This is a genomic window from Pseudazoarcus sp. NS36 (assembly GCF_059703705.1).
Map to the genome: position 1 here is coordinate 172832 of NZ_BAAKJA010000001.1, position 55568 is coordinate 228399.

General features: G+C 64.1%; 59 protein-coding genes and 1 tRNA gene (2 of these 60 running past the window's edge). 29 read left to right on the forward strand and 31 right to left on the reverse strand.

Annotated features, from left to right (window positions below):
* The 7 genes from AC6H0R_RS00790 to AC6H0R_RS00820 all read right to left on the reverse strand — a co-directional run.
* Positions 1-502, reverse strand: partial view of a nucleotidyltransferase family protein gene (locus AC6H0R_RS00790; RefSeq protein WP_497579431.1) — the 5' portion only. Its footprint begins 1037 nt before the window's first position; the window shows 502 of its 1539 coding nt (coding positions 1-502); its start codon is at positions 500-502; its stop codon lies off the left edge, out of view.
* On the reverse strand, positions 393-1091 hold the full coding sequence (locus AC6H0R_RS00795) for a glycosyltransferase family 2 protein (protein ID WP_497579432.1): 699 nt from the start codon (positions 1089-1091) through the stop codon (positions 393-395). Before AC6H0R_RS00795 ends, AC6H0R_RS00790 begins: the two co-directional genes overlap by 110 nt.
* Entirely contained in the window at positions 1084-1848 is a 765-nt protein-coding gene (locus AC6H0R_RS00800; protein ID WP_497579433.1) for a glycosyltransferase family 2 protein, read from the reverse strand. The genes AC6H0R_RS00795 and AC6H0R_RS00800 overlap by 8 nt, the downstream gene beginning before the upstream one ends.
* Complete coding sequence (locus tag AC6H0R_RS00805) at positions 1841-2788, reverse strand: hypothetical protein (protein ID WP_497579434.1); 948 nt, start codon at positions 2786-2788, stop codon at positions 1841-1843. Before AC6H0R_RS00805 ends, AC6H0R_RS00800 begins: the two co-directional genes overlap by 8 nt.
* A 118-nt stretch (positions 2789-2906) precedes the next feature.
* Complete coding sequence (locus AC6H0R_RS00810) at positions 2907-3335, reverse strand: PqqD family peptide modification chaperone (protein WP_497579435.1); 429 nt, start codon at positions 3333-3335, stop codon at positions 2907-2909.
* A 258-nt stretch (positions 3336-3593) separates the two neighbouring features.
* Positions 3594-3686 (reverse strand) — tRNA-Ser (locus AC6H0R_RS00815).
* A gap of 59 nt (positions 3687-3745) precedes the next feature.
* Positions 3746-4969: an aspartate kinase gene (locus tag AC6H0R_RS00820; protein ID WP_497579436.1), complete on the reverse strand. Its 1224-nt coding sequence runs from the start codon at positions 4967-4969 to the stop codon at positions 3746-3748.
* A 253-nt stretch (positions 4970-5222) separates the two neighbouring features.
* Here AC6H0R_RS00820 and AC6H0R_RS00825 point away from each other — a divergent pair, with 253 nt between their 5' ends.
* Positions 5223-5525: a helix-turn-helix domain-containing protein gene (locus AC6H0R_RS00825; RefSeq protein ID WP_497574147.1), complete on the forward strand. Its 303-nt coding sequence runs from the start codon at positions 5223-5225 to the stop codon at positions 5523-5525.
* 127 nt (positions 5526-5652) lie between these two features.
* Positions 5653-6108: a 6-carboxytetrahydropterin synthase QueD gene (queD, locus tag AC6H0R_RS00830; protein WP_497579437.1), complete on the forward strand. Its 456-nt coding sequence runs from the start codon at positions 5653-5655 to the stop codon at positions 6106-6108.
* A 68-nt stretch (positions 6109-6176) separates the two neighbouring features.
* On the opposite strand, the gene AC6H0R_RS00835 is transcribed toward queD, so the two are convergent.
* The 6 genes from AC6H0R_RS00835 to AC6H0R_RS00860 all read right to left on the reverse strand — a co-directional run bounded on the left by AC6H0R_RS00835 (position 6177) and on the right by AC6H0R_RS00860 (position 11480).
* Positions 6177-7346 (reverse strand): DesA family fatty acid desaturase, encoded by a 1170-nt coding sequence (locus AC6H0R_RS00835; protein ID WP_497579438.1) that lies wholly within the window; start codon positions 7344-7346, stop codon positions 6177-6179.
* Positions 7347-7443: 97 nt separating this feature from the next.
* Positions 7444-8016: a phospholipase D family nuclease gene (locus AC6H0R_RS00840; RefSeq protein ID WP_497579439.1), complete on the reverse strand. Its 573-nt coding sequence runs from the start codon at positions 8014-8016 to the stop codon at positions 7444-7446.
* Positions 7994-9325, reverse strand: a complete 1332-nt coding sequence (locus AC6H0R_RS00845) for an RsmB/NOP family class I SAM-dependent RNA methyltransferase (RefSeq protein WP_497579440.1) — start codon at positions 9323-9325, stop codon at positions 7994-7996. Before AC6H0R_RS00845 ends, AC6H0R_RS00840 begins: the two co-directional genes overlap by 23 nt.
* Before the next feature lie 38 nt (positions 9326-9363).
* Entirely contained in the window at positions 9364-10092 is a 729-nt protein-coding gene (locus tag AC6H0R_RS00850) for a DUF3108 domain-containing protein (RefSeq protein WP_497579441.1), read from the reverse strand.
* A complete protein-coding gene (gene purN / locus AC6H0R_RS00855; RefSeq protein WP_497579442.1) occupies positions 10086-10736 on the reverse strand; it encodes a phosphoribosylglycinamide formyltransferase in 651 nt (216 codons plus the stop codon). The genes AC6H0R_RS00850 and purN overlap by 7 nt, the downstream gene beginning before the upstream one ends.
* A gap of 9 nt (positions 10737-10745) precedes the next feature.
* A complete protein-coding gene (locus tag AC6H0R_RS00860; protein WP_497579443.1) occupies positions 10746-11480 on the reverse strand; it encodes a hypothetical protein in 735 nt (244 codons plus the stop codon).
* 100 nt (positions 11481-11580) lie between these two features.
* Between AC6H0R_RS00860 and mutL the strand changes: the two genes are divergently transcribed.
* Positions 11581-13374, forward strand: coding sequence for a DNA mismatch repair endonuclease MutL (gene mutL / locus AC6H0R_RS00865; protein WP_497579444.1), 1794 nt, complete (start codon positions 11581-11583; stop codon positions 13372-13374).
* 6 nt (positions 13375-13380) lie between these two features.
* Here mutL and AC6H0R_RS00870 read toward each other — a convergent pair whose 3' ends face one another.
* Complete coding sequence (locus AC6H0R_RS00870; protein ID WP_497579445.1) at positions 13381-13962, reverse strand: YqaA family protein; 582 nt, start codon at positions 13960-13962, stop codon at positions 13381-13383.
* A 77-nt stretch (positions 13963-14039) separates the two neighbouring features.
* Between AC6H0R_RS00870 and miaA the strand changes: the two genes are divergently transcribed.
* Entirely contained in the window at positions 14040-14993 is a 954-nt protein-coding gene (miaA, locus tag AC6H0R_RS00875) for a tRNA (adenosine(37)-N6)-dimethylallyltransferase MiaA (RefSeq protein ID WP_497579446.1), read from the forward strand.
* A 10-nt stretch (positions 14994-15003) separates the two neighbouring features.
* Here the strand turns inward: miaA and AC6H0R_RS00880 are convergent, their stop codons facing one another.
* Both AC6H0R_RS00880 and purM read right to left on the reverse strand, forming a co-directional pair.
* The gene (locus tag AC6H0R_RS00880) at positions 15004-15861 is read right to left on the reverse strand and encodes an SDR family oxidoreductase (RefSeq protein ID WP_497579447.1); all 858 of its coding nucleotides are present in this window, start codon (positions 15859-15861) and stop codon (positions 15004-15006) included.
* 4 nt (positions 15862-15865) lie between these two features.
* Positions 15866-16900 (reverse strand): phosphoribosylformylglycinamidine cyclo-ligase, encoded by a 1035-nt coding sequence (gene purM, locus AC6H0R_RS00885; RefSeq protein WP_497579448.1) that lies wholly within the window; start codon positions 16898-16900, stop codon positions 15866-15868.
* A 128-nt stretch (positions 16901-17028) separates the two neighbouring features.
* On the opposite strand from purM, the gene AC6H0R_RS00890 reads away from it, so the two are divergent.
* From AC6H0R_RS00890 to panC, 8 genes are all read left to right on the forward strand, one after another.
* On the forward strand, positions 17029-18156 hold the full coding sequence (locus AC6H0R_RS00890) for an AI-2E family transporter (RefSeq protein ID WP_497579449.1): 1128 nt from the start codon (positions 17029-17031) through the stop codon (positions 18154-18156).
* Positions 18153-18824, forward strand: coding sequence for a DnaA regulatory inactivator Hda (hda, locus tag AC6H0R_RS00895; protein WP_497579450.1), 672 nt, complete (start codon positions 18153-18155; stop codon positions 18822-18824). The genes AC6H0R_RS00890 and hda overlap by 4 nt, the downstream gene beginning before the upstream one ends.
* A 20-nt stretch (positions 18825-18844) precedes the next feature.
* Positions 18845-19516: a histidinol-phosphatase gene (locus AC6H0R_RS00900; protein ID WP_497579451.1), complete on the forward strand. Its 672-nt coding sequence runs from the start codon at positions 18845-18847 to the stop codon at positions 19514-19516.
* Positions 19517-19586: 70 nt separating this feature from the next.
* Entirely contained in the window at positions 19587-20942 is a 1356-nt protein-coding gene (gene pcnB, locus AC6H0R_RS00905; protein ID WP_497579452.1) for a polynucleotide adenylyltransferase PcnB, read from the forward strand.
* Complete coding sequence (folK, locus tag AC6H0R_RS00910; protein ID WP_497579453.1) at positions 20939-21439, forward strand: 2-amino-4-hydroxy-6-hydroxymethyldihydropteridine diphosphokinase; 501 nt, start codon at positions 20939-20941, stop codon at positions 21437-21439. The genes pcnB and folK overlap by 4 nt, the downstream gene beginning before the upstream one ends.
* A 3-nt stretch (positions 21440-21442) precedes the next feature.
* Entirely contained in the window at positions 21443-22084 is a 642-nt protein-coding gene (locus AC6H0R_RS00915) for a deoxynucleoside kinase (protein WP_497579454.1), read from the forward strand.
* 67 nt (positions 22085-22151) lie between these two features.
* Positions 22152-22967, forward strand: coding sequence for a 3-methyl-2-oxobutanoate hydroxymethyltransferase (gene panB, locus AC6H0R_RS00920; protein WP_497579455.1), 816 nt, complete (start codon positions 22152-22154; stop codon positions 22965-22967).
* A 1-nt stretch (position 22968) separates the two neighbouring features.
* Entirely contained in the window at positions 22969-23796 is an 828-nt protein-coding gene (panC, locus tag AC6H0R_RS00925; RefSeq protein WP_497579456.1) for a pantoate--beta-alanine ligase, read from the forward strand.
* 34 nt (positions 23797-23830) lie between these two features.
* Here the strand turns inward: panC and AC6H0R_RS00930 are convergent, their stop codons facing one another.
* The 4 genes from AC6H0R_RS00930 to AC6H0R_RS00945 all read right to left on the reverse strand — a co-directional run bounded on the left by AC6H0R_RS00930 (position 23831) and on the right by AC6H0R_RS00945 (position 26187).
* Positions 23831-24256 carry a hypothetical protein gene (locus AC6H0R_RS00930; protein WP_497579457.1) on the reverse strand — a complete coding sequence of 142 codons (426 nt, stop codon included), beginning with the start codon at positions 24254-24256 and terminating at the stop codon, positions 23831-23833.
* Positions 24257-24351: 95 nt separating this feature from the next.
* Positions 24352-24762, reverse strand: coding sequence for a type II toxin-antitoxin system VapC family toxin (locus AC6H0R_RS00935; protein ID WP_497579458.1), 411 nt, complete (start codon positions 24760-24762; stop codon positions 24352-24354).
* Positions 24759-25010 (reverse strand): type II toxin-antitoxin system Phd/YefM family antitoxin, encoded by a 252-nt coding sequence (locus tag AC6H0R_RS00940; protein ID WP_497579459.1) that lies wholly within the window; start codon positions 25008-25010, stop codon positions 24759-24761. The genes AC6H0R_RS00935 and AC6H0R_RS00940 overlap by 4 nt, the downstream gene beginning before the upstream one ends.
* 76 nt (positions 25011-25086) lie before the next feature.
* Positions 25087-26187, reverse strand: coding sequence for an NADH:flavin oxidoreductase/NADH oxidase (locus AC6H0R_RS00945; RefSeq protein ID WP_497579460.1), 1101 nt, complete (start codon positions 26185-26187; stop codon positions 25087-25089).
* A 107-nt stretch (positions 26188-26294) separates the two neighbouring features.
* Between AC6H0R_RS00945 and AC6H0R_RS00950 the strand changes: the two genes are divergently transcribed.
* Together AC6H0R_RS00950 and AC6H0R_RS00955 are read left to right on the forward strand one after the other, a co-directional pair.
* Positions 26295-27182: a LysR family transcriptional regulator gene (locus AC6H0R_RS00950; protein ID WP_497579461.1), complete on the forward strand. Its 888-nt coding sequence runs from the start codon at positions 26295-26297 to the stop codon at positions 27180-27182.
* A gap of 124 nt (positions 27183-27306) precedes the next feature.
* Positions 27307-28014 carry a DUF4145 domain-containing protein gene (locus AC6H0R_RS00955; RefSeq protein WP_497579462.1) on the forward strand — a complete coding sequence of 236 codons (708 nt, stop codon included), beginning with the start codon at positions 27307-27309 and terminating at the stop codon, positions 28012-28014.
* Positions 28015-28392: 378 nt separating this feature from the next.
* Here AC6H0R_RS00955 and AC6H0R_RS00960 read toward each other — a convergent pair whose 3' ends face one another.
* The 4 genes from AC6H0R_RS00960 to AC6H0R_RS00975 all read right to left on the reverse strand — a co-directional run bounded on the left by AC6H0R_RS00960 (position 28393) and on the right by AC6H0R_RS00975 (position 34969).
* Positions 28393-28608: a hypothetical protein gene (locus AC6H0R_RS00960; protein WP_497579463.1), complete on the reverse strand. Its 216-nt coding sequence runs from the start codon at positions 28606-28608 to the stop codon at positions 28393-28395.
* A 376-nt stretch (positions 28609-28984) separates the two neighbouring features.
* Positions 28985-31657, reverse strand: a complete 2673-nt coding sequence (gene pepN / locus AC6H0R_RS00965; protein ID WP_497579464.1) for an aminopeptidase N — start codon at positions 31655-31657, stop codon at positions 28985-28987.
* Between the two features lie 11 nt (positions 31658-31668).
* Positions 31669-34422: a cation-transporting P-type ATPase gene (locus tag AC6H0R_RS00970; RefSeq protein ID WP_497579465.1), complete on the reverse strand. Its 2754-nt coding sequence runs from the start codon at positions 34420-34422 to the stop codon at positions 31669-31671.
* 67 nt (positions 34423-34489) lie between these two features.
* On the reverse strand, positions 34490-34969 hold the full coding sequence (locus AC6H0R_RS00975) for an RDD family protein (RefSeq protein ID WP_497579466.1): 480 nt from the start codon (positions 34967-34969) through the stop codon (positions 34490-34492).
* A 152-nt stretch (positions 34970-35121) separates the two neighbouring features.
* Here AC6H0R_RS00975 and AC6H0R_RS00980 point away from each other — a divergent pair, with 152 nt between their 5' ends.
* The 4 genes from AC6H0R_RS00980 (at position 35122) to pssA (ending at position 39491) form a co-directional block, all read left to right on the forward strand.
* On the forward strand, positions 35122-36834 hold the full coding sequence (locus tag AC6H0R_RS00980) for an acetolactate synthase 3 catalytic subunit (protein ID WP_497579467.1): 1713 nt from the start codon (positions 35122-35124) through the stop codon (positions 36832-36834).
* A 145-nt stretch (positions 36835-36979) separates the two neighbouring features.
* Positions 36980-37471: an acetolactate synthase small subunit gene (ilvN, locus tag AC6H0R_RS00985; protein ID WP_497579468.1), complete on the forward strand. Its 492-nt coding sequence runs from the start codon at positions 36980-36982 to the stop codon at positions 37469-37471.
* 84 nt (positions 37472-37555) lie between these two features.
* Positions 37556-38572 (forward strand): ketol-acid reductoisomerase, encoded by a 1017-nt coding sequence (gene ilvC, locus AC6H0R_RS00990; protein WP_497579469.1) that lies wholly within the window; start codon positions 37556-37558, stop codon positions 38570-38572.
* Positions 38573-38687: 115 nt separating this feature from the next.
* Positions 38688-39491, forward strand: a complete 804-nt coding sequence (gene pssA, locus AC6H0R_RS00995; RefSeq protein ID WP_497579470.1) for a CDP-diacylglycerol--serine O-phosphatidyltransferase — start codon at positions 38688-38690, stop codon at positions 39489-39491.
* A gap of 4 nt (positions 39492-39495) precedes the next feature.
* Here the strand turns inward: pssA and AC6H0R_RS01000 are convergent, their stop codons facing one another.
* Together AC6H0R_RS01000 and wrbA are read right to left on the reverse strand one after the other, a co-directional pair.
* Positions 39496-39858, reverse strand: a complete 363-nt coding sequence (locus AC6H0R_RS01000; RefSeq protein ID WP_497579471.1) for a DUF2069 domain-containing protein — start codon at positions 39856-39858, stop codon at positions 39496-39498.
* Complete coding sequence (gene wrbA, locus AC6H0R_RS01005) at positions 39855-40454, reverse strand: NAD(P)H:quinone oxidoreductase (protein ID WP_497579472.1); 600 nt, start codon at positions 40452-40454, stop codon at positions 39855-39857. Before wrbA ends, AC6H0R_RS01000 begins: the two co-directional genes overlap by 4 nt.
* 130 nt (positions 40455-40584) lie before the next feature.
* Here wrbA and rpsP point away from each other — a divergent pair, with 130 nt between their 5' ends.
* The 4 genes from rpsP to rplS all read left to right on the forward strand — a co-directional run bounded on the left by rpsP (position 40585) and on the right by rplS (position 42633).
* Positions 40585-40830 (forward strand): 30S ribosomal protein S16, encoded by a 246-nt coding sequence (rpsP, locus tag AC6H0R_RS01010; RefSeq protein ID WP_497579473.1) that lies wholly within the window; start codon positions 40585-40587, stop codon positions 40828-40830.
* 15 nt (positions 40831-40845) lie between these two features.
* Positions 40846-41352, forward strand: coding sequence for a ribosome maturation factor RimM (gene rimM / locus AC6H0R_RS01015; protein ID WP_497579474.1), 507 nt, complete (start codon positions 40846-40848; stop codon positions 41350-41352).
* Positions 41353-41356: 4 nt separating this feature from the next.
* Positions 41357-42139 (forward strand): tRNA (guanosine(37)-N1)-methyltransferase TrmD, encoded by a 783-nt coding sequence (gene trmD / locus AC6H0R_RS01020; protein ID WP_497579475.1) that lies wholly within the window; start codon positions 41357-41359, stop codon positions 42137-42139.
* A gap of 116 nt (positions 42140-42255) precedes the next feature.
* Positions 42256-42633, forward strand: coding sequence for a 50S ribosomal protein L19 (gene rplS / locus AC6H0R_RS01025; protein ID WP_497579476.1), 378 nt, complete (start codon positions 42256-42258; stop codon positions 42631-42633).
* A 93-nt stretch (positions 42634-42726) separates the two neighbouring features.
* Here rplS and lptG read toward each other — a convergent pair whose 3' ends face one another.
* Together lptG and lptF are read right to left on the reverse strand one after the other, a co-directional pair.
* Positions 42727-43809, reverse strand: a complete 1083-nt coding sequence (gene lptG, locus AC6H0R_RS01030) for an LPS export ABC transporter permease LptG (protein ID WP_497579477.1) — start codon at positions 43807-43809, stop codon at positions 42727-42729.
* Positions 43806-44885, reverse strand: coding sequence for an LPS export ABC transporter permease LptF (gene lptF / locus AC6H0R_RS01035; protein ID WP_497579478.1), 1080 nt, complete (start codon positions 44883-44885; stop codon positions 43806-43808). Before lptF ends, lptG begins: the two co-directional genes overlap by 4 nt.
* Before the next feature lie 170 nt (positions 44886-45055).
* Here lptF and AC6H0R_RS01040 point away from each other — a divergent pair, with 170 nt between their 5' ends.
* The 3 genes from AC6H0R_RS01040 to AC6H0R_RS01050 are packed head-to-tail and all read left to right on the forward strand — an operon-like array spanning position 45056 to position 47413.
* Positions 45056-46549: a leucyl aminopeptidase gene (locus AC6H0R_RS01040; RefSeq protein ID WP_497579479.1), complete on the forward strand. Its 1494-nt coding sequence runs from the start codon at positions 45056-45058 to the stop codon at positions 46547-46549.
* Between the two features lie 7 nt (positions 46550-46556).
* Positions 46557-46991: a DNA polymerase III subunit chi gene (locus AC6H0R_RS01045; protein ID WP_497579480.1), complete on the forward strand. Its 435-nt coding sequence runs from the start codon at positions 46557-46559 to the stop codon at positions 46989-46991.
* Positions 46991-47413 carry a hypothetical protein gene (locus AC6H0R_RS01050; RefSeq protein ID WP_497579481.1) on the forward strand — a complete coding sequence of 141 codons (423 nt, stop codon included), beginning with the start codon at positions 46991-46993 and terminating at the stop codon, positions 47411-47413. The genes AC6H0R_RS01045 and AC6H0R_RS01050 overlap by 1 nt, the downstream gene beginning before the upstream one ends.
* On the opposite strand, the gene AC6H0R_RS01055 is transcribed toward AC6H0R_RS01050, so the two are convergent.
* A complete protein-coding gene (locus AC6H0R_RS01055) occupies positions 47400-48035 on the reverse strand; it encodes a lipopolysaccharide kinase InaA family protein (protein WP_497579482.1) in 636 nt (211 codons plus the stop codon). The two genes, AC6H0R_RS01050 and AC6H0R_RS01055, sit on opposite strands and share 14 nt — an antisense overlap.
* A 126-nt stretch (positions 48036-48161) precedes the next feature.
* Here AC6H0R_RS01055 and AC6H0R_RS01060 point away from each other — a divergent pair, with 126 nt between their 5' ends.
* Together AC6H0R_RS01060 and AC6H0R_RS01065 are read left to right on the forward strand one after the other, a co-directional pair.
* Positions 48162-51053 (forward strand): valine--tRNA ligase, encoded by a 2892-nt coding sequence (locus AC6H0R_RS01060; protein ID WP_497579483.1) that lies wholly within the window; start codon positions 48162-48164, stop codon positions 51051-51053.
* Positions 51054-51244: 191 nt separating this feature from the next.
* Entirely contained in the window at positions 51245-52888 is a 1644-nt protein-coding gene (locus AC6H0R_RS01065) for a methyl-accepting chemotaxis protein (protein ID WP_497579484.1), read from the forward strand.
* A gap of 128 nt (positions 52889-53016) precedes the next feature.
* On the opposite strand, the gene AC6H0R_RS01070 is transcribed toward AC6H0R_RS01065, so the two are convergent.
* Both AC6H0R_RS01070 and AC6H0R_RS01075 read right to left on the reverse strand, forming a co-directional pair.
* Positions 53017-53247, reverse strand: coding sequence for a sulfurtransferase TusA family protein (locus AC6H0R_RS01070; RefSeq protein ID WP_497579485.1), 231 nt, complete (start codon positions 53245-53247; stop codon positions 53017-53019).
* A gap of 71 nt (positions 53248-53318) precedes the next feature.
* Positions 53319-54746: a beta-barrel assembly-enhancing protease gene (locus AC6H0R_RS01075; protein WP_497579486.1), complete on the reverse strand. Its 1428-nt coding sequence runs from the start codon at positions 54744-54746 to the stop codon at positions 53319-53321.
* A 51-nt stretch (positions 54747-54797) separates the two neighbouring features.
* On the opposite strand from AC6H0R_RS01075, the gene moaC reads away from it, so the two are divergent.
* Positions 54798-55277 (forward strand): cyclic pyranopterin monophosphate synthase MoaC, encoded by a 480-nt coding sequence (gene moaC / locus AC6H0R_RS01080; protein ID WP_497579487.1) that lies wholly within the window; start codon positions 54798-54800, stop codon positions 55275-55277.
* 9 nt (positions 55278-55286) lie between these two features.
* Positions 55287-55568, forward strand: partial view of a magnesium/cobalt transporter CorA gene (gene corA / locus AC6H0R_RS01085; protein WP_497579488.1) — the 5' end (the start) only. 822 nt of this gene lie beyond the right edge of the window; 282 of the gene's 1104 nt are visible here — the first part of the coding sequence; it begins with the start codon at positions 55287-55289; its stop codon lies off the right edge, out of view.

Below are 55568 nucleotides of genomic sequence, written 5' to 3' on the forward strand. Positions count from 1 at the left end.
CATCGAGATCGCCGCTAAGCCGCGCACCGCCGCCTGGCGGCGAGACGCACCGCAACGCCCCCCCCTTGAGCAGCATCACTTCAATGCCTCTATCAGCCAGCACACTCAAGGCCGGGGCCGAAGCGCGCAACAACATCTGCGAACGCGTCCAGTCAGCCTTGGCGAGCCCCTCCACACGTGGTCTGTAGGGGCAATCGGGCGCAATCGTTGCCATACGCCTAGCGACATAGGCCAGAAGCTTGTGCTCATCCCAGGTCACAGCGTCAAGATCACGCCGTTGTGACCACTCACGCCAGCACGTTGCTGCGGCTGCCTCATCACGCAGTCCAGCCCCTGCAAGCAACGCGGCATCGACGGGTGGAAGCAGGCTGTCACACAGCCAGTCCCGCAGGTCAGGCATTCTCGCCCCCGCCCTGCCCGTCGGCGGCTTGTGCACGCCGGCGCTCCAGAGCGCGCCGGACAACATCGATGTAACCGCGATCCTTGGCCGCGTCTCGCCCATACGACAGACTGCCTGGCCGAATGCGGCGCAAGGCCACCACCTCGGGCATCATCTCGAAGCGCAGCCCCAGTTCGCGCGCACGCGCCAACCAGTCCACCGTATCGCCCCGGCCACCGACCGGGTCCATCATCGGACCAATGCGGCGCGCAGCCTCGGTGCGTACCATCATCGTCGTCCTTGTCCACAGGTCTGCTTCCAGCCCGTATGCGGGCTGCGCCAGCGGCCCACGGAAGTTCCTGGCCCGGGCGCATACCCCCGCCAGATCTGCCCGTCCGGCAAGGTGCGCGAGCTGTGCATAGGCCTTGCCGGGCAACCACACATCGTCTGAATCCAGAAATGCCGTCAGCGGTACCGAAACACACGCCAGACCCGCGTTCGTCGCGGCCCCACACCCTTGATTCGTTTGATGCAGCAGGCGAACCTGCGCGCCGTAGCCACGCACAACTTCGGCCGTGCCGTCGCTCGAACCATCGTCGACGACGATGATCTCGGCAGGCAGCACATCCTGCGCCAGCAATGAATCTAACGCCTCGCCGATAGTCTCCTGCGCATTCCAGGCGGGAATGACCACTGCGTAATGTTTATGCATCGCGAAACATCCCTTCAGCCTCCGCACGAGCTTTGAAGAGCTCACCCAGCTCCACAGCACCGCCACTTGAGCGACGTCGCACCAAAGACCGCCGAATGGCGTCGATCAAACCCGACTTGGTTCTGGCTGGATCGTTTGTTACGTTGCCACCATGACGACGATAGTAGACGGCCACCTCATCCTCGATGAAATTGGGTTCCTTGGCCTCAACCACACGCAGGAAAAGATCAACGTCCTCGCCATACGGCATATCCTCGGCAAAGCCCCCCAGGCGCTCCAGCAACGAGCGCCTGAAGAGCGCAGCCCCCAGTTGAACACTCTTGGCAATCACGCTGCGGGTTCCCACGGCGGGAGCGAGGGCTCGCTCATCCTCGGTCTCGAAGAAATACACCTTGCCGATAACATACTGGAGCTCCGGCTGCAGCCGCATGATCTCGACCTGCCGCAAAATTCGTTGCGCCGGGTTCAGATCATCACAATCCAGGTAGAGCACCAGACTCACGTCCTTCCCGAGCGCGGCCAACCCAATGTTGCGGGCCTTGGACACGCCGCCATGATCCGCCTCGATCAGTCTGACGCAGGGATGTTGCTGTGCAATGGCACTCACAATCTCCCGTGAACGATCAGTCGAACCGTCATCGACCACAAGGATTTCCAACTGGATACAGGATTCACGCAGCACCGACCGCAAGGCATTCGCCACATACCGCTCGCCGTTGAATACCGGCACGATTACGCCAACCCGCGCGTCACTCATTGCGATCCAGCTCCATCACAAAGCGATCTAGCGACGCCGCGATCTCCGCAGCATCGTTCGACAAAGCCATCTCGACGCATGGCAAGCGTCGGCACAAGGACGCCGCAAACGCAATGCCATCACGCTCTCCATCCGGCAACTGGAATGACGATGACGGAGCAAGGGCGCGCATCGCCTGCCCTGCTGACACTGGCTGAAAGGTGCTGCGGGCTGCACCGGAGATACGCGGCACGACAATGGCTCGGATGCGCAGCGAATTCACGAAGGGGTCGCGCGCGAGCATGTCGGCGTGGATCTCGTATTTGCCTTGCCAGTTCAATGGGCCGAAGGTTGCAGCCGCCGCGCCGCCCAAGGCGCGGCGCACGCCGCCCGAATCCTGTTTGAGAATGTGGAACAGTGGATAGGCTACTACCGCAAATTCACTTTGCGCTACCAGGCAATAGTCGTCTCCAACAGTATCCAACCCAGCAGCCACTGCAGCCAGTGTTGTACCGGACTTGCCAGAGCCGCCGGCGCCAACCAGCAGCACGCCGGCACCATTGCGCCCCACCGTTCCGGCATGACACAACTGAGTGCCATGCCGGCAGTGCGTCCAATGCAAGAAGGCGCGCAACGGGCTGCCGCTCTCCCACGCGCCAATCGCACCGGGTCGCCGAATCAGCTGTACACCGAGGCCGTCGCTCCCATCGAAGAACTGCCAAACGCGCGGGTCATGCAGGTAGGACCCGCGCAGACCAGCGCCGAAAAGCTCTCGAACCAGAGTTTGGCGATCAAACACAGGTGTAGGCCAGGGCTGCGGTTGCTGCCATCCGAGACTTTCTGCATCAAGCAGGAAAAGCCTCGCATCGGCCGGCTCGTCGCCTCCTGCCGAATTAAGCGCAAGATTGCGTGCACACAGGTCCGCATAGCCGGGATCACTGAACCAGGCATCGATGCGCATACGCGCACATTGGAAACGGCGGAAAAACAAACGGCGGGTATCGAGCTCACGCGCAGCCCGCAACAGCTCTCGCCCATACTTGGCTGGAGCCGTAAATGAAAGCGGAAGAACAGGTTGTTCAGTTGGCTTCACGACGAACCGGCCAGCCAATATCCTCTTCCACGTCGTGAATCGGGTCCGACAAAATCAGTTCGGCCATGTCGTCAAACGCCTCGAACATCGGCACCTCCCGCTCCCGCAGCATTTCGGCAAGCGAGGCCGCATCACCTCCCGCAAAAATCTGCGCGCTCGGGCGAATCAGCCCAGCCTCAACAAGCGACGTGAAGTACTGGGCAAGCGTCCTGCCCATTTCCTCGTCAGCCGCAGCCGCGGCCGCGACCAATGCACCTGGCGCATGCCCTGCGCGCACATCACGCCAAAGGCTTGCCGCAGTACCACGCATGCTGAAATAGCGACCGTCGGAAAGGTTAAGCACCACAATTTCGGCACCAAAATCCTCTTCGACCACCTCCGGCGCAGCAAGCTCGTAGCGTTCGTCCAGCTTCATCGGAATCCTAGCTCCATACGTGGGTCAACACGGGCAGCTCCTGCCCCGACATGACAAGATCGTACCTCTCTATCCGCAGTGATGCGGATCCTACTGCGTTCGCCGCATACCTGCCGCCATCCTCTGCGGCAGAAATTGGCATAAGCATACGAGATACCGCCGCAACTCCGGTCGAACGTGTGATCGACGCCCACACAAAGCCGGCACGACTGACGCGTGACATAAAAAAACCGCCAAAAGAGGCGGTTTCTTCATTCTTGGCGGAGACGAAGGGATTCGAACCCTTGAGACAGGTTTTGCCCGTCTGCTCCCTTAGCAGGGGAGTGCCTTCGACCTCTCGGCCACGTCTCCTCAAACAAGAGGCGCGATCATAGCGACTCCGCGCCACCCGGTCAAACCGGGATCGCGCTTTAGGCCTGATCCAGACCAAAGGCCTTGTGCAACACGCGGGCTGCCAGCTCGAGATACTTCTCCTCGATCACGACGGCGATCTTGATTTCAGAAGTCGAAATCATCTGGATGTTGATGCGCTCGTTGGCCAGCGTCTCGAACACCTTCGAGGCAACGCCCGGATGCGAGCGCATGCCGACACCAACAACCGAAATCTTGGCCATGGTGTCGTCGATCTCGATTTCCTTCGCATTGAACTGCGACAGGTTGGCGTCGAGCGTCTTCCGGGCTTTGGCAAGATCGCCGCGGGCGACGGTGAAGGAGAAGTCGGTTGCACCGGAATGCCCCACGTTCTGAACGATCATATCGACGTCGATATTGGCATCGGCGATCGGCCCCAGAATCTTGTAGGCGATGCCCGGCACATCGGGAGCGCCGACCACGGTGATCTTGGCTTCGTCGCGGCTGAACGCGATACCGGTGATGACGGGTTGTTCCATTTTGCTGTCTTCCTCAACGGTGATGAGCGTGCCCTCGCCTTCTTCTTCGAAGCTCGAAAGGACACGCAGCTTGACCTTGTACTTGCCGGCGAACTCGACCGAACGAATCTGCAACACCTTCGAACCCTGGCTGGCCAGCTCGAGCATCTCCTCGAAAGTGATGGTGTCGAGCTTGCGGGCTTTGGGCACGACTCGCGGATCGGTGGTGTACACACCATCCACGTCGGTGTAGATCTGACATTCGTCCGCCTTCAGCGCGGCCGCCAACGCAACGCCAGTGGTATCGGAGCCGCCACGACCCAAGGTGGTGATGTTGCCAAGCTCGTCCACGCCCTGGAAGCCGGCCACGACCACGACGTTACCGTCATCGAGATCCTTGCGGATCGGCGCGTCACTGATGTCGAGAATGCGCGCCTTCGTGTGCGCCGAGTCGGTCAGGATGCGCACCTGTCCGCCGGTGTAGCTTCGGGCCTTCACGCCTTCCTCGCTGAGCGCCATGCACAGCAGTCCGATCGTGACCTGTTCCCCCGTGGACACCACCACGTCAAGCTCGCGCGGAAGCGGGTTGGAAGAAACTTCCTTGGTCAGCGCTATGAGGCGATTGGTCTCGCCACTCATTGCGGAGACGACCACTACGACCTGATCTCCACGGGCACGAAACTTCGCGATGCGCTTTGCGACATTGCGGATCCGCTCGGGCGTCCCAACGGAAGTACCGCCGTATTTCTGAACTATCAGTGCCATTCGGAATCAACCTGCGGGGTTGCAAAAGTGGGCAATTCTAGCGGCTTTTCGGAACAAATTCGAGCCGCCGGCACTCTTACCCCCCGGAAGCCAGGACCCTGAATATTGATCCCGGGCACCCATATCAGTTAGTGCTTGTATGTGAAACGAATGCGCCCTATACTGCCATGTCACTACGACCTTAGTAATATGAAATTGTAAGGTCCGCGTAAGCGGATTGGCATAAACACAGAGACCTTCAAAGGATATTCACATGAAAGCCACCGACAAGATCGACGTGCGGGAAATCCGTCGCAAGCTCGGCATGAACCAATCGCAGTTCTGGTCAAAGATCGGCGTGACGCAGAGCGGCGGCTCGCGTTACGAGAGCGGTCGCAACATCCCCCGCCCGGTTCAGGCCCTGCTGCGCCTTGTGCACATCGAGCAGATCGATATCAGCAAGATCCGCAAGGAAGATGTCGAGGTCGCCGAGTACCTCAAGTCCAACGACCCGGAAGGCTACAAGTCGCTGAAGAAAGAAGCGCGCGCCGCCCGCAAGGACAAGAGCGCCCGCTGACCTGCAGCACCCATGGCGGCCAGCTCCGGCACACACCGGAACTGGCCGCTTGTCGTTGACCGCTGCCGAAAACGTGGCGCCTGATCGCGGTGCTATACTCAGCGCCCTTTGTCCGGACTAGCGCAACATGCGCATCACCCGCAAACTCGAATTCGACGCCGGTCACCGCATCCCGGATCACGCCAGTCAGTGCCGCCATCTGCATGGTCACCGCTACGTACTGGAAGTGACCCTAGCGGGCGAGATCATTCGCGCCGACGGTGAAGCCGTGAACGGCATGGTGATGGACTTTGCCGACGTCAAGCGGGTGGCCATGCGCCATGTCGTAGAGCTCTGGGACCATGCCTTTCTGGCGTGGCGTGGCGACACGGTGGTAACCGACTTCCTCGCCTCCATGCCCGGCCACAAGACCGTGCTGCTTGATGTGGTGCCCACCGCCGAGAACCTCGCCGAGGAAGCCTTCCGCATCCTCGACCCGCAGTACCGCGACGTCTACGGCAACGATCTGCGCCTGGAGCGCGTGCGTCTTTATGAGACGCCCAACTGCTGGGCTGACGCGTTGCGCAGCGAGCTGGCGCCCTGAGTCTTCAGAACGCGCAGCAGCAATGAAAAAGCCCGCCTGAGCGGGCTTTTTTTCTTTCGACGCAAGGCTTACATCGCATAGCGACGCAGGCGCATCGAAAAGTCCTGCAGCTGCTGGATGCCGCTCTGCTCTGCGCGCGCAATCCAGTCCTGCAGCTGATGCAGCAGCTGCTCGCTGGAGGCCGTGGAGCGGCCCCAGATCGCGGCCAGCTCCTCACGCATCGACTTGATCGTCGCCAACGCCTGACTGTTTTGCAGCACGCTTTCGAGTTGCGCGCGTTCCTTCTCGCAGACTGTGCGGGTGCTGTCGGACAGAATCATGCGACGCAGCGCCTTGGGATTGAAACCCTGACCGCTGACCGCGGCTAGACGCTCAAGCTCTTCGGCGCAGGTGGCGCGCAGCGAACGCACGTAGCGCGTCATCACATCGTAGCGATGGGTGATTACCGCCTGCAGGGTTTCAAAATCCGCCTCGCTCTTGGCCTCGGTGAAACGCGGAGTCGGGATCACCCGACGGGCCTTGGCCAGACCGGCCATTTCAAGCAGGCGGATATACATCCAGCCGATATCGAATTCGTACCATTTGGCCGACAGCTTGGCCGAGGTCGCAAAGCTGTGATGGTTGTTGTGCAGCTCTTCGCCACCGACGATGATGCCCCACGGCACCAGGTTGGTCGAAGCGTCCGTGCAGTCGAAATTGCGATAGCCCCAGAAGTGCCCCAGACCATTGATGACGCCGGCCGCCCAGAACGGAATCCAGATCATCTGCACAGCCCAGATCGTCAGACCGATGACGCCGAACAACAGCACGTCGATGATCAGCATCAGGCTCACGCCCAGCACCGAGTGCTTGTAGACATTGCGCTCCAGCCAGTCATCCGGCGTGCCGTGACCATAGCGCTCCAGCGTCTCGGCGTTCTTGGACTCTTCGCGATACAGTTCGGCACCCTCCCACAGCACCTTGCGGATGCCCTTGACCTGCGGGCTGTGCGGATCTTCCGTCGTCTCGCACTTGGCGTGGTGCTTGCGGTGAATGGCCGCCCACTCCTTGGTCACCATGCCGGTGGTCAGCCACAGCCAGAAACGGAAGAAGTGACTCGGAATCGCATGCAACTCAAGCGCACGATGCGCCTGGTGACGGTGCAGGAATACCGTTACGGAGACGATGGTGACATGGGTCAGCGCAAGAGCAACTAGCACATAGCCCCACCAGGGAAGATCGATCAAACCATTGAACATGCTATGAAATTTTCCGGGAGTTGCGATAAGGGAATTCTACGCCATCACCCGGAAATTGCCGGGAAATGTACGCCAACCAAGACAAGCATGGGGGCGATCACGGTAATTCAAAGGGCAGCTGGCGAACCGGCGTGGCTTCGGCCCGATGCCGCTGCCAGTTGGCACGATAGGCCTGCGCAAGCGCACAGTTGTCTCGCAATACGATCAGGTTCTCGGCATTGCGGTTCGCCGCAGACCACGTGAAGTTGTAAGAGCCGGTAAGTACGGCGCATGCCGGACCATCGGCATCCGCCACGATCACCTTGTTATGCGCTGCGGCGTAAGCGGTCTCGAAAGCCACCGGCACACCGGCCGCGAGCAGCAGCCGAATCGCGTTACCGGTCTCGCGTGCATTCATCCTCGCGTCTGCAAGCACCTCCACCCGTACGCCACGACGATGCGCTTCAACGAGGGCACTGGCTACCGTCTTGCTGGTAAACACATAGGCCTGCACCTGAAGGCTCGAGCGCGCACTGTCGATCACGCCCACAAGCACACGCTCTGTGTCATCTGCCGGCGAGAACGCCACCTCGACCGAGCCGCGCGCCGGAAACACCTCGCTGGCCGCAACCGGAGCAGCGGACAGCGCCAATGCAAGTATCCAGAAATCAGGCCGCAACAGCTTCGACACGCTCGAACACCGCAGCAAAGAAGCCATCCGTGTCATGTACGTGCGGCAGCAACTGCAAGCGCTCGCCCATCTCGACATCAATGCCCTGCTTGCGCAGCAGCTCACCGGCATCAAGCGCGCGGAATTGCGGATGGGCCGCGACAAAGGCGTCGACCACCGCATCGTTCTCCTCGGCCAGCAGACTGCAGGTGGCATACACCAGCCGCCCCCCGGGTCTGACCAGCGACGCGGCGGCTGCCAGAATGTTGGCCTGCAAGGTCCGCATTTCCTCGATCGACCGGGGGCTCTGACGCCACTTCAAGTCAGGATTGCGCCGCAAGGTACCCAATCCGCTGCAGGGCACGTCCACCAGGACTCGATCGGCCTTGCCGGCCAGGCGCTTCACGCGCGCATCACGCTCGTGCGCAATCAGCGCCGGATGCACATTGGACAGACCGGCACGCGCCGCACGCGGTCTGAGATTGGCAAGCCGCCGCTCCGACACATCGAAGGCGTACAGCCGCCCGGTCGAACGCATCATCGCCCCCAGATGCAGGGTCTTGCCACCCGCACCGGCACAGAAATCCACGACCAGTTCGCCGCGCCTCGGCTGCACGAGAAAACCGAGCAACTGACTGCCCTCGTCCTGCACCTCAAAGCTGCCGTCCAGAAAACGCGGATGCGACTGCAATGCCGGCTTGCTCTCCAGCCGGATGCCATGCGGTGAGAGCGGGCAGGCCGCGGCCGCGATGCCGTCCGAGCGCAAGTCGGCAATCACCTCGTCGCGCCCGACGCAGGCAATGTTAACTCGCAGGTCCAGCGGCGCCGGCCGGTTGAGACCGGCGGCCAAAGCCAGCAGCCCCTCCTCGCCATGGGCTGCAAGCAGCCGCTCGGCCAGCCAGTCGGGTAAATCGGCACGTTCGGCGACATCCCCTTCACCCACTTCAACCGCCTTGATCGCTGCGATCCACTCGGCCTCTGACGGTGAGACCAGCCCCTCGAACTGCCGGGCGGACCAGCCCTCGCCCCGCGCCAACCAGGCCAGCAGCAGCGAACGTGGGGAGGCATCCTCACCGCAGATGCGGCGCAGCCAGCGCAAGCGGCGCAGGATTCCGTAGACGCTCTCCGCAACCAGCCCCCGGTCGCGATGACCGAGCTGCCGGTGCTCGCGGAAATAGCGCGACAACACGGCATCGGCAGGATGCGCAAACGTCAGCACCTCGGCCAGTACCACGGCCGCGTGGCCAAGCGGCCCGCGCGCCGAGGAGGCTGCCGGCGTGCTGCGGGAAGGTTTGCGGGAGGCCTTGTTGCCTCGGGATGATTTCTGCATGGCTTCTAGGCGCGGCAACGCGCCCCGGAGATTCAAGGTTAATCGGCTGCCGGAGTCAGCTTGACGCTGACGGCCTGGTGATCAAGCACCTTGCCCTTGCTGTCCTGCAGTCGCACGCGCACCGGCGCCCAGGCATGCTTTTCGGACAGCCACAGCCCGATGTCGAGCTTGCCCGAATGCGCCTTGAACCGGACATGCATGGTTCGCAGCTTGCCGACAGGCAGGTCGATGTCCTGCATGCCGAGCACTTCCACCGAAGCTGGATCCGCGCCCCGATTGCTCACCAGCGTGATCTCGGCCGGAAGCTCACGACCCGGACGCACGGCCACCATATGCCACACACTCAGCACATCCAGATCACCACGGGCCAGCGTCTCGGTATCCCGACGCCCCTTGCGCCGCTCGATCAGCACACTGCTGCTGCGCCAGTCAAAGGTCGCCGTTTCCGTCTCGCGCCCCTTCTGCTCGACGACAAAGCTGCGTGGCACCAGCCCCTGCGGCGTGACGTCGCCCTCACTGCGCTGGGTGTATTCGAAATCCTTGAACAAGGCTGCCAGCCCGACCGTTTCCAGCAAGGTGCTCATACGGTAGCCACGGCCGTCATGCTCCCAGCGATGCACGCCCTTGCCGATGACCATACCGCCCTGTCCCTGCGTGATGTCGAACACCACCTCGCCGCCCGCCGGCCACTTCACTCCGGCGGCGGACAACGGCATGGATAGCACCGCACAACCCAGCGCCAGAACGCTCAAGAACTTCTTCACCACTTGCTTTCCTCCAGTGCGGGCGACACCAGTGCCGCCCCGGAAACGTGTGCGTCGGACACGACCACACGCCCCCCGTTGATCTTCAGTCTGCCCTCGACAAACCAGCGAACGGCCTGCGGGTAGATACGGTGCTCCTCGCGCAGCACCCGCTCGGCCAGACTGTCTTCGTCATCATCATCGAGCACCGGTACCGCAGCCTGAATGACGATGGGACCGACATCCAGTTCAGGCGTGACGAAATGCACCGTCGCGCCATGCACACGCGCACCGGCCTCGATGGCACGACGGTGCGTATGCAATCCCGGCAGGGCCGGTAGCAGGGACGGGTGCACATTGAGCATCCGCCCGGCATAGCGGTCGACAAAATCCGCCGCCAGCAAGCGCATGAAACCGGCCAGCACGACCAGATCCGGCGCAAAGTCCTCGACGGCCTGAGCCAATGCCACATCAAAAGCGGCGCGCGACGAAAAACCCGCGGCATCAAGCACCACCGTGGGAATGCCATGCGCCTCGGCAATCTGCAACCCGGCTGCGTCTGCGCGGCTCGACACCACCGCACGAAAATCCGCCCCGGCAATGCCGGACTGCAGGATGGCCTCAAGATTGCTCCCGCGACCCGAGATCAGCACCACGATGGACGTCATCCATTCACCTCAGGGAATCGGCAGAAAGGCTGCCGTCGCAATGCCCTGGACCACGCGAATGACCATGCGTTCGGTCTTGATCTCAAGCAGATCGGTCAGGGTTTCGAGAATGCCGATCATGCGCCCCATCTCGCGCTCGAAGCTGAGATTGGTCACACCCCCTATCTCGTTCGACAGCAGCAGTAAAACTCCTTGTTCGTCGCGCGACGTACCGAGTTTCCAGGCCGCAATCTCGATGTTGCGGGCCGCATTGTAAAAACCCTGCGGCGACAGGTCATTGAGCACGTAGAAGCCGACCATATCGCCGAAAGACGCCTGGATCATGCTGGCCATGCCGACCATCAGGGCCTGGACGCGATCTCCCTGAAAAGTCGGCTCGAATGCCAACTGCAAGGCATCAATGTTGCGCCGCCCGTTGAGTGCATCGAGTTGCCAGGAATGATTGACGTCGAAGATCTGCGTCAGCGCCTCTTCCAGGCTTGCGGCACTCTTGCGCCACTCGCGCGGATTGCGGCGATACAGCTTCTCGGCCAGACGCCGCAGGCTGACGAAGATGCGGCTCTGACAGGCCTCGATATAGTGATCGACGTCGGTCTTGAACAGCTGCTCGTGAAAATAGGGCTTGCGCGAGGGCGCGCCAGGCGAGGTTCCCGGAATACTGCAGCCGGCGCCGGCAGTCGCAAGGCCCGCAAGCATCGCAAGGAAGGCACGCCGCGACAGGGCTGGCGATGAGGTCGGTTTCATGCGCACTCAGGCTCGTTCGGACGCCGCGATGATACCGGAATGCGCTCCCCGCGGGGCCCGCAGCCGGACACGTATAATCGGCGTTTTGGCTGGAGCCGCAATGCCGACGATTCGCCCCCTGCCGGACATCCTGATCAACCAGATCGCCGCCGGCGAGGTCGTCGAACGCCCCGCCTCGGTCGTCAAGGAAGTACTGGAGAACGCGCTTGATGCCGGCTCGCGCGCCATCGAGATCCAGCTCGAACAAGGCGGCGTGCGCCGCATCCGCATCACGGATGACGGCTGCGGCATTGCCCAGGAAGAGCTCGCGCTGGCGCTCGACCGCCACGCCACCAGCAAGATCGCCAGCCTCGACGACCTGGAGCGCGTGGCTACCATGGGGTTCCGTGGCGAAGCACTGGCCGCCATCTCGGCCGTCTCGCGCACCACCATCACCAGCCGCGCGACCGGCGCACCGCATGCCTGGCGCGTGGATGGTGTCGACCGCAGCGTGGCGCCGGCGGCACTCAATGCAGGCACCGTGGTGGAAGTGGCCGACCTCTACTACAACACCCCGGCACGGCGAAAATTCCTCAAGACCGAAGCCACCGAGTTCGCCCACTGCGACGAGATGTTCCGCCGCGCCGCGCTCGCGCGCCCGGACGTGGCCTTCCAGTTCGCCCACAATGGCCGCGTCTCGCATCGCCTGCAGCCGTCCGACCCGGCACGGCGCATCGCCGCACTGATGGGCGACGATTTTCTCGAGCACGCCCGCGCGGTCGAGGCCGACGCCGGCGCGCTGCGACTGACCGGCTTCGCCTGCGTGCCGGCCTACTCGCGCGCCAACCGCGACGCGCAGTATTTCTTCGTCAACGGCCGCTTCGTACGCGACAAGATCCTGTCGCACGCCGCCCGCCAGGCCTACGCCGACGTACTGCACGGTCAGCGTCATCCGGCCTACGTGCTGTTTCTTGAGCTCGACCCGGCCGGCGTGGACGTCAACGTGCACCCGGCCAAAATCGAAGTGCGCTTTCGCGAATCGCGCGCCGTGCATCAGTTCGTGTTCCACGCCATCAGCCGAGCCCTGGCCGAGTCCGGCGCGGCGCTGGCCGCCGAACGCGAAACGCCGTCAAGCGAGCCCGCGAGCTACGCGCACGAGGCGCGCTGGGCGCCTCCGGTACAGACCCAACTGGCGATGGAATCCGCCTCACGCAGCTACCTCGACTTCGCTGCGGCGGCCCGACCAGAGACTGCGCCGTGGCCCGCCAGCGAGGCGCCGGCCCGCGAAGCTTTCTCCGCCCCGACTCCGGGGGCGCAGCAGCCCTCCGGCGACGACGCCCCGCTCGGCTACGCCATCGCCCAACTGCACGGCATCTACGTGCTGGCGCAGAACACCAAAGGCATGGTCATCGTTGACATGCACGCCGCGCACGAACGCATCCTGTACGAGAAACTCAAGACGGTGCTCGACGGCCGCCCGGCCATCCAGCGCCTGCTGATGCCCGCCGTGATCTCGCTCGGCGCACGCGATATGGCCGCGGCCGAAGAACATGTCGAGGTGCTGGCAGGAATGGGATTCGAGGTGGCGCCAGCCGGCCCGGAAGAGCTCGCCATCCGCAGCGTGCCGGCGCTGCTGGCGCAGGCCAACGTCGGCGAACTGGTGCGCAACCTGCTGGCCGAACTGCGTGAATACCCGGCCACCGAAGTGATCACCGCAAGGCGCAACGAACTGCTCGGCACCATGGCCTGCCATGGTGCCGTGCGCGCCAACCGGCAATTGTCGATTCCCGAGATGAACGCACTGCTACGCGACATGGAGGCCACCGATCGCGCCGACCAGTGCAATCACGGCCGCCCGACCTGGACGCAGTTTTCGCTGGCAGAGATGGACCGCTTCTTCATGCGCGGTCAGTGAGGCAGTTCAGCGTCCGTTAAGCACCACGACGGCCACCACCACGATGCCCACCACCAGCCAGCCCAGCCACTCCACATAGCGGTGCAGCGCCGCTTCCATGCGGGCGCCACCAAGCTTCATCAGCCCGGCAACGAGGAAAAAACGCGCGCCGCGCCCGACCAGCGAAGCCGCCACGAAGGGCAGCATAGCCATCGAGGCCACGCCCGCCGCAATGGTGAACACCTTGTAGGGAATCGGCGAGAAGCCTGCCACGAACACCGCCCAGAAACCCCAGCGCTCAAACCAGTCCTGGGCTTCCAGGTACTTCGCCCAGTATTTCGTGGTGGCCAGCCATGGCTCGATCATGTCAAAGGCGAACACGCCGATGAAGTAGCCCAGCACCCCGCCGACCACCGAAGCCACGGTCGTGATCAGCGCGAACATCCACGCCCGAGAAGGATTGGCCAGACTCATCGGCGCCAGCATCACATCCGGCGGAATCGGAAAAAACGAGGACTCGGCAAAGCTCAAACCCCCGAGATACCAGGCTGCGCGCGGATGGCGCGACCATTGCATGCAACGGATGTAGAGCGGGGCGAACAGTTTCAAGATGGTCTCGGTGCGTTGGCTCAGGCGGCATGATACCAATCGGGCGTATCGGGGCACGCCGCTATAATCGCCCCCACATGAGCCACGCCCCGCCCGCCATCCTCCTCCTCGGCCCCACCGCCAGCGGCAAGACCGCCTGTGCGCTGGCGCTCGCACGCGAGCTGCCGGTCGAGATCATCAGCGTCGACTCGGCGCTGGTGTACCGCGACATGGACATCGGTACGGCCAAGCCGAGCGCCGACGAACGTGCCGTCTGCCCGCACCACCTGATCGACCTCATCACACCCGAAGAACGCTACTCGGCCGCGCAGTTCCGCACGGACGCGCTGCGCCTGATGGACGAGATCAGCGCACGCGGCAACATCCCGCTGCTGGCCGGCGGCACCTCGCTGTACTTCAAGGCGCTGCGCGACGGCATCTCCGACCTGCCGCAGGCCGACCCCGAGCGGCGCGCCGCCATCGACCGCGACGCCGAGCGTCTGGGCTGGCCGGCGCTGCACGCCCGCCTTGCCGCCCTCGACCCGCAGGCCGCCGCCGCGCTGGAGCCGACGGACGCGCAGCGCATTCAGCGCGCGCTGGAAATCGTCGGGATTACCGGTCGTCCGCTGGCCGAGAGCTACGCGCAGCGCGAAGAAGGCGGCATCCACCACCGCCTGCTTACGCTGGCGCTCACGCCGTCCGACCGCGCCGTGTTGCACGCCCGCATCGAGCAGCGCTTTGACGCCATGCTGGCTGCCGGCCTGCTGGATGAACTGCGCAGCCTGCGCACGCACTACCGGCTCGCCCCCGCCCTGCCCTCGATGCGCTGTGTCGGCTACCGCCAGGCCTGGGCGCATCTCGACGGCGAGGACGACTTGGCGACGATGCGTTTCAAGGGCGTCGCCGCCACGCGCCAGCTCGCCAAACGGCAACTCACGTGGCAGCGCCAGTTCCGCGAGAACTGGGCCGATCTGGAAGAAATGGATTGTCTTGATGCCAAGCTGCCCGTTCGCATCGTGCAGCGCGTGCACGCCTTTCTCGGCAGCAGCTAAGCCGACCGGCTCAGGGCCGACGCTCGGACGCTGTGGAGCGCAGCAGCACCGCGTCGAACCAGCGTGTCGGCAGGATGCGCTTGAGAATACCGAACAGATGCGTCGGAAAAGTCACGCCGTAGCGCGCCCGTGGGCGCGGCGACTCGACAGCGTGGATCAGCTTGTTCACCACCGCATCCGCCGGCAGCGTGAACGGCGTCTTGCCCGCCTCGCCGCGCAGGCGGCGCACCAGATAGCGGTAGGTCTCGGCGTGGGCACTGCGCTCCGCGTCGATGTGGCGCTGATAGGCCGCAAAGGCATTGTCGCGGAAGCGGCTGACGATGGGGCCGGGCTCGATCAAGCTGACATGAATGCCACTGCCGGCAAGCTCCAGCCGCAAGGTGTCGGTGAGCCCTTCGAGCGCAAACTTGGAGCAGTTGTAGGCGCCGCGGTACGGCAGCGCGGCGAACCCCAGAATGGAGCTGTTCTGCACGATGCGGCCATGGCCTTGCCGGCGCATCGCCGGCAGCACGAGGCAGGTCAGCTCATGGGTGCCGAACAGATTGGTTTCGAACTGTTCGCGCAGCACCTCTCGCGTGAGGTCTTCGACCGCTCCGGGCTGGCCATAGGCGCCATTGTTGAACAGCGCGTCGAGCGTGCCGCCGGTGCGCTCCATGACGGTATCGACCGCAAGCCGGATGGATGCGCTGTCCGCCAGATCGAGCTGCAGGGCTTCGAAACCCTCGGACGCCAGTCGCTGCACATCCTCTGCCTTGCGCGCGGTGGCAAACACCCGCCAGCCACGCTCGCGAAGGGTTTGTGCGGCGCACGCGCCGATGCCGCTGGAACAGCCGGTGATCAGGATGGAGCGCTGCGCACCGGCGGCCATGCGCTTACTCGACGATGGTTTTCGGCTGATCGCCTTCCATCGCTGCGATCCGGCCAATGACATGCACCGTCTCGCCCTGCTCACGCAGGAAAGCGGCCGCGCGCTCGGCGTTATCAGCCGAAACGATGACGGCCATGCCGATGCCGCAGTTGAACACGCGGTACATCTCGGCGTCGGCGATGTTGCCGGCCTGCTTGAGCCACTGGAACAACGGCGGCAGGGCCCAGCTCTTCGAATCGATGCGGGCGGTCAGACCGTCCGGAATCACGCGCGGCACGTTTTCGGTAATGCCACCACCGGTGATGTGGGCCATGCCGTGCACGACACCGGCCTGCGCCTGCATCAGCGCCAGCAGCGACTTGACGTAGATGCGCGTCGGCGCAAGCACGGCGTCGGCCAGCGGGCGACCGTGGAAATCGGCGGAGAGATCGGCCTTACTGACCTCGATGACCTTACGGATCAGCGAATAACCGTTGGAGTGCGCGCCGCTGGAGGCCAGACCCAGCACCACGTCACCGGCGGTGATCTTGCTGCCGTCGATGATGTCGGCCTTTTCCACCGCCCCGACCGCGAAGCCGGCCAGATCGTATTCGCCGTCCGGGTACATGCTCGGCATCTCGGCGGTTTCACCGCCGATCAGCGCACAACCGGCCAGTTCGCAACCCTTGGCGATGCCCTTGACCACATCGGCAGCAGTATCCACATGCAGCTTGCCACAGGCGAAATAGTCGAGGAAGAACAGCGGCTCGGCACCCTGCACGAGGATGTCGTTGACGCTCATCGCGACCAGATCCTGACCCACGGTGTCGTGGCGGTTGAGCTCGAAGGCCAGGCGCAGCTTGGTGCCGACGCCGTCCGTGCCGGACACCAGCACCGGCTCGCGGTACTTCTTCGACAATTCGAACAAGGCACCGAAGCCGCCGATGCCGCCCATCACCTCGGGCCGCATGGTGGCTTTGGCAAACGGCTTGATGCGATCGACGAGTGCGTCGCCGGCATCAATGTCTACGCCGGCATCACGGTAGGTCAGGGAGGTCAAGGTCGTTCCTCTTGCTTCGAGAAATGCTCCCGGACTGCGTCGCGCTTGAGAGCGCAACGGCCAGGGGCTACATTACGGGGCCCGGCGGCCAGGAGAGGCCGCCGCTTCAATGCGAGATTTTACTCGAAATGCCCCTTCCCCGCGCCCACCTCTTGCACACCGCCCTGTGGACCGCAGCCGGCATTGCGTTGCTGGTACTGCTATGGCTGCTCGGGCCGATCCTGACGCCGTTTGTCGTCGGCGCGGTGTTCGCCTATCTGTGTGACCCGGCCGTGAACTGGCTGGTCGCCCGCCGCTGGCCGCGGGTGATGGCCGTACTTCTCGTGATCTGCGCGGCCGGCTCAATCATCACCTTGCTGTTCCTGATTCTCGTGCCGCTGTTCTGGCGCGAGGTCGCGGCGCTCATCGCGCGTCTGCCCGAGTTTCTGGACATCATCGATGCGCGGCTGCTGCCGGTCGTGAACGACCGTCTCGGCACCGATCTCAGGCTGGATATCGAATCCGTGCGCAAGGTGTTTGCCGAGAACAAGGAGCAGGCCGGCGAGTTCATGCCAACCTTGCTCGGCCACGTAAAGGAAGGCGGCATGGCCCTGGTCGGGCTGGCCACCAACCTGGTACTGATTCCGGTCGTAATGTTCTATCTGCTGCAGGAATGGCCGCGCATCATTCCGTCGCTGCGCAACGCCATTCCGCGTCCGGCGCTCGACCGCACCACGCGCATCGCACGCGACATCGACAACGTGCTGTCGGAATTCCTGCGCGGTCAGCTCTCGGTGATGCTGATTCTCGCCACCTTCTACAGCATCGGTCTGTGGATTGCCGGGCTGAGCTTCGCCTTGCCGGTCGGCATCATCACCGGGCTGCTGTCCTTCATCCCCTTCGTCGGCTTTGGCGGCGGGCTGGTTCTGGCCATCCTGACCGCCCTGTTGCAGGGTGACGGCGTCACCCTGCTGATCGGCGTCGGCGTGGTGTATGGCATCGGCCAGCTGCTCGAAAGCTATGCGCTCACGCCCTATCTGGTGGGCGAGCGTATCGGCCTGCACCCGCTGGCCGTCATCTTCGCGCTGATGGCCTTTGGCCAGCTCTTCGGTTTCGTCGGCATGCTGGTCGCGCTGCCGGTCAGCGCCGCCATTCTGGTCGGCCTGCGCGAAGTGCGCGGCGCCTGGCTCGCGAGCCCGCTCTATCTCGGCGCCGAAGGCGCTGCGGCGCCTCCGCTGTATGTGAGCGACAAGGACGAGGCGGAACGCACTGAATGAAGCAGCTGTTGCTGGATCTGCGCGCCGACGCCCCGCCGACGCTGGACAATTTCATTGCGGGCGAAAACGACGAACTGCTGCGTGCCCTGCATGAAACGGTGCTCGGCGCGGGCCATCTCTACCTGTGGGGGCCGGCCGTCAGCGGGCGCAGCCACCTGCTTGCCGCCACCGTCGAGGCCGCCACACAAGCCGGCCGGCCGGCCCTGCATGTAGCCGCCGAAACGGTTGCCGAAACCCTGCCCGATACACCCGGACTGCTGCTCGCCATTGACGACGTCGACCGCCTGAATGAAGCCGGCCAGATCGCCCTGTTCAATGCCTTCAACCGCTCGGCCACGTACAATCAGACCCTGCTGCTGGCCGGCCCGCAACCGCCGCGCAGCCTGGCCGTGCGTGAAGACCTGCGCACGCGCGTCGGCCAGACGCTGGTGTTCGAACTGCGTCCGCTCGACGACGCCACCCGCACTGCCATTCTGGCCACGCTGGCCGAGCGTCGCGGCATGAAGCTGCCCGACGAAGTCGTGGCTTTCCTGCTGCGTCACGGGCGGCGCGACCTGCCCAGCCTGGTCGACACCGTCGAAGCCCTGGATGCGGCCTCGCTCGAACGCAAGCGCCCGGTCACGCTCGCCCTGTTGCGCGACGTGATGCAGCCGGACCTGAACAACTGAAACGAACAAAGGACATTTCCGTGGATCTGGTGCTTTTCGACCTCGACAACACCCTGCTCGCCGGCGACTCGGACTTCGAGTGGGCGCAGTTCCTGATCAGCAAGGGCGTGCTCGACCCCGAGGTACATGAGGCACGCAACAAGGTCTTCTACGAGCAGTACAAGGCCGGCACGCTCGACATCTTCGAATTCCTCGACTTCCAGCTGCAGCCACTAGCGCGCCACGAGCGTGCCCAACTCGACGCCTGGCACGCCGAGTTCATGCGTGAGCGCATCCTGCCGATGATCAGCGCGCAGGCCCGCGCACTGGTCAACAAGCATCTGGCCGAAAACGCTGTAGTGGCCATCGTCACCGCCACCAACAGCTTCGTCACCGGGCCGATCGCACGTGAGTTCGGCATTGCGCACCTGATCGGCACCATCGCAGCACAAGAGAAAGGCCAGTTCACCGGCAAGCCGCGCGGCATGCCCTCGTTCAAGGCTGGCAAGATCACCCGCGTCGAGGAATGGCTCGAAAGCGCCGGCTTGCACTGGGGCAGCTTCGACAAGACCTGGTTCTACAGCGACTCCCTCAACGATCTGCCGCTGCTCAAGATCGTCACCCATCCGGTCGCGGTTGACCCCGACGACACCCTGCGTGCACACGCCGTGCAGGCCGGCTGGCCGGTGTTGGCCCTGAACCGCACAGCATGAGCGACCGATGCGCTGCAGTCTGCTTCGGTTATGATTCACCGCTTATGACTAGAACCAGATCCCGACTCCGATGATCCGCAAGCTGCTGCGCAAAGTATTCCGCGGCGCCGGATCCGGCCAGCCCGCCCTCAATGAACCCGCCCTGATCGCGCCCGAGAAGCACGGCATGCGCCGTGCCGACATCTCGCCGGCGGCGGTCAAGGTGTGCTCCGTCCTGCAGGAAAACGGCCACAAGGCCTTCGTCGTCGGCGGCGCCGTACGCGATGTTCTGGCCGGTCTGCCACCCAAGGATTTCGACGTTGCCACCAGCGCGACGCCCGAGCAGGTGCGCTCGCTGTTCCGCCGTTCGCGCATCATCGGCCGGCGCTTTCGCATCGTGCATGTCATGAACGGGCGCGAGACCATTGAGGTCTCCACTTTCCGCGCGCTGCACGAGGAAGGCGCCACGCCTACTGACGAACACGGCCGCGTGCTGGCCGACAACGTCTTCGGCTCGCAGGCGGAGGACGCCACACGACGCGACTTCACCGTCAACGCGCTTTACTACGACCCGGTTTCCGGCGTCATCGTCGACTACCACCACGGCGTGGCCGACCTGCAGCAGAAGACCCTGCGCATGATCGGCGAGCCGCGTGCGCGTTACCGCGAAGACCCGGTGCGCATGCTGCGCGCCGTGCGCCTTGGCGCCAAGCTCGGGCTGATCATCGACCCGGCTGCGCGCACGCCGATCCGAGAGATGGCCTCGCTGCTGGAGAACGTGCCTGCCGCCCGGCTGTTTGACGAAATCCTCAAGCTGCTGCTTTCCGGCTATGCGGTGAAGTGTCTCAAGCAATTGCGCGAGGAAGGCCTGCACCACGGCGTATTGCCGCTGCTCGACGTCATCCTCGAACAGCCCATGGGTGAGCGCTTCGTGTGGCTCGCGCTGGAAAACACCGACGATCGCGTGCGCGACGGCAAATCCGTCTCCCCCGGCTTCCTGTTCGCCACGCTGCTTTGGCACGAAGTGCTGGTGGCGTGGGAAAAGCGCAAGGCCGACGGTGCGCCGGCCCAGCCCGCGCTGTTCGACGCCATGGACTACGTGCTCGAAGTGCAGGCCCGCAAGCTTGCCATCACGCGCAAGATCGCCGGCGACATCAAGGACATCTGGGCCATCCAGCCGCGCTTCGAGAAGCGCGCCGGCCATGCGCCCTACCGCCTCATCGAACAACCGCGCTACCGCGCCGGCTGGGATTTCCTGCGTCTGCGTGCGCAGGCCGGCGAGATCGACATGGCGCTGGTCGACTGGTGGGACGACTTCGCCGGCGCCGGTCAGGAAAAGCGCGAGGCGCTGATCCGCGAGGCCCCCGCCAGCGAGGCCGGTCCGCGCAAGCGCCGCCGCCGTCGCAAACCCAACGCCAAGCCGTCCGCGCCGGCCGACGCAGCATGAGCGCAGCACCCGCCCGCGCGCGTGCCTTCATCGCGTTCGGGGCCAACCTCGGCGACCCGGTCGCAAGTTTTGCCCATGCCTGCACGGCGCTGGCCGCCCTGCCCGACACCACCGTGGAGCGCCGCTCCTCGCTGTACCGCAGCGCGCCGGTCGGCGTCGAAGGCCAGCCCGACTACCTCAACGGCGTCATCGAACTGCGTACCGGCATTGCCGCCGCCGCACTGCTGACGCACCTGCTGGACATCGAACACGAGGCCGGCCGCCGCCGCGACGGCCATTGCGCGCCGCGCACGCTGGACCTCGATCTGCTGCTTTATGATGACCACGTGATCCACGCACCGGGGCTGGAAGTGCCGCACCCGCGCATGCACCAGCGCGCCTTCGTGCTGCTGCCGCTGGCCGAGATTGCGCCCGACGCGCAGATTCCCGGTCACGGCCCGATTGCCGCACTGCTGCCCGGCGTGGCGGACCAGGACATTACCCGGCTGGAGGACTGAAACATGCTCGACAAGGCCCGCTACATCGTCGTCGAAGGTCCCATCGGCGCCGGCAAGACCTCGCTGGCCCGCCGCCTTTCCGAGCGACTTTCAGCACAGACGCTGCTTGAGCAGCCCGAGTTGAACCCCTTCCTCGGCCGCTTCTACCAGAACATGGAACGCTGGGCGCTGCAGACCCAGCTCTCCTTCCTGCTGCAACGCGTCGAACAGTTGCGTGACCTCGAATCCGCCTGCGCCACCGGCGAGCGCATCGTCTCCGACTTCCTGTTCGACAAGGATCCGCTGTTTGCCGAGCTCACGCTGCCAGACGACCAGTACGCCCTGTACCAGCGCATCCATGACTCGATGGCGCCGGTGTCACAGCTCAAGCCCGATCTGGTGATCTACCTGCAGGCCAAGCCGGAAACCCTCATCGGCCGCGTCTTCCAGCGCGGCGTCGATGCCGAGCGCCGCATCACCGAGAGCTATCTCGAACGGGTGGCAGAGCGCTACGCGCGCTTCTTCTACGAGTACGACGCCGCCCCCGTGTTCATCGTCGACGCCGAGGTACTCAACCCGGTCGACCACGATGACGACTTCGACCTGTTGATCGAACGCCTGCGCGGCATGCGCAGCTTCCGCGAATTCTTCGCCTACGCCGGCTGACCCCCGCGCACCCTTGAAGCCGGGGCCGAATTGCGGAACACTCGCGCCCTCGGAGGAATAGCACGCCATGACCTATCTGCAGAACGACAAGCCCGTAACCCTGCATGAACTCGGCAAGATGCGCGCCGAAGGCCACAAGATCACCATGCTCACGGCCTACGACGCGAGCTTTGCGGCCATGATGGATCGCACCGGCGTCGACACCGTGCTCATCGGCGATTCGCTCGGCAACGTCATCCAGGGCCACAAGTCCACGCTGCCGGTCACGCTGGAGCAGATGGCCTATCACACCGAATGCGTCGCGCGCGGCAGCAAGCGCGCCTTCATCATTGCCGACATGCCTTTCGGCAGCTATCAGGAAGGCCCGGTGCAGGCCATGCGCAACGCCGCCAAGCTGATGGAAGCCGGCGCGCAGATGGTGAAGCTGGAAGGCGGTGAGTACATGGCCGAGACCGTGCACTTCCTCGTCGAACGCGGCATTCCGGTGTGCGCCCACGTCGGCCTCACGCCGCAGTCGGTGAACCAGCTCGGCGGCTATCGTGTGCAGGGCCGCGACGAGACCGGCGCGAAGAAGATGAAGGCCGATGCGCTTGCGCTGGAACAGGCGGGTGCAGCGATGATCGTGCTGGAACTGGTGCCGTCCACGCTCGCCGCCGAGATCACCGCCAGCCTCAGCACCATGGCCACCATCGGCATCGGCGCCGGCCCGGACTGCGACGGTCAGGTGCTGGTGCTGTACGACATGCTGGGCATCTTCCCCGGCAAACCCGCGCGCTTCGTCAAGAACTACATGGACGGTGCGACCAGCATTGAAGAGGCCATTGCCGCCTACGTGCGCGAAGTGCGCGAAGGCGCCTTCCCAACCGCAGCGCACGGCTACTGACATGCAGATTCTCGAGAGCATCGAGGCCTGCCGCGCGGCACGCCGCAAGGCCGAGCGCATCGCCTTCGTCCCGACCATGGGCAACCTGCACGAAGGCCACATCGCGCTGATGCGCGAAGCGCGCCAGCACGCCGACACCGTCGTCGCCAGCATCTTCGTGAACCGCCTGCAGTTCGGTCAGGGCGAAGATTTCGGCCGCTACCCGCGCACCTTCGCCGCCGACTGCGAAAAGCTCGAAGCCGCCGGCGTCGACCTGCTGTTCGCGCCGGATGAATCCGTGATGTACCCGGCACCGCAGCAGTACCACGTCGACCCCGCGCCGGCCCACGTCGGCATTCTCGAAGGCGAATTCCGCCCCGGCCACTTCCGCGGCGTCGCCACCGTGGTGCTCAAGCTGTTCTCCATCGTGCAGCCCGACGTCGCGCTGTTCGGCAAGAAGGACTACCAGCAGCTCATGGTGCTGTCGCACATGGTGCGCGAGTTCGCCCTGCCCATAGCAATCATCCGTGGCGATACCGTACGCGCCGCAGACGGCCTCGCCCTGTCCTCGCGCAACGGCTATCTGTCGGAAGCCGAACGCGCCGAGGCCCCACGCCTCTACCGCGAACTGACCACCATCCGCGACGCCGTGATGGCCGGCAACCACGACTTCCTGCACCTCGAAACCGTCGCCATGCAGCGCCTCGCCGAACACGGCTGGCAGCCCGACTACATCAGCGTGCGCCGCCAGGCCGACCTGCAACCGCCAGCCAGCGAATCCGACCCTCTGGTCATCGTGGCCGCTGCAAAACTCGGCACCACGCGACTCATCGACAACCTCGAAATCTGAGCCTTCTCAGATTGAAGTTTGAAGACTTGGGCTTCTAGCGACGAGGCATCTCGAACTTCCGATATAAGCGGACAACAATGTCCTCTGCCTCGCCGATGAGCTCTTTCAACTCGGCGTCATCGATAAACTCATTACTCTCTCGCGAAAAGACCGCGCGTCGCATCAGAATCTCACCCGTCTGCGTATGTTCGAAAGCCTCAACCATTGTGGGGTTATGAGCGATGGTGTTTCGTTTTTTAGCTAGTGAAAGCGCGTCATTCAATGCGTCTATGGTCTGTTGGTGATTGACCGAATTTTCCTGCAACGCCGTGATCAGTGCTGTCGTTCGCAGACCGAATTTCCTCGGGGGTTTCCGGCCTTTCAGGAACTCCGACCAAATGTGGTATGTGAAGAGCTCTATCTCTCCGAATGTGAGGATGAATCCACCAACCAAATCACGCCACCGTTCTTCTTCGGTCATTGCACGCCCCATCCAGTCAACTCAGACAGTTTCAGACCAACATCTGGATTAGTCGTCAAATTGCCTAAGTCATCTAGCCGCCGGCCACAAGGCGCTCATCCCCAAGGATTGACCACCTCAAGCCCAGCAAACCCAAAGTCCCTCACATTCCGCGTCACCAATACCAAGCCATGCGTCAGCGCAGTCGCCGCCAGCAGGCTGTCGACGGCCGGCACCGGTCGGGCAGCCTCCGCGACCAGGCGCCCCCAGCGATCTGCCACAGCCACGTCAATCGGCAGCACCCTCCCTGCGAAGAAGCCACTCAATTCAACTTCCAGCCAGTCCGACAGCCCACGGCGGCGCTCGCCCGGCGGAAGCGCTTCGATACCTTTGCGAAGTTCGCCGAAGGTCAGGACGGACAGATGGAGAGTGGTCGCCGGACGGCGCTCGACCCACTCGACTACCTTGGGGTCAGGCGTGCGTCGGCGCAGTTCCGACAGTACGTTGGTGTCGAGCAGGTAGGTCACAGTTCGACGTCCCGCACCGGGCTGCGGTCACGTTCGAGTTCAATGTCTTCGGCTCCCGCGAGCGGCGAGCGGCGCATGAAGGCCACCAATGATTCACCCGTACCCGCAAGCCGGTCGTAATCGGCACGCGACAAGATCACGGCAACCGATTTGCCGTGCACGGTAATCTCCTGCGGCCCCTCGCTTGCTGCGCCCTTCACCACTTCGGACAGGCGGGACTTGGCTTCCTGCATTTGCCAGCTATGCATGCCGACCTCCAATTCTGACCAGAATAGTCAGATTGTAGCCCCGCCGAACGATTCCGCAAGCCCGTGCTAACGCCGATCACGCCGCGCGGTAGTAGCGCTCCAGCCAGTGCGCATACGGCGCAGGCAGCACCCAGGTGGGCTTGTCGAGTTTCAGTTCGCGCGCGGCCTGCATCGGCCAGTGCGGGTTGGCGAGCAGGGCGCGGCCGATCATGACGAGGTCCATCTGATCGTTGGCGACAACGCGCTCGGCATCTGCAACCACGTCGATACCCCACGACGAAGCCACCGGCAGGCCGGCTTCGCGGCGCACGCGTTCAGCAATCGGCGCAAGGAAGGCCGGACCCCACGGAATCGCCGCCGTCGGGGTGGAGAAGCCGACGCTGACGTTGAGCAGGTCCAACCCGCCCGCCTTCATCTGGCGCACCAGCTCGATGGAATCCGCCAGCGTCTGCTCGTCGCGGCCATCGAACTCGATCACGCCGAAGCGCGCCGTCAGCGGCAGGTTGTCGGGCCACACCTCGCGCACGGCGGCCAGCGTTTCGAGCAGGAAACGGCTGCGGCCGGCAAGATCGCCGCCGTACTGGTCGGTGCGCTGGTTGGAATCGACGTTGAAGAAGCTCTGCGCCAGATAACCATGCGCAAAGTGCAGTTCCAGCCATTCGAAGCCGGCGTCCCGCGCCCGGCGGGCGGCAGCCACGAAATCGGCTTTCACGCGGGCAATGTCGTCCAGCGTCATCGCGTTCGGCACTTTCGGCAGATGCGCGCCGAAGGCCACCGCCGAAGGGGCAATGGTCTGCCAGCCGCGCGGGTCGCCATCAGGAATGTGGTCGTCGCCTTCCCACGGGCGGTTGGCGCTGGCCTTGCGGCCGGCGTGGGCAATCTGGATGCCCGGCACCGCGCCGCGCACCTTGATGGCCGCCGCGATGCGCGCCATGCCTTCGGCCTGCGCGTCGTTCCACAGCCCGGTGCACCCCGGAGAAATGCGCCCTTCCGGCGACACCGCCGTGGCCTCGACGATGACCAGCCCCGCACCTCCGCGTGCCAGCCCCGCGTAGTGGGCCAGATGCCAGTCGTTGGTGAAGCCGTCGACGGCGCTGTACTGGCACATCGGCGGCACCGCAATGCGGTTCTTGAGGGTGACGTCCTTCAGACGGAAGGGGGAAAACAGCGCAGACATTCGCAACTCCTTGGGTTTCACGCCGTGACGGCGAACACCGCGGAGTCTAGGGAGTCGTGCATATAATGAAAACCGACTCCGACTTATCGCCTGAATAAGAGATCGTTATGCTCAACCCGCAATGGCTGAAGAGCTTTTCCACCCTCGTCGAGGTCGGCAGCTTCACCCGCGCCGCCGAGCGCCTGGACCTCACGCAGGCCGCCGTCAGCCAGCATGTGCGCCACCTCGAACAGCAGCTCGGCCCGCTGCTGATCCGCCGTCCGCGCCAGCTCGAACTCACGCCCGCCGGCAGCGCGCTGCTCGAATACTGCGCCGAACTCGAACAGGCCACCCGTCGCCTCGACACCCGCCTGACCGAGGCGGAGGCCGACACCGGCGAGATCAGCATCATCACCCCCGGCAGCATCGGCCTGTCGCTCTACCCCGCCCTGCTCGACCTGCAACAGGCCAACCCCGGCCTGTCCGTGCGCTACCGTTTCGCCCCCGACCGCGAGGTGCTGGACGCCGTGCTCGACAACCGTTTCGAACTCGGCATCGTCAGCCTCAAGCCCGACGACCCCCGCCTCACCGCCAGCCACTTCGCCGAAGAACCGCTGGAACTCGTCGTGCCCGCTGGCGAGCAGGTGCGCGGCTGGGATGATCTGGAACGCATCGGCTTCATCGACCACGCCGACGGCCGCGCCATGCTCGCCCGCCTGCTCGCCCGCTGGTACCCCGGCAACCCCGGCGTCAGCCGCATCCCGTCGCGCGGCTTCAGCAACCAGATCAGCCTCATGCTCGAACCCGTCGCCCGCGGCCTCGGCTTCACCGTCCTCCCCCGCCACGCCTGCGAAGCCTTTCCCCGGCAAGACGCCATCCGCATCGTTCCGTGCAGCACGCCGGTGATTGATACCTTATGGTTGATCCACCGAGCGGAATGGCCGCTGACGGCACGGGCGCAGCGGGCGGTGGAATGCTTGAGGGGGGTTTGTCCGATGAAGAAGCGAGGGGGGTGACGGGGCGTGACAACCGCCCCCATACATGCGGCGCAATGCGCTTCGCTTATTGCGCCCTACGCGAATTAAATGCTATTGATAGCCATCAGCAATAACACTTGAAGCACTTTTGATAGGCGCCAAGATGACTGCATCGGACCCAAACGAGGCCATCAAAGCCCATTGCCCGACTTGCGACGGCGAGCGCAATTGTGTCATCCACGGTCACGTAAAAAAGCCATGGGAGTGGGCTGACGATTGCGGCCATTCTGTCGATGGCTGCGAAGAGCATACCCTTATGGAATGCATGGGGTGTGAGACTGTTTTCTATGAGGTATGCAGCTGGAACAGCGAATCTATCGAACATTGGTACGATCTGAACGGCAACGCCCAGTCTCGCCCGGTCGAGGACAAGTCGACCTACCCAAAGCCTGAAAACAAGACGAAGCCACCATGGTTTGATCTAATTTCAAGGTCAGACGAGCAGTTGCATCGTATTCTTAATGAAATGTACGTAGCAATTGAGCACAACTCATACATCCTAGCGGCTATTGGCTTACGAACTGCTCTCGACCGCAGCACAGAAGTTCTTGGGATCGACAGCTGCCTAAGCTTTCGCAAGAAGCTTGACGCCCTTCAAGCAGGGGGTTGGATTGGGGAGACCGAGAGGGAGATACTCGCAGTAGTCACCGACGCAGGCAGCGCAGCGGCCCATCGGGGGTGGAATCCACAGCAAGCAGACCTCTTGCATTTGTTCGCCTCAATGGAAGTATTCCTGCAACGAGCCTTCATCATCGGAAAGTCGGCGCTGAACATTAAGCCCACCATACCTTCCAGAGGAGAGCCCACGTAGGGCGCAATAAGCGAAGCGAATTGCGCCGGATGCTCACCGCAGCCTATGGCACTGCGCCAATCGTAGCCACCCAAGCCCCCTCTACCTCGCCGAGCTCCAGCCGCTTTCGCCGGGGATGTCCGGTCCTGCTGTTTGAGCGAAGCGAGTTCAGGACCGGCCGGCGAAAGCGGCTGAAGCGAGGGCAGCCCGAAGGGCCGAGGCAGCGGGGCACGTTTCTTTGCTTCCTTTCTTGTCGTGCAACAAGAAAGGAAGTCGCCCGCCGGGGCGAATTCCCGGCCGGTCGAGGCCAACACAAGCACCTCACGCAACACAAGCAAGGCAAACAAAAAAGGGGAGCGCACGCTCCCCTTTTTCAAACACGCGGCGAACAAGACCGCCTCACGCCTTTTTCGGCGGAACCACCTCTTCCACCGTGCGCCAGCGGAAATTGTCGTTATCCGCCGGAATCCACTGCTGGCACCACAGATTGATGCACTCCTGCCCTTCGGTTCCCGGCGCAATCGCCAGGAAACTTTCCTCGTCGTAGTGCTGCACCTCGGAGCGCTGCCAGGTCTGGCAGAACTTGCAGCGGATTTCTCCAAAACCCTTCTTCATCGCGTTGTCCAGCTTATCCAGAGATTGGTTTCAATGTATGCACAGCGCCTATCGTAGCCGCCCAAGTCCCCTCTGTCTCGCCGAGTGCAGGCCGGTATCGCCGGGGCAGTCCGGTCCTGCTGTTTGAGCGAAGCGAGTTCAGGACCGGCCGGCGAAACCGGCTGGAGCGAGGGAAGCCCGAAGGGCCGAGGCGGCGGGGCACGTTTCTTTGCTTCCTTTCTTGTCGTGCAACAAGAAAGGAAGTCGCCCGCCGGGGCGAGTCCCGGCCGGTCAAGGCCAATTGAAATCGACCGGGGATGGGCCCGCTCCAAACACGAAAGAAAAAGGGGAGCCCCGCTCCCCCTTTTTTTATCGCCGAAGTCGGCAGATGCAGCCGTCAGCCGGCCAGCGCCTTGCCGACAATCTCCGCCACATCCGGCGACAAGCCCGAAGCGCCCTTCACGCGCTCGAGCTGCGCACGAATGGAAGCCTGCAGCGCCGGCGTATACCGCCGCCAGTTCTCCAACGAGCGCGCCATACGCGACGCCACCTGCGGATTGCGACGATCCAGCGCGATGACCTGATCCGCCCAGAAGGCGTGGCCTTCAGCCGTGTGGAACTCGGCCGGGTTGCCGCGGAAGAAGGTGCCGAGCAGCGAATACACCTTGTTGGGGTTGGTGATGGCGAAGGCCGGGTCGTCCATCAGCGCGCGCACGCGTTCCAGCACCGGCGCGGACGTGGCGTCCCAACGCCAGGCGCCGGCCTGCAGGGCGAACCATTTGTCCATGACCAGCGCGTCGCCGGAGAAGCGCGTGTAGAAGGTGTCGAGTGCGCGCTGCGCGGCGGGGCTGGCGCTGTGCACCAGCGCGATCAGCGCACCGAACTGCTCGGTCATGTTCTCGGCGTGGTCGAACTGGGTTTCGGCGCGGGCGATGCCCTCGGCGCTGTCGGCAGCGGCGAGGTAGCGCAGCGCGAGGTTGCGCAGCGCACGGCGGCCGGCGTCGCCCGGGTGATAGCGGTAGGCGCCCTTCACTTCGAGGCGGCTGTACAGCGCCAGCCACTGCTCGGCAAAGCGCTCGCCGATGGCACGCAGCACGCGCATCAGCGCGGCGCGCAGCGCGGCCGGATCGGCCTGCCCCATGCGTTCGAGCAGCCAGCCTTCGCCCGGCAGCGTAGCGGTAACGGCGAGGAAACCGGGGTCGAGGCGTTCGTCGTCGAGCAGCGCGCCCCAGGCATCGAGCAGGGCCTGCGGCACCGGCGCGGAGGGCTTGGCGGCCAGATCGAGCACCACGCGCTCACCGAAGCGCTGCGCGGCGTCCCAGCGGTTGCAGGGGTCGGAATCGTGCGCCATGCGGAAGGCGAGACGTGCGTCGTCCTCGTCGATTTCCAGCATGACCGGCGCGGAGAAGCCGCGGAACAGCGAGGGCACGGGGTCGGCCAGCACGTCTTCGAAGACGAAGCTCTGCTCGGCTTCGGTGAGTTCGAGCACGCGGGTGGTGGCGCCGGCAGCGGATTCGCCGGCCAGACGCAGCGGCAAGTCGGCGCCGTCCGGGCCGATCAGGCCGATGGCGACGGGGATGACCAGCGGCAGCTTGTCGGCCTGCCCCGGCGTGGGCGGCGTGCGCTGCGCGAGCGTGAGCGTGTATTGGCGCTTGGCGGCGTCCCAGCGACCGTCGGCCGACACCACGGGCGTGCCGGCCTGCGCATACCAGCGCATGAACTGGCCCATGTCACGGCCGTTGGCATCCGCCATGGCGGCGACGAAATCGTCGCAGGTTACGGCCTGACCGTCGTGGCGCTCAAAGTACAGGTCCATGCCCTTGCGGAAGCCCTCCGCGCCGAACAGCGTGTGCTGCATGCGGATGACCTCGGAACCCTTCTCGTACACCGTGGCGGTGTAGAAGTTGTTGACTTCCTGATAGCTGTCCGGGCGGATGGGGTGCGCCATCGGGCCGGAATCCTCGGTGAACTGGGCCGAGCGCAGCACGCGCACGTCGTCGATGCGCTTGACGGCGCGGGCCGAGGCCTCGCTCTCGGGGCCGGCGGCACGCGCCAACATGTCCGCGGAGAACTGCTGGTCACGGAAGACGGTGAGGCCTTCCTTGAGCGTGAGCTGGAACCAGTCGCGGCAGGTAACGCGGTTGCCGGTCCAGTTATGGAAGTACTCGTGCGCAACGACGCTCTCGATGCCTTCGTAGTCGGCATCGGTGGCGGTGTCGGGGCGGGCCAGCACGTATTTGGCGTTGAAGATGTTGAGACCCTTGTTCTCCATCGCGCCCATGTTGAAGTCGCCCACCGCGACGATCATGAAGCGGTCCAGATCCAGCTCAAGACCAAAGGTCTCTTCGTCCCAGTGCATGGAATGCACGAGCGAATCCATGGCATGACCAGCCCGGTCCACGTTGCCGTGCTCGACCCACACCTGCAGCAATACTTCACGACCGCTGGCCGTCTTCTCGGTGCGTTCAAGCACTTCGAGGTCAGCGGCGACCAGTGCGAACAGGTACGAAGGCTTGAGGAAGGGGTCTTCCCAAACGGCGTAGTGACGATCGCCCGGCAGTTCGCCGGAGGCCACCAGGTTGCCGTTGGACAGCAGCACCGGGAAGCGCGCGCGCTCGGCCTCCATGCGCACGGAGAAGCGCGTCATCACGTCCGGGCGGTCCGGGAAATAGGTGATGCGGCGAAAGCCCTCGGCCTCGCACTGCGTGAATAAGCCGTTCTTTGACGCATACAGGCCGGACAAGGTGGTGTTGGCGGTGGGATTGACGCGCGTGACGACCTCAACCATGGCGACGCTACCGGGGATGTCCAGCTCGATGCCGGCGTCAGTGCGCTGCATCCAGTCGGCGGCGTCCTGGCCGTCGATGCTCAGCGAAACGAGTTCCAGCTCGTCACCAAGCAGCACCAGCGGGCCCTGCTCGCCGCGCTTCTTGACGCAGGCCAGGCGGCTTTTGACCAGGGTGTTCTCGGCATCCAGATCGAAATGCAGCTCGACGCTGTCGATGCGCCACGGCATCGGAGAATAGTCGGCGCGTTGGATGGTGACGGGGGTGGAGAGCGAGTTATCCATGATTTTCCGGTTCAGTTCTTGAATTCACGACGCCGCAGCCATGCCTTTTCTGCTTCGACAACAAGCAGGATGAGCAGGCCGAAGCCGAAGATGCGCAGCCAGGTGGTGGCATCGAGCCCCGCGGTGCCGAACAGCGTGTGCATGAACGGCACATAGGTAAACAGTATCTGGGCAAGCAGCAACAAGCCAATCGCCAGCAACACGTAGCGATTGCCGGTGAGCCCCTGCCGGTTGAGCACGCTGGCGCGGAAGCTGCGCATGTTGAAGAGGTAGAAGGCCTCACCGATCAACACCGCGTTGACGGCGGCAGTGCGGGCCAGTTCCAGGCTCTGGCCGCGCGCCACCTCCCACAGGAAGAAGCCCATGCCGCCGGCCACCAGCAGCAGGCCGACGAAGATGATGCGCCACACCACAAAACGCGACAGCAAGGGCTCGGCCGGCGAGCGCGGCGGGCGCTGCATGAGATCGCGCTCGCCCGGCTCGAAGGCCAGCGCCAGCGCCAGCGTCACGGCGGTGATCATGTTCACCCACAGGATCTGCGCGGGCGTGATCGGCATGGTGATGCCGAACAGCACCGCGAACAGCACGATGCCGCCCTGCCCCAGATTGGTCGGCAGGATGAAAGCAATGGCCTTGCGCAGGTTGTCGTACACCGTACGCCCTTCCTCCACCGCCGCTGCAATGGACGCGAAGTTGTCGTCGGCCAGCACCACCTCGGCGGCTTCCTTGGCCGCTTCCGTGCCCTTATTGCCCATAGCTACGCCGACTTCGGCGCGTTTGAGCGCGGGGGCGTCATTGACGCCGTCGCCGGTCATCGCCACGACCTCGCCGCGCGCCTGCAGCGCTTTGACCAGCCGCAGTTTGTGCTCGGGGCTGGCGCGGGCAAAGATCTCGGTGTCGCCAACCAAACGCTGCAGGGCGAGGTCGTCGAGCTTCTCGATCTCGGCGCCGGTCAGCGCGTCCAGGCCACCACCCAGGCCCAGCTGCGCGCCGATGGCCTGCGCTGTGGCGGCGTGATCGCCGGTGATCATCTTTACGCGGATACCCGCGGCGTGACAGCGCGCAATGGCAGCAATGGCCTCCTCGCGCGGCGGGTCGGACAGGCCCAGCAGCGCCAGCAGGGTAAAGCCTCCGCGTTCGACGTCGCCGAAGCTGAGCGCGCGCGGCACGTCCTGCCCGTGTCGCACGGCCACTGCCAGCAAGCGCATGCCGTCAGCCGCGACTTCTTGCATGCGGGCATGCCAGTGATCACGATCAATCGGCACGTCGCCCGCATCCGTCCGCTGATGCGTACACAGCTCGAGCACGCGCTCGGGCGCCCCTTTCAGATAGATGCGCCCGCTGCCGCAGTGGTCATGGTGCAGCGTGGCCATGAAGCGATGTTCGGACTCAAAGGGAATGACATCCGTGCGCGGCAGTTGCTCGCGCTCGAAACCGCGCTCCAGCCCGGCCTTGAGCGCCAGCGTGATCAGTGCGCCCTCGGTCGGGTCGCCATTGAGCAGCCAGTCACCGGATTTCTCGCGTACCGTGGCGTCATTGCACAGCAGCGCGGCGCGCGCGGCCTCCAGCAGCACCGCATCCCGCGTACACGCTCCCGGCTCGAACAGCGCGGCGAGCGCGACTACGCCGCCCTCGCCCGACAGCCGCTCGACCTGGCCATGCGGCGCGTAGCCGGCGCCGGACACGGCATAGGCATCGTCGGCACTCACCACGCGCTGCACGGTCATTTCATTGCGCGTGAGCGTGCCGGTCTTGTCCGAGCAGATCACCGTCACGGAACCCAGCGCCTCGACCGAGGGCAGGCGGCGGATGATGGCCTTGCGCTGCGCCATGCGCTGCACGCCGATGGCCAGCGTGATGGTCATGATGGCCGGCAGGCCTTCGGGAATCGCCGCCACGGCCAGACCGACGGCGGCGAGGAACATCTCGCCGGCGGAGTAATCCCGCACCAGCGTGCCGAAGGCAAAGGAGAGCCCCGCAACGCCGAGAATCACCCAGGTAAGCCAGCGACCGAAGGCGGCAAGCTGCTGCAACAGCGGGGTGGTCAATTGTTCGACGGCGCCCAGCATCTCGCTGATACGGCCGATTTCGGTCTGCGCTCCGGTGGCGACGACAACGCCGACCGCCTGACCGTAGGCCACCAGCGTGCCGGAGTAGGCCATGGAGCTGCGGTCACCCAGCGGCACGTTTGCTTCGACCGCCTCGGCTGCCTTGTCCACCGGCACGGATTCACCGGTGAGCGCCGCTTCCTCGATACGCAGGCTGCGCACCTCGATCAGGCGCAGGTCGGCCGGCACCTTGTCGCCGGAAGCGATGAACACGATGTCACCCGGCACCAGATCCTCGGCCGCAATCTCGCGCCGGTGTCCTTCGCGGATGACCTGGGCACGCAGCGAGAGCATGTCGCGGATGGCATCCAGCGCACGCTCGGCCTTGCCTTCCTGCATGAAACCGATGACGGCGTTGATGATCACCACGCCGAAGATCACGCCGCTGTCGATGTAATGCCCGAGCAGTCCGGTGATGGCGCCGGCGGCCAGCAGCACGTAGATCAGCACGTCGTGGAATTGCAGCAGGAAGCGCTCGAAAGCGCTGTGCCGGCCCGGCGCGGGCAGCGCATTGGGGCCGTGCGCGGCGAGGCGCTGGCCAGCGTCGGCCATGCTCAGTCCGACCGTCCAGTCCACCGCAAGGGTTTCGAGAACGTGGGCTGAATCGCGCGCGTGATGGGCATTCTCACCACTGCCGCGCTCGGCGACGGGGCTCATGTGTGCTCCGTGAGGGCGGGGAATACTGCGGGCCGGTACATGCGCCGATGATACCGCAGCGCCCGCTTCAGCCCTTCTGCGGCGGGGGCAGCAGCACCATGCAGGTGCCGGCCAGGCGGTCATGCAGGAACTGGCGGTCGCGGTCGACAATGGCCCACAGGATGCCAACCCCGAAGAACCACAGCGACGGCCACGACACGGCGTAGCGCAGCGCAGCACGGCCAAGCGTGAGCGGACGGCCGTCCCGCGCGTCGACCACCTTCAGCCGCCAGGTCTGCATCGCCAGCGTGGCGCCATGGCGATGCCAGTACCACACGAAGTAGGCACCCATCACCAGGAAGAGGTGCAGCCACAGCAGCCACGGCGCGACCGCCACTCCGGCCGCGAAACCCAGAACGACATGCGGAACGATGAAACTCAGGGCCAGCACACCGAGCAACAACAGCACTTCGTACAACATGCTGGCGAGCCTGCGCCGCAGGCCGGCCAGCTCCGCGACCGGACGAGCAGCCGCCGGAAGCACCTCGGCAACGGGCTTCTTGTTCATTCTGACCTTGCTGGGAGAAGGGCTATAAGCCCTTGAGATTCAGGGAAAACCGGATTCGTGAAACACACTGACGCGCCGCAACAAGCCTTGACCGAAATTCGCTCTGAAGCTACTCTTCGCCGTTTCTGGTTTGTGCGAAGCGAGTCGTGTAAATGGAACTCACCGGTGCGGAAATTGTAATCAGGTGCCTGCAGGAAGAAAAGGTCGAGTATGTCTTCGGCTATCCGGGCGGCGCTGTTCTCTATATCTACGATGCTCTTTTCCGCCAGGAGCAGGTTCGTCACGTATTGACCCGTCATGAGCAGGCTGCGGTACACGCCGCCGACGGCTATGCCCGCTGCACGGAAAGCGTGGGCGTTGCGCTGGTGACCTCCGGCCCGGGCGCGACCAACGCCGTGACCGGCATTGCCACGGCGTTCTGTGACTCGATCCCGATGGTCATCGTCACCGGTCAGGTGCCGACTGCCGCCATCGGCCAGGACGCCTTCCAGGAAGTCGACACCGTGGGCATCACCCGCCCTTGTGTGAAACACAACTTCCTGGTCAAGGACGTGAAAGACATCGCAGCCACCATGAAGAAGGCCTTCATGCTGGCGCGCACAGGCCGCCCCGGCCCGGTGCTGGTCGACATCCCCAAGGATGTGTCGACCCACAAGTGCGAATACGAGTACCCGGCCGAAGTCACGATGCGTTCGTACAACCCGGTGGTGAAAGGCCATCAGGGCCAGATCCGCAAGGCCGTGCAGCTGTTGCTCGAAGCCAAGCGTCCGATGATCTATTCCGGCGGCGGCGTGATCCTGTCGAACGCCTCGGAGCAGCTGACCAAGCTCACGCGCCTGCTCGGCTTCCCGATCACCAACACGCTGATGGGCCTGGGCGCCTATCCGGCCAGCGACAAGCAATACCTCGGCATGCCGGGCATGCACGGCACCTACGAAGCCAACATGTCCATGCACTTCTCGGACGTCCTGCTGGCCGTGGGTTCGCGCTTTGACGACCGCGTCATCGGCAACCCGGCCCACTTCGCCGAAGAGCCGCGCAAGATCATCCACATCGACGTCGATCCGTCGTCCATCTCCAAGCGTGTGAAGGTGGACGTGCCCATCGTCGGCGATGTGCGCGACGTGCTCGACGAGATGATCCGCCAGATCGAATCCGGCGAGGCCCGCCCCGACAAGGAAGCGCTGGCCACGTGGTGGAAGCAGGTCGCCGAATGGCAGAGCCGCGACTGCATGCAGTACAAGAACTCGGACGAGATCATCAAGCCGCAGTTCGTCGTGCAGAAGCTGTGGGAAGTCACCAAGGGCGAAGCCTTCGTGACCTCCGACGTGGGCCAGCACCAGATGTGGGCCGCGCAGTACTACCCCTTCGAAAAGCCGCGTCGCTGGCTCAACTCGGGCGGCCTGGGCACCATGGGTGTCGGCCTGCCCTACGCCATGGGCGCGCAGCTCGCGCACCCCGAGGCGCAAGTGGCCTGCATCACCGGTGAAGCCTCGATCCAGATGTGCATCCAGGAACTGTCGACCTGCAAGCAGTTCCGCCTGCCGCTGAAGATCGTGAACCTGAACAACGGCTACCTCGGCATGGTGCGTCAGTGGCAGCAGCTGTTCCACGGCGGGCGCTACTCCGAGTCCTACATGGATTCGCTGCCTGACTTCGCCAAGCTGGCCGAGTCCTACGGCCACGTCGGCATCCAGGTAAAGAATCCGGCCGACGTCGAGGGCGCACTGCGCAAGGCTTTCACCGAGCACAAGGATGAGCTGGTCTTCCTCGACTTCCTCGTGGATCCGACCGAAAACGTCTATCCGATGGTTCAGGGCGGCAAGGGTCTCACCGAGATGATCCTGTCGGCCGAAGACCTCTAAGCGCCAACACGCCGGCGAACCGCGGCTCACCCCTGCCGCGGTTTCCGGCGAAGCCTCACCGGGCTTCGCCGGCGCGGATCACCCCCTGCGGTGCTCCGATGCGACGGGCGGCAAGGCTCCAACCGACCCTCCCCGGGAATTGAACATGAGACACGTCATCTCCCTGCTGATCGAGAACGAAGCCGGCGCCCTGTCGCGCGTCTCGGGCCTGTTCTCGGCCCGCGGCTACAACATCGAATCGCTTACCGTGGCGCCGACCGAAGATCCGTCGATGTCGCGCATGACCATCGTCACGACCGGCTCGGACGACATCATCGAGCAGATCACCAAGCAGCTGAACAAGCTGGTCGAGGTCATCAAGGTCGTCGACATTTCCGAGTCGGCCCACGTCGAGCGCGAGCTGATGCTCGTCAAGGTGCGCGCCACCGGCAAGGACCGCGAAGAGATGAAGCGCTTGGCTGACATCTTCCGCGCGCGCGTCATCGACGTCACCGAAGCGTCCTACGTCATCGAGCTGACCGGCGACCAGGCCAAGCTCGACGCCTTCGTGGCCGCCATCGACACCGACCTGATCCTGGAAACCGTGCGATCGGGCGTGTGCGGCGTAGGCCGTGGCGACCGCATCCTGAAAATCTGATTTGAACCGCTGCCCGCCCGCATTGCGCGTGGTGGAACGCTCCCTTTCTGCCAGAAGAAGCAACCGAACCAACGCGAGGAAACGATGAAAGTTTATTACGACAAGGACGCTGACCTCTCCCTCATCAAGAAGATGAAGGTCACGATCGTCGGCTACGGCTCCCAGGGCCACGCTCACGCCCAGAACCTGTCCGAATCCGGCGTCAAGGTCACTGTGGCCCTGCGCAAGGACGGCGCTTCGTGGGAAAAGGCCAAGGCCGCCGGCCTGAAGGTCGAAGAAATCGGCAAGGCCGTGAAAGGCGCCGACCTGGTCATGATGCTGCTGCCGGACGAGAACATTCCGCAGGTGTACAAGGACGAAGTCGAGCCGAACATCAAGAACGGCGGCGTGCTGGCTTTCGCCCACGGCTTCAACGTGCATTACAACCAGGTCGTGCCGCGCGCTGACCTCGACGTGATCATGATCGCGCCGAAGGGCCCGGGCCACACCGTGCGCTCCGAGTACCTGAAGGGCGGCGGCGTGCCGACCCTGATCGCCATCCACCAGGACAAGTCGGGCAAGGCCCACGACATCGCCCTGTCCTACGCTGCAGCCAACGGCGGCACCAAGGGCGGCGTGATCGAGACCAACTTCCGCGAAGAAACCGAAACCGACCTGTTCGGTGAGCAGGCCGTGCTGTGCGGCGGTGCCGTCGAGCTGGTGAAAGCCGGTTTCGAGACGCTGGTCGAAGCTGGCTACGCGCCGGAAATGGCCTACTTCGAGTGCCTGCACGAGCTCAAGCTGATCGTTGACCTGATGTACGAAGGCGGCATCGCCAACATGAACTACTCGATCTCGAACAACGCCGAGTACGGCGAGTACGTGACCGGCCCGGAAGTCATCAACGACGAATCCCGTGCTGCCATGCGCAAGGCTCTGAAGCGCATCCAGACCGGCGAATACGCCAAGATGTTCATCATGGAAGGCCGCAGCAACTACCCGTCCATGACGGCCTATCGTCGCCTCAACGCTGCCCACCCGATCGAAGTGGTCGGTGGCCAGCTGCGTTCGATGATGCCGTGGATCAGCAAGAACAAGCTGGTCGACCAGTCCAAGAACTGATCGGTATCCGCTGAACCTCGGGGCGGGTGCGACGCGGGTTTCCGCGCGCCCCGCCCCGCTTGCGTTTACGCGACGGCAAGCGTGCGAAGGAGCGCCTGCGCTACAATTCCTGCCTATGAATGAAGACCTCGACAACGTGCAGGACCATTACAGCCCCCCGCCACCGCCGCCCAGCCGTCGCCGGGGTATCTACATCCTGCCCAATCTGTTCACGACGGCCGCCCTGTTTGCCGGCTTCTACGCCATCGTGCAGGCCATGCAGGGCAGCTTCGACCATGCAGCCATCGCCGTCTTCATTGCCATGGTGCTGGACGGGCTGGACGGACGCGTTGCACGCCTCACCAACACCCAGAGCGCCTTCGGCGCCGAATACGATTCGCTGGCCGACATGGTGTCCTTCGGTGCGGCACCGGCGCTCATCGTCTACGTGTGGGCACTGCAGGATCTGGGCAACTTCGGCTGGATCGCGGCCTTCATCTATTGCGCCGGCGCGGCCCTGCGACTGGCCCGCTTCAACACCACCATCGACTCTGTCGACAAGCGCTTCTTCCAGGGCCTGCCGAGTCCGGCCGCAGCGGCGCTGGTCGCCGGCCTGGTCTGGGTGGTCAACGACAACGGCATTGCAGGCTCGGACGTGGTGTGGTTCGCCGCCCTGCTGACGGTCTTTGCCGGCCTGTCGATGGTCAGCAACGTGCTGTTCTGGAGCGGCAAGGACATCAACCTGCGCAAGAGCGTGCCCTTCATCGTCGTGATCGCGGTGGTGCTGGGCTTTGCGCTGGTGTCGACCTATCCGGCCGGCGTGCTGTTTGCGCTGTTCCTGGCCTATGCCGTATCCGGCTACGCGATCCTTGGTTGGCGCTGGCTGCGCCGGCGTCGTGCGACAGCAGCTCAGGAAGCACCGCCGCCCGACGAAAGCTGATCCATCAGCTTTCCGAGGTAGCCTGCTGACGCGACGGCGCAGTATTGCGGGCGTAGAGCACCACGCTGGCAAACAACGCCGCAGACAGCACCGCCTCGATGATCGCCAGGGTGCCGCCGATGCCGGCATCCCAGGCGCGCATCACGCCTTCGGTGAAGTACAGCAGGATCAGCATCGACAGCCACTGGTAGGTATAGCGGCGCCCCTTCAGCACGCCGAACACGGCTGCCAGCAGCGGCAAGACCTTCAACATCATCCACGAGCCGCCCGGCCGCAAAGGTGCCAGCCACGCCTCCCAGGCAATGCACAGCACGATCAGCGCGATCAGCAGCGCGCTGGAAATAAGGTTCAGGCTTCGGATGCTCATGATTCGGTCGCAAGTTTGATGGCGCATTCAGCTACACGACGCCCCAGCGCCGCAGCCAATCGTTTTTCTTCGTCGGTCAGCCGCGGATTGCCGTCGGCTCCCGCAACATGGCTGGCACCATAGGGCGTGCCACCACTTCTGGTCGTGTTGAGATCGGCCTCCAGAAAAGGAATGCCGACAATCAGCGCGCCATGGTGCAGCAGCGGCAGCATCATCGTCAGCAGCGTCGACTCCTGCCCGCCGTGCAGGCTACCCGACGAGGTGAACACCCCCGCCGGTTTTCCAGCCAGCGCACCGTTCACCCAGGCGCCGGCCAGGCCGTCGATGAAATACTTCATCGGTGCGGCCATGTTGCCAAAGCGCGTCGGACTGCCCAGCACCAGACCCACACACTCTTCCAGGTCGCGTTGCTCAACATAGGGCGGGCCATCAAGCGGCACATCGGCCTCGACTGCCTCACACACCGCTGACACTTTCGGCACCGTGCGCACGCGAGCGGCCGCGCCCGGCACCGTGTGCACGCCTCGCGCCACCTCCTCCGCCAGCGCGCGGACCGAACCGCGGTGGCTGTAGTACAGGACCAGAATTTCTTTCATGCTTCCGCCGTCCGTCGTGAGGGGCTGATTATACGCGAGGCGTCTCGCCCAATCCGCGCCGCGTCCTTGCTTGTGCGCCGGCTTTCAGCTATATTCACGCGTTTCCCGAATTCACCTGCAGGAACTACCCATGGTCGTCATTCGTCTTGCCCGTGGTGGCGCCAAGAAGCGCCCCTTTTTCAACATCGTCGCTGCCGACAAGCGTGACCGTCGTGACGGTCGCTTCATCGAGCGCGTCGGTTACTTCAACCCGGTCGCCTCCGAAAAAGAGAAGGCCATCGTGATCAACGCCGAGCGCCTTGAGCACTGGGTGAAGAACGGCGCCAAGGTCTCCGACACGGTCGCCCGCCTGGTCAAGCAGTCGAAAGCTGCCTGAGGCAGTTCGCTCACCATGATCGTTCTGGGGCGCATCGTCGCCCCTTTCGGCATCAAGGGCTGGGTGCGTATCGCACCTTTCGGTGATGACCCCGAAAGCTGGGGTCAGATGCCGCAGTGGTGGATCAGCCGCGATGACAAGGCGCCGGACGCCGCGTGGCAGCCGGTCGAAGTGACCGAATGCCGCATGCACGACACCGGCCTGATTGCAGCACTGAAGGAAGTTGCCGACCGCAACGCCGCAGAAGCTGCAAAAGGCTGGTTTGTCGGTGCGCCACGCGAAGCCCTGCCGGAACCTGGCGACGAAGAATATTACTGGGCCGACCTGGTCGGCCTCGCCGTCGAGAACAAGGACGGCGAACGGCTCGGCGAAGTCGCCGGCCTGATGAGTACCGGCGCGCACGATGTACTGCGCGTCATCGACGGTGATACCGAACGGTTGATTCCCTTTGTCGCGGCTTACGCGCTGAAGGTGGATCTGGAAGCCCGCCGCATCACGGTCGATTGGCAGAAGGACTGGTAACAGCGTGGCGGAAGACACCCTGCCCCGACGTTTCGACGTCGTGACGCTGTTCCCGGAAATGTTCTCTGCACTGACCGCCAGCGGCATCACGCGGCGTGCGCAGGAACGCGGTCTGTACGCGATCGGTTTTCACAGCCCGCGCGATTTCGCGCAAGGCGCACATCGCACTGTTGACGACCGGCCCTTCGGGGGCGGCCCCGGCATGGTGATGATGGCCGAGCCGCTGGAACAGGCGATCGCAGCGGCGCAGGCTGCACAGACGGAAAGCAGCAGCAAGACCGGACGGGTGATCTACCTGTCACCGCAAGGCCGAAGGCTGGACCACGCGAAGGTCGTGGAACTGTCGGAGCTCAGCGGACTGGTTTTGCTGTGCGGACGCTACGAAGGCATCGACCAGCGCGTCATCGACGACTGTGTCGATGAGGAAATTTCGCTCGGGGACTTCGTGCTCTCGGGCGGCGAGTTGCCGGCAATGGTGTTGCTCGACGCGATCATCCGGCAGTTGCCGGGGGCGCTGAACGACGGCGATTCTGCGCAACAGGATTCGTTTGTAGACGGGCTGCTGGACTGCCCGCACTACACCCGACCGGAAGTGCATCGCGGTCGGCCCACGCCGGACGTATTGCTGTCCGGCAACCATGCGGCGATTCGCCGCTGGCGACTGAAGCAGTCGCTGGGCAGGACCTGGCTTGTACGCCCCGATCTGCTGGAGTCGCGAAAGCTGAACAAGGAAGAATCGAAACTGCTTGAGGAATTCAGGCAGGAACTGGGGAGCGAGGGCCAGTAGCCCGGACACCCGCCGAGAAGGGCCTGAAACGGCCTGGTACAAAGCGCCTGCATCAGGGAGCACGCTGCTCTGCAGGCAAGAGCCCGATGGGCCATACAACAAACGGAGTTGAACAAATGGATCTGATCCAGAAACTCGAGCAGGAAGAGATCGCCCGCCTGTCCGAAGGCAAGACCATCCCCGCCTTCGGTCCCGGTGACACCGTGATCGTGCAGGTCAAGGTTGTCGAAGGCACGCGTGAGCGTCTGCAGGCTTACGAAGGCGTCGTCATTTCCAAGCGCAACCGTGGTCTGAACTCGAACTTCATCGTGCGCAAGATCTCGTCCGGCGAAGGCGTCGAACGTACTTTCCAGACCTACTCGCCGCTGGTTGCCAGCATCGAAGTGAAGCGTCGTGGTGACGTGCGTCGCGCCAAGCTGTACTACCTGCGCCAACGCTCGGGCAAGTCGGCACGCATCAAGGAAAAGCTGAACTACAAGCACAAGGGCGCCTGATCGCCCCTGCGGACTGCCTCACGGCAGTCGCGGTTCAGCAAAAAGGGCTTCCTTTCGGGGAAGCCCTTTTTCATGGTGTCGCGGATCAGGTGCTCAGCGCCGCTCGACGCGAACCAGCATGGCCGTGGCGGCAAGCAGGAACAAGACCGAAGGCGTGATCGCGGCCAGCGCCGGCGGCCAGGCATTGATCACGCCAAGGTTGCCGAACAGCCCGTTGAGCATGTGGAAGCCGATCCCCAGCATGACCCCGAGGAAGACCTTTACGCTGACCGCCCCCATGCGGTCATGACCGAGCGCGAACGGCAAGGCCAGCGCCATCATCACCAGCACTGCCAGCGGATAGGTCAGTTTCTTCCACAGGGCAATCTCGAAGCGTTGCGTATCCTGACGGTTGTCGCGCAGATGGGTGATGTAAGTGAACAAAGTGGTCACCGACATGCGATCCGGCGACACCATCAGCACACTGAGCACGTCCGGCGTCAGCTGCGAAGCCCAGTCGTAGGCCTCACGCTGGACCAGCCGCACCGAGCCCTCCAGCAAGCGGGTTTCGGTGACGTCGGACAGGCTCCAGACGCCGTCGGTTTCATCGTAGCGACCGCTGCGTGCCGCCTTGACCGATTGCAGCACGCGCTTGTCGTTGAAATCGTAGATACGTACGCCAAAGATGGTTCCATCCGGAAACACCGTCGACACGTTCACGAAGTCATCACCATCCTTGACCCACAGACCGGACTCAAGCTGGTTCGACATGGCTGCACCGGTTGCCGCCAGGCGCCATTGCTGCGCAGCCCGCTCGGCCGGCGGCGCGACAACCTCACCCACCAGAAAGGTGGCGACGACAAATACCGAGCCGATCCCCGCGAGGGTCTGCAGCATGCGCCGGGTCGACATGCCCGAAGCACGCATCACCGTGATCTCGGAATGCCGCGCCAGCGTCGTCAGGGCATACAACGAGCCGATCAGCACCACCACCGGAAACAGCTCGTAGATCCGACCCGGCAGCAGCAAGGCAACATACACGGCGGCATCGACCACGCCGTAACCGCCACGCCCGATGTCTTCAAGCTCGTTGACGAAGTCAAAGAAGGCGAACAAGCCCAGGAATGCCACCAGCAGGATGCCGGTGCCGGCGGCGATCTCGCGCGCCAGATGTCGTGTGATGATGCTCAACTTCATGAACGCGCCCGCCAGAAAGGTGACAGCGCAAGACGCCGATAGAACAGCGCTGCCAGCAATCCGAGCACGATCAGGTGCGGCAGAATCGTTGCCAGCCAGAAGCTGATCTTGCGTTGCGCGACCCAGGCATCGCCGATGTTGATGGCGTTGCTGTACACCAGATAGGCCAGCACGGCCACGATCAGGTTGGTACCACGCCCTGCACGCGGGTTGACGAAGGACAGCGGGATCGCCAGAAACGCCAGCAAGACCGCTGCCAGCGGCATATTGATGCGCGAGGAGAGCTCGCCGAGACCACGCGGTGTGCGCTCGCGCAACAGGTCCAGCGTAGACGTTGTCCTGGTGCGCACGGACGGACTCGCCGTGCGGCGCTGATCGATCAGCACGCGGTAAGCGTCAAACTCCATTACCCGATAATCGGCCGCGCCCGGCTCTCCGTCGTAGCGCCTCCCGTTGGTCAGCACGAGGAACCGGTCGCCCCGCTCGTCTGACTCGATCATGCCCTCTTCCGAGGCAATCACGCTGACGTTGCCGCCCTGCATCGAACTGACGAAGACATTGCGCAACTTGCCATCTTCATCCGAACCGCTCTCGACAAAGAACACACGCTGCCCGCCGGGAGACTCGCGGAACACGCCGGGGGTGACCCGCGTGGTGTCATCACGGTTATCGAGCTCGGCGCGAAAGACTTCGCTCTGGTTATTGGCCCAAGGGGTGATGAACAGGGTCATAGCCGCGATGACGATCGCCATCGGCAAGGCAAAGCGCATGACCGGGGCAATGAACGCAGTGAGCGGCAAGCCGGAGGAAAACCACACCACCATCTCGCTGTCGCGGTAATACCGGCTGAGCGTCACCAGCACGGCCACGAACAGGGTCAGCGACAGCACGATGGGCAGCTGGGCCAGTGCCCCGAAGCCGATCAGCGCCATGACGGCGTCGGCCGGTACGCGACCGCCGGCCGCCTGGCCAAGCATGCGGATCAGCACGACGCTGATGAGAATCGCAAACAGCGCAACAAACAGCGCCAGCGCGGTGTTGCGGAACTCTTTCAGGATGGCGTTGCGGAAAATCATCGCGCCGGGAGGTTCGCCGAAGTAGAGCCGCGGATACAGACGATTGCGACGGAGCGTGAGGACATCACCAACCTTCGGAGATCTGCGCGGAAAAACCGATTTTGACGGCCTCGCGACGCACGGTGATAATCGTCCGCATCATCAACGAGGAAAGCTCTGGGAGAACAGCGGTGGAATTTACCATAAAGACCGGCAACCCGGCCAAGCTCGCCACAGCGGCGATCGTGGTTGGACGGTATGCCGACCGGAAATCGTCCGATTCGGCGTATGCGGCTCTGGACGAGGCTTCCGGCGGAAAGCTCGAAGCCATCGCCGTGCGCGGCGACCTCGAGGATCGCGCCGGCTCGCTGCTCGTCATTCCCGGTCTGGACGGATGCGCCGCCGAGCGCATCGTGGTGGTCAGCCTCGGCAAACATGAGGACTTCGGCGACAAACCCTGGCGGGATGCCGTATCGGCCGCGGCCAAGTGGCTTGCAAACGGCCCTGCACGTGCCGCAACAGTGTGTCTGGCCGACCATCTGCCGACCGGCCGCGATGCGACATGGACCTATCTGAATGCGGCGCGCCTGCTCGCCGACGCCACCTATCGCTACGACACCACGCGCAGCAAGAACGGTAGCGACAAGCCACGCGGCGCCGACAGCGTCGCGCTACTGACCACGGGCAAGGCCAGCGCGGCGCTGAAGACGGCTGCTGCACGCGGCGCTGCCGTCGCTGAAGGCATGGCCTTGAGCAAGGAGCTGGGCAACCTGCCGGCCAACATCTGCACGCCGACGCATCTGGCCGAAACCGCACAGGCGCTGGGCAAGGAGTTCAAGTTCAAGGTCGACGTGCTTGAACGCAAGGACATGGAAAAGCTCGGCATGAACTCGCTGCTGTCGGTCGCACGCGGTTCGCACCAGCCACCCAAGTTCATCGTGATGCACTACAAGGGCGGCAAGCCCAAGGACAAGCCGGTGGTCCTGGTCGGCAAGGGCATCACCTTCGACACCGGCGGCATCTCGCTCAAGCCGGCGGCCGAGATGGACGAGATGAAGTACGACATGTGCGGCGCCGCCAGCGTCATCGGCACCTTCAAGGCGCTGGCCCGCATGGCCTTGCCGATCAACGTCGTCGGCATCATCCCGACCACCGAGAACATGCCGGGCGGCGGCGCCACCAAGCCGGGTGACGTGGTCACCTCGATGAGTGGCCAGACCATCGAAATCCTCAACACCGACGCCGAAGGCCGTCTTGTGCTGTGCGACGCGCTGACCTATGCCGAGCGCTTCAAACCCGCCGCCGTGGTCGATATCGCGACGCTGACCGGCGCCGTCATCATCGCGCTGGGCAAGATCCCGAGCGGCCTGATGGCCAACGACGACGATCTGGCCGATGAACTGCTCGCCTGCGGCCAGCGCTCCGGCGACCGCGCCTGGCGCCTGCCGATCTGGGACGACTATCAGGATCTGCTCAAGAGCAATTTCGCCGACATGGGCAACATCGGTGGTCGCGGCGCCGGCTCCATCACCGCCGCCTGCTTCCTCGCGCGTTACACCAAGAGCTACAAGTGGGCCCACCTCGACATCGCCGGCACGGCCTGGGTGTCGGGCGAAGCCAAAGGCGCGACGGGACGGCCAGTGCCGCTGTTGACCGAGTTCCTGATCGGCCGCAGCGGAGGTTGAACGGGCGATGCGGGTCCAGTTCTATCACAACACCGAGGACCCGCTCGCACTGGCCTGCGAGCTGATCACCCGGGCTCACGCAGGTGGCCGCAAGATCGCGCTGCGCCTGCCCGACGGCAGCGCACTGCGTCGTGCAGACCAGTTGCTGTGGGCCGCAGACCCGCTCTCCTTCGTGCCGCATGTCACAAGCGAGCATGCGCTGGCTGCCGAAACACCGGTCGTGCTGGCCGCGGCCGGCACAACGGCGCCCTGGCCTCACGCCGACCTGCTGTTCAACCTGGCGCCGGACATCCCCGCGGAATTCGCCGACTTTCGCCTGCTGGTGGAAATCATCGGCCGGGACGAGGCCGAACGGGCCCCGGCCCGCAGCCGCTGGATGCACTACAAGCAGCAGGGCCACGAACTGCAGGCTTTTGATTCCGAACAGCGCAAGGCGATGTGATGCGCACAGACAACTTCGATGAAGACAGCGACCTGCGCGAAGCCGACGAGCTGTTGCGCAAGGCCGACGCGCTGCTCTCGCGCGGCCGGCCCGGCGGCGGAATGGGCGTTGAGGATGACGATCTGCCGCTGGTCACGGAGGTCATTCCGCTGGTCGGACTGCCGGCCGAACCGGAACCGGAAGCCGAACCAGACACCCAGATCACGGAGCAGCTGATCGACCTGGACACCGCGATCAAGCGCGAGATCGAGAGCTGGTTGATGCGCGAGATGCCGGAAATCGTCGAACGCGAGCTGGAGTTGCTGCACAGTCGCATCCGCGCCGAGGTGATGGCCAACATGCGGGTCACCTTGTTGCCGCGCCTTTCAGACGAAATTGCCTCGCGCCTGCCCGGCGCAGGGCGCACGCTCAAGCGGCGCTGAAGCTGCGCGCGTGAGCTGCCTTCAGAATCGACCACTCTGACGCATCAAAGGTGCGCTGGCGCCGCTGCAATTGCTCCAGATCGTGGTGCGCCGCCATGCTCGCCGACAGCCGCGGGCGCATCTTCTCCAGATCGATCAGGACCACCTCGAAACCTGCAGCCGAGGCCTTCGCCATCACGTGCTTGTTGTAGAGGCTGCTGTGCTGGAGCTTTTCGCGGTGCAGGCGCCCGAGCAGCTCCCCCACTGCCTGGGCAAGCACCAGCTTGCGCTCTGAATCGAGCGTTTCAAGCCCGGCGAGGTCAGCAAAGCCGTCGAGCTCTTCGGTGACCAGCACGGCCTCAACGCCGTCGTCCGTCTTGCGCACGGCATGAAACACCCCCGTCGGCGCCCCGATGCCAAGCGCCTTCAGATGGCTCAGGTACTGCCATTCCCGACTGGCCGTCGGCCAACCGAAGGGATGCGCAAGCGTATAGCAGCGATGATTGAGCTGGCGTTTGACGTAGTAGGTACGGCCGTCCACGAGCACCCGCAACATGCCGCTCCAGCCGCTGCGGCGGCGATTGGGCTCTTCGACCCACTCGCCGGGCACATTCCACCAGTAATCAAAATCCTGTTCAGCCATCACGATCCCTTCGCAACAGGCCGTGATGCTAGCAGTTCCGCGCGCAAAGCAGGCGCCGCACGGCCGGAAAGACCTACCCGTTCCGCTATAATCGGCGTCTTTGCCCGAGCACGCACAAAGCACATCATGGAACTCGCCAAAAGCTTCGAACCCGCCGCCATTGAATCCCGCTGGTATCCGGAGTGGGAGTCGCGCGGCTATTTCGACGCCGGTCTCGACCAATCGAAGTCCGAGGCCTTCTGCATCCTGCTGCCGCCGCCCAACGTCACCGGCACCCTGCACATGGGCCACGGCTTCAACCAGACGCTGATGGACAGCCTCACGCGCTATCACCGCATGCGTGGCGCCAACACCTTGTGGCAGCCCGGCACCGACCACGCCGGCATCGCCACGCAGATCGTCGTGGAGCGGCAACTCGACGCCCAGGGCATCTCGCGCCACGATCTGGGCCGCGAGAAGTTTCTCGAAAAGGTGTGGGAGTGGAAGAAGTTCTCGGGTGACACCATCACGCGCCAGATGCGCCGCATGGGCACCAGCCCCGACTGGACGCGCGAGCGCTTCACGATGGACGAGGGCCTGTCAAAGACCGTCACCGAAACCTTCGTGCGTCTGTACAACGAAGGCCTGATCTATCGCGGCAAGCGCCTGGTGAACTGGGATCCGGTGCTCGGCACCGCCGTGTCCGACCTCGAAGTGGTTTCCGAGGAAGAGGACGGCAAGCTCTACCACATCCTCTACCCGTTCTCCGACGGCCCCGTTGACGGCCTCGCAGGCCTGACGGTGGCCACAACGCGCCCCGAGACCATGCTCGGCGACGTCGCGGTCATGGTGCACCCGGAAGACGAACGCTACGCCCACCTGATCGGCAAGACCGTGCGCCTGCCGATCGCCGGCCGGGACATTCCGATCATCGCCGACGACTACGTCGAACGTGAGTTCGGCACCGGCTGCGTCAAGGTCACTCCAGCCCACGACTTCAACGACTACGCAGTCGGCCAGCGCCACAAGCTGGACATGATCGTGATCCTCACGCTCGGCGCCGCCATCCCCGCGCAGGCCGAGGTGTTCGACACCCAGGGTCAGCGCAAGGGCACGCTTGCCATGCCGGCAAGCATCGCGGGGCTGGACCGCGCTCCGGCGCGCGACAAGGTCGTGACCGAACTGGAAGCGGCCGGCGTGCTGGTCGAGGTCAAGGCCCACAAGCTGATGGTGCCGCGCGGCGACCGCACCAACGTGGTCATCGAGCCGATGCTGACCGACCAATGGTTTGTCGCCATGAGCAAGCCGGCTGCAGACGGCAAGAGCATCACGCAGAAGGCGCTCGACGTGGTGGCCTCCGGCGAGATCAAGTTCTACCCCGAGAACTGGGTGAACACCTACAACCAGTGGCTCAACAACATCCAGGACTGGTGCATCTCGCGCCAGCTGTGGTGGGGCCACCAGATTCCCGCGTGGTACGCGCTGGAGGGCGACACGCGCCGCGTGTGGGTCGCGCACGATCTGGATGAAGCCGCCGCGCTGGCCGCGAAGGACGGCTACCACGGCGAACTGGCGCGCGACGAAGATGTGCTCGACACCTGGTATTCATCGGCCCTGTGGCCGTTCTCCACGCTGGACTGGACGCCGGAATGGCCCGCCAAATCCAACGACGCGCTGGACCTCTACCTGCCCTCCACGGTGCTGGTCACCGGCTTTGACATCATCTTCTTCTGGGTCGCGCGCATGGTCATGATGACCACGCACATCACCGGCAAGATTCCGTTCAAGCACGTCTATGTGCACGGCCTGATCCGCGACGGCGAAGGCCAGAAGATGTCGAAATCCAAGGGCAACGTGCTCGACCCGATCGACCTCATCGACGGCATCTCGGTCGATGAGCTGGTCGCCAAACGCACCACCGGACTGATGAACCCCAAGCAGGCCGCGAGCATCGAGAAGAAGACGCGCAAGGAATTCCCGGAAGGCATTCCTGCCTTCGGCACCGACGCGCTGCGCTTCACCTACGCCAGCCTCGCCAGCCCGGGCCGCGACATCAAGTTCGACCTGTCGCGCTGCGAGGGCTACCGCAACTTCTGCAACAAGCTGTGGAACGCCACTCGCTTCGTGCTGATGAACTGCGAGGGGCAGGACTGCGGCTTCGACCCGCACACCGCCGAGCAGTGCGTGCCGGGCGGGTATCTCGACTTCTCCTTCGTCGACCGCTGGATCGTGTCGCGACTGCAGCGCACCGAGGCCGAAGTCGAAAAGCACTTCGGCGAATACCGCTTCGATCTGGCCGCCAAGGCCATCTACGAATTCGTCTGGGACGAATATTGCGACTGGTACGTGGAGCTTGCCAAGGCGCAGATCCAGCAAGGCGATGCAGCACAGCAACGCGCCACCCGCCGCACCCTGCTGCGCGTGCTCGAAACCGTGCTGCGCCTGGCCCACCCGCTGATTCCGTTCATCACCGAGGAGCTGTGGCAGACCGTCGCCCCGATGGCCGGCCGCAAGAGCACCGACAGCGTCATGCAGGCGCCCTACCCGGTCGCCGACGCGGCGCGCATCGATGAAGAGTGTGAAGCACGCATGGCCGCCCTCAAGGCCATGATCAACGCCTGCCGCAACCTGCGCGGCGAGATGAACGTCTCGCCCGCCCTGCGGCTGCCGCTGCTGGTTGCCGGCAAGGCCGACATGGTCGAGCCCTTCGTGCCCTATCTGTCGGCGCTGGCCCGTCTCGCGGAAGTCGAACTGGTGCCCGACATCCCGGCTGATGCGCTGGCACCGGTCGCCGTGGTCGGCGAACACCGCCTGATGCTCAAGGTCGAGATCGACATTGCCGCCGAACGTGAGCGCCTGGCCAAGGAGATTGCCCGCATCGAAGGCGAGATCACCAAGGCCAACGGCAAGCTCGGCAACGCCAGCTTCGTCGAACGTGCTCCGGCTACCGTCGTTGCACAGGAACGTGAACGTCTGGCCGGCTTCGAGGCAACGCTGGCGCAACTGCGTCCGCAGCTCGAACGACTCGCCGCACGCTGAAAACACGCCAAAAGTACGGCCCGGACGCACCCTAACGGTGCATCCGGGCCGTACTTTTGTGTTTTCAACGCACATTCATACGAAAGTAGATAAAAAGACCTATCTTTTGCTGAAGTTGTGCGGATTTGCTCCGTCAACAGGATGAAGGCCGGGCACCACGGCCGGATGCCCCAAAAACGTGGAGAACTGTCATGTCCCTTTCCGTGCGAACCCGACTCATCGCGCTCGCCGTGGTCGCCTGTATTGGCCTGATCGTGGTTGGCCTGCTCGGCGTCATGCAGCTGCGCAATTTCAACAACACCATGGAAAGCGGGCTGGGTGAAGTCCGCAGCGGCGTCACGGCACTGGTCGCAGTCGGCCGCGCCGATTCGGCCTTCAAGACGCAAGTACAGGAATGGAAGAACATCCTGATCCGCGGCAACGACACTGCCCTGTTCGAACGTTACGTGAAAGGCTTCGAGAAGCAGGAGGGCGTCGTGCGCGACAACCTTCAGCAAGTCGAACCCTATCTGCGCGCCAGCGACCCGGCCTCGGCCACCGTCGCCAAACTGCTAGACGAGCACGCGCTGCTGGGCCAACGCTACCGCAACGCGCTGCGTGATTTCGACGTAGCCGACCCGGAGGCCGGCAAGAAGGTCGACACGGCAGTGCGCGGCATGGACCGCGACTTCAGCAAAGGTCTGGACGATCTGGTCGCCTCCATCCAGCAGGCCGAAGCAGCCCGCATGGAAGCCCAGGTACTCTCTTCGGCGAGCGCCTATCTGTCGTCCCGCAACGGCATTCTGGCAACCTTGCTGGCGGGCGCGCTGATTGTCGGTCTGCTGGCGTGGGTGATCATCCGTCGCATCGATCATGCGCTGAGCAACTTCGCTGGCACCATGGCCGCCGTCTGTCGTGACTGGGATCTGCGCTTGCGCGCCGATACGCGCGGAGGCGATGAAATCGCCGCCATCGCCCAGGGGCTCAACGCCATGCTCGAACAGTTCCAGAGCCTGGTGCGCGAAATCAACAATCACGCCACGCAAGTGCAGCAGACCAGTGCCGAAGTAGCCTCGGCAGTGGCGCACATCAACGAGCATGTCGGCACGCTGAACGACTCCACCGCAACGTCTGCGGCATCGGTCGAAGAGCTGACGGTGAGCATCAACCAGGTCCGGGACAACGCCGATCAGACGCTGCGCATTTCCGAAGAGTCGTCACGCGCCGCCACGGAAGGCGGTGAGGTGGTGCGGCGTACCGCCGACGGCATGCTCGATACGGCCGACTCGGTGCGCGCAGCGGCCGAAGCCGTGCGCCGCTTGGGCCATCAGTCGACCTCCATCGGCAGCATTGTGAAGGTCATCCAGGAAGTGGCCGAGCAGACCAACCTGCTCGCGCTCAACGCCGCCATTGAGGCCGCCCGCGCTGGCGAACAGGGTCGCGGCTTCGCCGTCGTGGCCGACGAGGTGCGCAAGCTCGCCGAGCGCTCCGCCCAGTCCGCGCGCGAGATCACCGACAACATAGGCGCCATGCAGCATTCGGCTGTCGAGGCGGTGGATGACATGGATCGCGTGGTCACCAAGGTCGGCGGTGACTCCGAACTGGCGCGCGCGGCGGGCGAAGCCATCGAACGCATCCAGGGCGGCTCGCGCCAGGTCGTGGGCGTGGCGCAGGAAATCGCTAACGCCTTACGCGAACAGGCCCAGGCGAGCGACACGCTGGCCAGCCAGATCGAAGCCATCGCCCGCTCCAGCGACGAAAACGCGGCCGCCCTGAGCGAAACCTCATCCGCCGTGGTCACGCTGGAGAACATGGCGCGCAGCATGCAGCACACCGTCGCGCGCTTTGCCGTGTGAGTGCAGGGCACGCAAAACGCCCCCACTCTCGTCGGCTTCGCCCCCGATGAGGCCGGTTTTGTCTTGGGACGGCCCGGCAACAAAAAAGGCCATCCCGAAGGATGGCCTTTTTCATGCTGCGTCAGGTTTTACTTGCGCCGCAGATAGAACTCGAACACACGCTCGGCAGTTTCGTTCTGCCCCAGCAGGTCGTTGCCGGTCTGGCGCGCAAACGCCTGGAAATCCTTGACCGAACCCGGATCCGTGGCGAGCACCTTGACCGTCTGACCGCTGGCCACTTCGGCAAGCGCCTTCTTCGCGCGCAGGATCGGCAACGGGCAGTTCAAGCCGCGTGCATCGACCTCCTTGTCAAACTCCATTCGCTAGTACTCCTGTGTGCGGGACGGCGCAGTATAAACGCAGGCCCGTGCTACGAAAACCCGCTGCAAACTCAGCGCCGCTCTGCCTCACGGGCATCGTACTCCTGCTTGATTTCGCGCATGCGCGCGTCGATGGCCGACAGCTCGAAGAAATCCTTGCTGCCGCCACGCCGTGCCAGCTCAAGCTGTTCGATCGCGGCGGGCAACGCGCCACGCAGCACATAGACTTCGGCCAGCGCACGATGATAGGCCGTCAACCGGCCCTGGCGCTCCTCGGCGCGTGCCAGGCGCTCCCACAGCCGAGGATCGCTGCGGTCACGCAGTATCGCCGCCTCGGCCAACTCGGCCGCGCGCTTCGGCTTTCCGGCCGCATACTCGACGTCGATCCGGGCATAGCGCAACGCCCGGCTGTCGGGATGCTCGCGCTGCGCGCGTTCGACGACTTGCTGCGCGCCCTTGGCATCCCGCGCGGCAAGCAACAACTCCACTTCGAGCAATGCGCCGAAGGCCGATGTGCGAGCTTCCTCGCCCAGCGTAGCGAGCGTGGCACGTGCGTCATCAAGGCGGTTGGCACGCATCTCCGCACGCGCCAAACCATAACGGGACACATCGTCCTGGCGCTCGGCAACGCGCACCTCGAACTCGCGCACGGCTTCCACCGGCGACTGACCGATCACACGCAACTTTGCGCGCACAAAGGCGAAGTCGGACGAATCGAGCACCTGCCGGTAGCGCATCTGCGCAACGCGGTTCTGCATGTCGGAAAAGCGATCCTGCGTCATCGGGTGGGTGCGCAGATAACCCGGTAGATCGCTCTCGTAGATGCGGGTTTCGCGTTGCAGGCGGGCAAAGAAACCGGGCATGCCGCGCGGATCAAATCCGGCGCGCTCAAGCAGTTGCAGGCCGATGCGATCCGCCTCACGCTCGAAGGCACGGGAGTAGCCCAGCTGCTGCTGGATGGCGCCGGCCTGCCCGGCCACGATGGCCGCCTCCGCCAGCTGGGGATTGCTGTTGGCCGCCAGTGCGCCGATCAACAGCGAGCCCAGCAGCATGGCCATGGACTGGCCCTGCTTGCCGAACAACTGGGCGATGTGGCGCTGCGTGACGTGGGCGATCTCGTGGCCCATCACCGACGCGAATTCCGATTCGGACTCGGCCGTCAGCAGCAGCCCGCTGTGAATGCCGATATAGCCGCCCGGTAGCGCGAAGGCGTTGATCTGCGGATTGTTGATGACGAAGAACTCGAACTCGCGGTCCGGTTGCGGCCCCACCGCCACCATGCGCCGACCGATGCCGCTGACGTAGTCCTCGACCTCGACATCGTCGAGATAGGCCGGGTCCTGCCAACGGATGTCGCGCATGATGGATTCACCGATGCGCTGCTCTTCGAGCGAGGACAGATCGGAGGTGGCCACATCCCCCAGATCGGGCAGATTGAAGGCGTGCAACGGCGTTGCAGCCAGCGTCGTGGCCAGTGCCAGGGCGGAAAGTCGTTTCATCACGGATGCTATGATAGCGCCCCCTACTGATCGTTCCGGCAACTCACGCGCATGAGCCAGCAACTTACCCATTTCGATGCCGACGGCCAGGCTCACATGGTCGATGTCGGCGCCAAGGACGAAACGCGCCGCGTGGCCGTCGCCAGTGGCGCCATCTCGATGCTGCCCGCAACCTTTGCAATGGTGCGCGACGGTACTGCCAAAAAAGGCGACGTGCTCGGCATTGCGCGCATTGCCGCAATCCAGGGCTCCAAGCGCACCAGCGAACTGATTCCGCTATGCCACCCGATCCCGCTGACCCGGGTCGCCGTAGACTTCGATCTTGATGCCGCCGGCAATCGCATCGTCGTCAGCGTCACCGCCGAAACCGTCGGCCGCACTGGCGTCGAGATGGAGGCTCTCACGGCCGCCAGCGTCGCCCTGCTCACCATCTACGACATGTGCAAGGCCGTCGATCGTGGCATGACCATGAGCGACATCCGCCTGCTCGAAAAGCTCGGCGGCAAGTCCGGCCACTGGACGGCAAGCTGAGGCAAGAACGTGCCCACGACAGCAACCAACGGCAACAAGCGGAAACGCAAGTCGCGCACCCTGCCGGCGGCCAAGGTCGGATTGCCGCCGGGCACTCTGGTTCACGTCGGCGAGATCAAGACCGAACAACCCCTGATTTCGACACTGGCCTTCGACGAGCATGGCATCGAAGAGCAAAGCTTCGACGGCATCGCCGCAGTCGGTGACTATCGCCCCGGTCATCAGCGGCTGTGGCTGAACGTGCATGGCCTTCAGGATCCTGCGATCCTGGTCGCCATCGGGCAGCGCTAC

Excerpts from the sequence above, each read along its gene's own strand:
- AC6H0R_RS00795 (WP_497579432.1), bottom strand. The coding sequence starts at position 1,091 with ATGCATAAACATTACGCAGTGGTCATTCCCGCCTGGAATGCGCAGGAG.
- AC6H0R_RS00800 (WP_497579433.1), bottom strand. The coding sequence starts at position 1,848 with ATGAGTGACGCGCGGGTTGGCGTAATCGTGCCGGTATTCAACGGCGAG.
- AC6H0R_RS00805 (WP_497579434.1), bottom strand. The coding sequence starts at position 2,788 with ATGCGCATCGATGCCTGGTTCAGTGATCCCGGCTATGCGGACCTGTGT.
- AC6H0R_RS00810 (WP_497579435.1), bottom strand. The coding sequence starts at position 3,335 with ATGAAGCTGGACGAACGCTACGAGCTTGCTGCGCCGGAGGTGGTCGAA.
- AC6H0R_RS00820 (WP_497579436.1), bottom strand. The coding sequence starts at position 4,969 with ATGGCACTGATAGTTCAGAAATACGGCGGTACTTCCGTTGGGACGCCC.
- AC6H0R_RS00825 (WP_497574147.1), top strand. The coding sequence starts at position 5,223 with ATGAAAGCCACCGACAAGATCGACGTGCGGGAAATCCGTCGCAAGCTC.
- queD (WP_497579437.1), top strand. The coding sequence starts at position 5,653 with ATGCGCATCACCCGCAAACTCGAATTCGACGCCGGTCACCGCATCCCG.
- AC6H0R_RS00835 (WP_497579438.1), bottom strand. The coding sequence starts at position 7,346 with ATGTTCAATGGTTTGATCGATCTTCCCTGGTGGGGCTATGTGCTAGTT.
- AC6H0R_RS00845 (WP_497579440.1), bottom strand. The coding sequence starts at position 9,325 with ATGCAGAAATCATCCCGAGGCAACAAGGCCTCCCGCAAACCTTCCCGC.
- purN (WP_497579442.1), bottom strand. The coding sequence starts at position 10,736 with ATGACGTCCATCGTGGTGCTGATCTCGGGTCGCGGGAGCAATCTTGAG.
- AC6H0R_RS00860 (WP_497579443.1), bottom strand. The coding sequence starts at position 11,480 with ATGAAACCGACCTCATCGCCAGCCCTGTCGCGGCGTGCCTTCCTTGCG.
- mutL (WP_497579444.1), top strand. The coding sequence starts at position 11,581 with ATGCCGACGATTCGCCCCCTGCCGGACATCCTGATCAACCAGATCGCC.
- miaA (WP_497579446.1), top strand. The coding sequence starts at position 14,040 with ATGAGCCACGCCCCGCCCGCCATCCTCCTCCTCGGCCCCACCGCCAGC.
- AC6H0R_RS00880 (WP_497579447.1), bottom strand. The coding sequence starts at position 15,861 with ATGGCCGCCGGTGCGCAGCGCTCCATCCTGATCACCGGCTGTTCCAGC.
- AC6H0R_RS00890 (WP_497579449.1), top strand. The coding sequence starts at position 17,029 with ATGCCCCTTCCCCGCGCCCACCTCTTGCACACCGCCCTGTGGACCGCA.
- hda (WP_497579450.1), top strand. The coding sequence starts at position 18,153 with ATGAAGCAGCTGTTGCTGGATCTGCGCGCCGACGCCCCGCCGACGCTG.
- pcnB (WP_497579452.1), top strand. The coding sequence starts at position 19,587 with ATGATCCGCAAGCTGCTGCGCAAAGTATTCCGCGGCGCCGGATCCGGC.
- folK (WP_497579453.1), top strand. The coding sequence starts at position 20,939 with ATGAGCGCAGCACCCGCCCGCGCGCGTGCCTTCATCGCGTTCGGGGCC.
- AC6H0R_RS00915 (WP_497579454.1), top strand. The coding sequence starts at position 21,443 with ATGCTCGACAAGGCCCGCTACATCGTCGTCGAAGGTCCCATCGGCGCC.
- panB (WP_497579455.1), top strand. The coding sequence starts at position 22,152 with ATGACCTATCTGCAGAACGACAAGCCCGTAACCCTGCATGAACTCGGC.
- panC (WP_497579456.1), top strand. The coding sequence starts at position 22,969 with ATGCAGATTCTCGAGAGCATCGAGGCCTGCCGCGCGGCACGCCGCAAG.
- AC6H0R_RS00930 (WP_497579457.1), bottom strand. The coding sequence starts at position 24,256 with ATGACCGAAGAAGAACGGTGGCGTGATTTGGTTGGTGGATTCATCCTC.
- AC6H0R_RS00940 (WP_497579459.1), bottom strand. The coding sequence starts at position 25,010 with ATGCATAGCTGGCAAATGCAGGAAGCCAAGTCCCGCCTGTCCGAAGTG.
- AC6H0R_RS00945 (WP_497579460.1), bottom strand. The coding sequence starts at position 26,187 with ATGTCTGCGCTGTTTTCCCCCTTCCGTCTGAAGGACGTCACCCTCAAG.
- AC6H0R_RS00950 (WP_497579461.1), top strand. The coding sequence starts at position 26,295 with ATGCTCAACCCGCAATGGCTGAAGAGCTTTTCCACCCTCGTCGAGGTC.
- AC6H0R_RS00955 (WP_497579462.1), top strand. The coding sequence starts at position 27,307 with ATGACTGCATCGGACCCAAACGAGGCCATCAAAGCCCATTGCCCGACT.
- AC6H0R_RS00960 (WP_497579463.1), bottom strand. The coding sequence starts at position 28,608 with ATGAAGAAGGGTTTTGGAGAAATCCGCTGCAAGTTCTGCCAGACCTGG.
- pepN (WP_497579464.1), bottom strand. The coding sequence starts at position 31,657 with ATGGATAACTCGCTCTCCACCCCCGTCACCATCCAACGCGCCGACTAT.
- AC6H0R_RS00970 (WP_497579465.1), bottom strand. The coding sequence starts at position 34,422 with ATGAGCCCCGTCGCCGAGCGCGGCAGTGGTGAGAATGCCCATCACGCG.
- AC6H0R_RS00975 (WP_497579466.1), bottom strand. The coding sequence starts at position 34,969 with ATGAACAAGAAGCCCGTTGCCGAGGTGCTTCCGGCGGCTGCTCGTCCG.
- AC6H0R_RS00980 (WP_497579467.1), top strand. The coding sequence starts at position 35,122 with ATGGAACTCACCGGTGCGGAAATTGTAATCAGGTGCCTGCAGGAAGAA.
- ilvN (WP_497579468.1), top strand. The coding sequence starts at position 36,980 with ATGAGACACGTCATCTCCCTGCTGATCGAGAACGAAGCCGGCGCCCTG.
- ilvC (WP_497579469.1), top strand. The coding sequence starts at position 37,556 with ATGAAAGTTTATTACGACAAGGACGCTGACCTCTCCCTCATCAAGAAG.
- pssA (WP_497579470.1), top strand. The coding sequence starts at position 38,688 with ATGAATGAAGACCTCGACAACGTGCAGGACCATTACAGCCCCCCGCCA.
- AC6H0R_RS01000 (WP_497579471.1), bottom strand. The coding sequence starts at position 39,858 with ATGAGCATCCGAAGCCTGAACCTTATTTCCAGCGCGCTGCTGATCGCG.
- wrbA (WP_497579472.1), bottom strand. The coding sequence starts at position 40,454 with ATGAAAGAAATTCTGGTCCTGTACTACAGCCACCGCGGTTCGGTCCGC.
- rpsP (WP_497579473.1), top strand. The coding sequence starts at position 40,585 with ATGGTCGTCATTCGTCTTGCCCGTGGTGGCGCCAAGAAGCGCCCCTTT.
- rimM (WP_497579474.1), top strand. The coding sequence starts at position 40,846 with ATGATCGTTCTGGGGCGCATCGTCGCCCCTTTCGGCATCAAGGGCTGG.
- rplS (WP_497579476.1), top strand. The coding sequence starts at position 42,256 with ATGGATCTGATCCAGAAACTCGAGCAGGAAGAGATCGCCCGCCTGTCC.
- lptG (WP_497579477.1), bottom strand. The coding sequence starts at position 43,809 with ATGAAGTTGAGCATCATCACACGACATCTGGCGCGCGAGATCGCCGCC.
- lptF (WP_497579478.1), bottom strand. The coding sequence starts at position 44,885 with ATGATTTTCCGCAACGCCATCCTGAAAGAGTTCCGCAACACCGCGCTG.
- AC6H0R_RS01045 (WP_497579480.1), top strand. The coding sequence starts at position 46,557 with ATGCGGGTCCAGTTCTATCACAACACCGAGGACCCGCTCGCACTGGCC.
- AC6H0R_RS01050 (WP_497579481.1), top strand. The coding sequence starts at position 46,991 with ATGCGCACAGACAACTTCGATGAAGACAGCGACCTGCGCGAAGCCGAC.
- AC6H0R_RS01055 (WP_497579482.1), bottom strand. The coding sequence starts at position 48,035 with ATGGCTGAACAGGATTTTGATTACTGGTGGAATGTGCCCGGCGAGTGG.
- AC6H0R_RS01060 (WP_497579483.1), top strand. The coding sequence starts at position 48,162 with ATGGAACTCGCCAAAAGCTTCGAACCCGCCGCCATTGAATCCCGCTGG.
- AC6H0R_RS01065 (WP_497579484.1), top strand. The coding sequence starts at position 51,245 with ATGTCCCTTTCCGTGCGAACCCGACTCATCGCGCTCGCCGTGGTCGCC.
- AC6H0R_RS01070 (WP_497579485.1), bottom strand. The coding sequence starts at position 53,247 with ATGGAGTTTGACAAGGAGGTCGATGCACGCGGCTTGAACTGCCCGTTG.
- AC6H0R_RS01075 (WP_497579486.1), bottom strand. The coding sequence starts at position 54,746 with ATGAAACGACTTTCCGCCCTGGCACTGGCCACGACGCTGGCTGCAACG.
- moaC (WP_497579487.1), top strand. The coding sequence starts at position 54,798 with ATGAGCCAGCAACTTACCCATTTCGATGCCGACGGCCAGGCTCACATG.